Source organism: Paenibacillus sp. FSL W7-1332 (assembly GCF_037969785.1).
Taxonomy (GTDB): Bacteria; Bacillota; Bacilli; order Paenibacillales; family Paenibacillaceae; genus Paenibacillus_AQ.
Map to the genome: position 1 here is coordinate 6,673,358 of NZ_CP150209.1, position 46,643 is coordinate 6,720,000.

The 46,643-nt window shown below is 44.2% G+C and carries 31 protein-coding genes, 11 tRNA genes, 2 rRNA genes and 4 pseudogenes (2 of these 48 running past the window's edge); 9 read left to right on the forward strand and 39 right to left on the reverse strand.

From position 1 onward, the window contains the following. Window positions 1-172, forward strand: a pseudogene (locus MKX98_RS30355) (Tn3 family transposase) (its annotated part extends 521 nt beyond the left edge of the window); the annotation flags it as partial. Between the two features lie 273 nt (window positions 173-445). Here the strand turns inward: MKX98_RS30355 and xerS are convergent. The 10 genes and pseudogenes from xerS to MKX98_RS30405 all read right to left on the reverse strand — a co-directional run. Further along, window positions 446-1,441 (reverse strand): annotated as a pseudogene (gene xerS, locus MKX98_RS30360) (tyrosine recombinase XerS); the annotation flags it as partial. A 387-nt stretch (window positions 1,442-1,828) separates the two neighbouring features. Continuing rightward, window positions 1,829-2,575: an SDR family oxidoreductase gene (locus MKX98_RS30365; RefSeq protein WP_071220724.1), complete on the reverse strand. Its 747-nt coding sequence runs from the start codon at window positions 2,573-2,575 to the stop codon at window positions 1,829-1,831. A 64-nt stretch (window positions 2,576-2,639) separates the two neighbouring features. Then, the gene (locus MKX98_RS30370) at window positions 2,640-2,972 is read right to left on the reverse strand and encodes an antibiotic biosynthesis monooxygenase family protein (protein WP_071220723.1); all 333 of its coding nucleotides are present in this window, start codon (window positions 2,970-2,972) and stop codon (window positions 2,640-2,642) included. 139 nt (window positions 2,973-3,111) lie between these two features. Next, window positions 3,112-3,819: a Crp/Fnr family transcriptional regulator gene (locus MKX98_RS30375; protein ID WP_071220722.1), complete on the reverse strand. Its 708-nt coding sequence runs from the start codon at window positions 3,817-3,819 to the stop codon at window positions 3,112-3,114. 161 nt (window positions 3,820-3,980) lie between these two features. Continuing rightward, a complete protein-coding gene (locus MKX98_RS30380) occupies window positions 3,981-4,250 on the reverse strand; it encodes a hypothetical protein (RefSeq protein ID WP_071220721.1) in 270 nt (89 codons plus the stop codon). Continuing rightward, complete coding sequence (locus MKX98_RS30385; RefSeq protein ID WP_074961847.1) at window positions 4,250-4,471, reverse strand: MerR family DNA-binding protein; 222 nt, start codon at window positions 4,469-4,471, stop codon at window positions 4,250-4,252. Before MKX98_RS30385 ends, MKX98_RS30380 begins: the two co-directional genes overlap by 1 nt. Beyond that, the gene (locus MKX98_RS30390) at window positions 4,404-4,763 is read right to left on the reverse strand and encodes a hypothetical protein (RefSeq protein WP_162487578.1); all 360 of its coding nucleotides are present in this window, start codon (window positions 4,761-4,763) and stop codon (window positions 4,404-4,406) included. The genes MKX98_RS30385 and MKX98_RS30390 overlap by 68 nt, the downstream gene beginning before the upstream one ends. Before the next feature lie 435 nt (window positions 4,764-5,198). Then, window positions 5,199-6,343, reverse strand: a protein-coding gene (locus tag MKX98_RS30395) for an IS3 family transposase (RefSeq protein WP_339220106.1) whose coding sequence is annotated in 2 segments (ribosomal slippage) — window positions 5,199-6,070 and window positions 6,070-6,343 — 1,146 coding nt in all. Because the reading frame shifts where the segments join, the coding sequence is not laid out codon by codon here. Between the two features lie 365 nt (window positions 6,344-6,708). Further along, entirely contained in the window at window positions 6,709-8,466 is a 1,758-nt protein-coding gene (gene sulP, locus MKX98_RS30400) for a sulfate permease (RefSeq protein WP_339224612.1), read from the reverse strand. Between the two features lie 173 nt (window positions 8,467-8,639). Further along, on the reverse strand, window positions 8,640-8,969 hold the full coding sequence (locus tag MKX98_RS30405) for a metalloregulator ArsR/SmtB family transcription factor (protein WP_036684721.1): 330 nt from the start codon (window positions 8,967-8,969) through the stop codon (window positions 8,640-8,642). A gap of 291 nt (window positions 8,970-9,260) precedes the next feature. Here MKX98_RS30405 and MKX98_RS30410 point away from each other — a divergent pair, with 291 nt between their 5' ends. The 3 genes and pseudogenes from MKX98_RS30410 to MKX98_RS30420 all read left to right on the forward strand — a co-directional run bounded on the left by MKX98_RS30410 (window position 9,261) and on the right by MKX98_RS30420 (window position 12,187). Then, window positions 9,261-9,794, forward strand: coding sequence for a hypothetical protein (locus MKX98_RS30410; protein WP_339220108.1), 534 nt, complete (start codon window positions 9,261-9,263; stop codon window positions 9,792-9,794). A gap of 23 nt (window positions 9,795-9,817) precedes the next feature. Beyond that, window positions 9,818-10,828: pseudogene (locus tag MKX98_RS30415) on the forward strand (ketoacyl-ACP synthase III). A gap of 171 nt (window positions 10,829-10,999) precedes the next feature. Continuing rightward, complete coding sequence (locus MKX98_RS30420; protein WP_339224614.1) at window positions 11,000-12,187, forward strand: amidase family protein; 1,188 nt, start codon at window positions 11,000-11,002, stop codon at window positions 12,185-12,187. A 317-nt stretch (window positions 12,188-12,504) separates the two neighbouring features. Here MKX98_RS30420 and MKX98_RS30425 read toward each other — a convergent pair. From MKX98_RS30425 to MKX98_RS30440, 4 genes and pseudogenes are all read right to left on the reverse strand, one after another. Continuing rightward, window positions 12,505-13,859 (reverse strand): IS3 family transposase gene (locus MKX98_RS30425; protein WP_339220110.1). Its coding sequence is split into 2 segments (ribosomal slippage): window positions 12,505-13,409 and window positions 13,409-13,859, totalling 1,356 coding nucleotides; the frame shifts between segments, so codons are not numbered across the junction. A gap of 473 nt (window positions 13,860-14,332) precedes the next feature. Further along, a complete protein-coding gene (locus tag MKX98_RS30430; RefSeq protein WP_339220112.1) occupies window positions 14,333-15,121 on the reverse strand; it encodes a helix-turn-helix domain-containing protein in 789 nt (262 codons plus the stop codon). Window positions 15,122-15,999: 878 nt separating this feature from the next. Next, window positions 16,000-17,712, reverse strand: a pseudogene (locus MKX98_RS30435) (ABC transporter ATP-binding protein). A 653-nt stretch (window positions 17,713-18,365) separates the two neighbouring features. After that, complete coding sequence (locus MKX98_RS30440; RefSeq protein ID WP_339220114.1) at window positions 18,366-18,542, reverse strand: hypothetical protein; 177 nt, start codon at window positions 18,540-18,542, stop codon at window positions 18,366-18,368. Between the two features lie 452 nt (window positions 18,543-18,994). On the opposite strand from MKX98_RS30440, the gene MKX98_RS30445 reads away from it, so the two are divergent. From MKX98_RS30445 to MKX98_RS30460, 4 genes are all read left to right on the forward strand, one after another. Next, window positions 18,995-20,095 carry an endospore germination permease gene (locus MKX98_RS30445; RefSeq protein WP_339220116.1) on the forward strand — a complete coding sequence of 367 codons (1,101 nt, stop codon included), beginning with the start codon at window positions 18,995-18,997 and terminating at the stop codon, window positions 20,093-20,095. Then, complete coding sequence (locus MKX98_RS30450; protein ID WP_339220118.1) at window positions 20,092-21,612, forward strand: spore germination protein; 1,521 nt, start codon at window positions 20,092-20,094, stop codon at window positions 21,610-21,612. Before MKX98_RS30445 ends, MKX98_RS30450 begins: the two co-directional genes overlap by 4 nt. Further along, window positions 21,612-22,754, forward strand: a complete 1,143-nt coding sequence (locus MKX98_RS30455) for a Ger(x)C family spore germination protein (RefSeq protein ID WP_339220120.1) — start codon at window positions 21,612-21,614, stop codon at window positions 22,752-22,754. The genes MKX98_RS30450 and MKX98_RS30455 overlap by 1 nt, the downstream gene beginning before the upstream one ends. 140 nt (window positions 22,755-22,894) lie before the next feature. Then, entirely contained in the window at window positions 22,895-23,191 is a 297-nt protein-coding gene (locus MKX98_RS30460; RefSeq protein WP_339220122.1) for a hypothetical protein, read from the forward strand. A 204-nt stretch (window positions 23,192-23,395) separates the two neighbouring features. Here MKX98_RS30460 and MKX98_RS30465 read toward each other — a convergent pair whose 3' ends face one another. The 5 genes from MKX98_RS30465 to MKX98_RS30485 form a co-directional block, all read right to left on the reverse strand. Then, on the reverse strand, window positions 23,396-23,602 hold the full coding sequence (locus MKX98_RS30465) for a DUF1657 domain-containing protein (RefSeq protein WP_339220124.1): 207 nt from the start codon (window positions 23,600-23,602) through the stop codon (window positions 23,396-23,398). Window positions 23,603-23,821: 219 nt separating this feature from the next. Further along, on the reverse strand, window positions 23,822-25,168 hold the full coding sequence (dnaA, locus tag MKX98_RS30470) for a chromosomal replication initiator protein DnaA (RefSeq protein WP_339220126.1): 1,347 nt from the start codon (window positions 25,166-25,168) through the stop codon (window positions 23,822-23,824). Window positions 25,169-25,230: 62 nt separating this feature from the next. After that, on the reverse strand, window positions 25,231-25,641 hold the full coding sequence (locus tag MKX98_RS30475) for a helix-turn-helix domain-containing protein (protein WP_339220128.1): 411 nt from the start codon (window positions 25,639-25,641) through the stop codon (window positions 25,231-25,233). Window positions 25,642-26,223: 582 nt separating this feature from the next. Further along, on the reverse strand, window positions 26,224-27,201 hold the full coding sequence (locus MKX98_RS30480; protein WP_231887925.1) for a DNA/RNA non-specific endonuclease: 978 nt from the start codon (window positions 27,199-27,201) through the stop codon (window positions 26,224-26,226). Window positions 27,202-27,386: 185 nt separating this feature from the next. Then, window positions 27,387-28,862, reverse strand: a complete 1,476-nt coding sequence (locus MKX98_RS30485) for an amidase family protein (protein WP_339220130.1) — start codon at window positions 28,860-28,862, stop codon at window positions 27,387-27,389. Window positions 28,863-29,151: 289 nt separating this feature from the next. Here MKX98_RS30485 and MKX98_RS30490 point away from each other — a divergent pair, with 289 nt between their 5' ends. After that, complete coding sequence (locus MKX98_RS30490) at window positions 29,152-30,417, forward strand: IS110 family transposase (RefSeq protein WP_063477462.1); 1,266 nt, start codon at window positions 29,152-29,154, stop codon at window positions 30,415-30,417. A 1,124-nt stretch (window positions 30,418-31,541) separates the two neighbouring features. Here the strand turns inward: MKX98_RS30490 and glmS are convergent. From glmS to MKX98_RS30590, 20 genes are all read right to left on the reverse strand, one after another. Next, window positions 31,542-33,374, reverse strand: coding sequence for a glutamine--fructose-6-phosphate transaminase (isomerizing) (gene glmS, locus MKX98_RS30495; RefSeq protein ID WP_220683820.1), 1,833 nt, complete (start codon window positions 33,372-33,374; stop codon window positions 31,542-31,544). A gap of 732 nt (window positions 33,375-34,106) precedes the next feature. Next, window positions 34,107-35,447 (reverse strand): phosphoglucosamine mutase, encoded by a 1,341-nt coding sequence (gene glmM, locus MKX98_RS30500; protein ID WP_194544688.1) that lies wholly within the window; start codon window positions 35,445-35,447, stop codon window positions 34,107-34,109. A gap of 32 nt (window positions 35,448-35,479) precedes the next feature. After that, entirely contained in the window at window positions 35,480-36,958 is a 1,479-nt protein-coding gene (locus tag MKX98_RS30505; protein ID WP_194544689.1) for a CdaR family protein, read from the reverse strand. Continuing rightward, window positions 36,951-37,781 carry a diadenylate cyclase CdaA gene (cdaA, locus tag MKX98_RS30510; RefSeq protein ID WP_071221881.1) on the reverse strand — a complete coding sequence of 277 codons (831 nt, stop codon included), beginning with the start codon at window positions 37,779-37,781 and terminating at the stop codon, window positions 36,951-36,953. The genes MKX98_RS30505 and cdaA overlap by 8 nt, the downstream gene beginning before the upstream one ends. Window positions 37,782-38,100: 319 nt before the next feature. Beyond that, a complete protein-coding gene (locus MKX98_RS30515) occupies window positions 38,101-38,715 on the reverse strand; it encodes a zf-HC2 domain-containing protein (protein WP_194544690.1) in 615 nt (204 codons plus the stop codon). A gap of 220 nt (window positions 38,716-38,935) precedes the next feature. Next, window positions 38,936-39,502: an RNA polymerase sigma factor SigW gene (gene sigW, locus MKX98_RS30520; protein WP_071221879.1), complete on the reverse strand. Its 567-nt coding sequence runs from the start codon at window positions 39,500-39,502 to the stop codon at window positions 38,936-38,938. Between the two features lie 241 nt (window positions 39,503-39,743). Beyond that, window positions 39,744-42,530 carry a phosphoenolpyruvate carboxylase gene (gene ppc / locus MKX98_RS30525; protein ID WP_194544691.1) on the reverse strand — a complete coding sequence of 929 codons (2,787 nt, stop codon included), beginning with the start codon at window positions 42,528-42,530 and terminating at the stop codon, window positions 39,744-39,746. Window positions 42,531-42,803: 273 nt separating this feature from the next. Next, window positions 42,804-42,877, reverse strand: a tRNA-Gly gene (locus MKX98_RS30530). A 76-nt stretch (window positions 42,878-42,953) separates the two neighbouring features. Further along, window positions 42,954-43,027: transfer RNA gene (locus MKX98_RS30535), tRNA-Pro, on the reverse strand. 19 nt (window positions 43,028-43,046) lie between these two features. After that, window positions 43,047-43,123, reverse strand: a tRNA-Arg gene (locus tag MKX98_RS30540). Window positions 43,124-43,126: 3 nt separating this feature from the next. Beyond that, window positions 43,127-43,201: transfer RNA gene (locus MKX98_RS30545), tRNA-Gly, on the reverse strand. 5 nt (window positions 43,202-43,206) lie between these two features. After that, a tRNA-Leu gene (locus tag MKX98_RS30550) sits at window positions 43,207-43,290 on the reverse strand. 14 nt (window positions 43,291-43,304) lie between these two features. Further along, a tRNA-Lys gene (locus MKX98_RS30555) sits at window positions 43,305-43,380 on the reverse strand. 68 nt (window positions 43,381-43,448) lie between these two features. Continuing rightward, window positions 43,449-43,523: transfer RNA gene (locus tag MKX98_RS30560), tRNA-Gln, on the reverse strand. A gap of 53 nt (window positions 43,524-43,576) precedes the next feature. Beyond that, window positions 43,577-43,652: transfer RNA gene (locus MKX98_RS30565), tRNA-Val, on the reverse strand. A 134-nt stretch (window positions 43,653-43,786) separates the two neighbouring features. After that, window positions 43,787-43,861: transfer RNA gene (locus MKX98_RS30570), tRNA-Glu, on the reverse strand. A gap of 37 nt (window positions 43,862-43,898) precedes the next feature. After that, window positions 43,899-43,974: transfer RNA gene (locus MKX98_RS30575), tRNA-Thr, on the reverse strand. Window positions 43,975-43,977: 3 nt separating this feature from the next. Next, window positions 43,978-44,053: transfer RNA gene (locus MKX98_RS30580), tRNA-Asn, on the reverse strand. Window positions 44,054-44,061: 8 nt separating this feature from the next. Then, window positions 44,062-44,178, reverse strand: a 5S ribosomal RNA gene (rrf, locus tag MKX98_RS30585). Between the two features lie 185 nt (window positions 44,179-44,363). Further along, window positions 44,364-46,643 (reverse strand): 23S ribosomal RNA (locus MKX98_RS30590) (it continues 650 nt past the right edge of the window).

A 46,643-nucleotide genomic window follows, 5' to 3' on the forward strand; every position in this document is an offset into this window, starting at 1 on the left:
ACATCTAACAAAGGCAGTTGAATATCAAAAACGGTCAGGTAGTTTTAATGAAGAATTATTGCACCATATGTCACCTCTAGGTTGGGAACATATTAATTTACTTGGAGAATACCATTTTAATTCGGAGAAAATGGTCTCGTTAGATTCTTTAAGACCCTTGAAACTTTCTTAACGTTGTTAAAACTGGGGGAATAGTCGGGGAAATGGGCTTAGCGTTGTAAATCCGCATTTTCCTGACTGTACCCCTATTTGATCCAAATTACATTCACTGGGTTAGGTTTGTATCATTCCGCCGATTATAAGGGGAGTTTTGTGTCACAGTCTCACAGTACCGCCATTTACAGGGGGAGATTTGTGTCACTAACGCTTAATACGAGGGGAAATTTGTGTCAAAAGCTCTTCCATTTCTAGTCTGATAGTACACATTCTCTTTATGCTTTGTGTCTTATTTATCCATATTATTTACTGCAATACGCATTTCTTCATCAGTTAAGTGTGTATAAATCATTGTGGTTTGTATTGATGAATGCCCTAATTGATTCTTTAATCTTGGTACATCATTATTCTCCATGTGATATCTTGTTGCAAACGAATGTCTCAATGAATGAACTGATAAAGACGGTTTCCCAAAGGCTGTGGCGTACTTTTCAATCAACTTCTCTATAGACCTAGCTGTTAATCGTCGGTTTTTTCCTTTACGACCAACTGGTGCTGCCATAAACAAATAATTGTCGTTTTTCTCTGCTTTATATCGTTCTTCCCGGATTTCAAGGAAATTTTCTAAATCCCACAAAGCTTGCTTGCTAAAATATACATACTGTTCTTTGTTACCTTTTCGCAATACTCGAACTTGACCTTTAACGATGTCTAGGTCTTCTATATTTATGCCAGCGACTTCTGACAATCGTAATCCTGATCCCAGTATTAAAGAAACGATGGCTGTGTCACGTTCACGATTAAATTCATGAAAGTGTTTAAGTCGTTTGTTATCTTTGTTAATTACACCATAGTCATGGGCAACAAATTGACGAAAAGTCTCAAAGTCATCTTCTCTGAGTATTTTACCTTCAATCCGATTCGCAATGGTTTCTTGAGTCTCTTTAACAGTGTTGAATTCCATTTTTGCCATAACATTGCGCAATATATATGGCTTCAAGTCAGGAGTTTCTGCTTTGTTTTGTAGATAATCAAACAATGATTTGAGAGCCGATAATTTGCGGTTTATCGTATGACTGGAGTTGTTCAACTGATATTCGAGAAAAGATAGAAAATTCTCAATCTCCCTGACCGTCAATTTCTCCAGAGTTTCTAAACCTATACTTTTACGGCTATCAGCAGCATAATTTTCCGATACTAACCAATCAAAAAAAATGATGTAGTCATGGCAATAATTCAAAAGGGTTGTGTGCGATAACTTCCGTTTACGACTATCTATGTATTCCCCCTCGTATTAAGCGTTAGTGACACAAATCTCCCCCTGTAAATGGCGGTACTGAGAGACTGTGACACAAAACTCCCATTATAATCGGCGGAATGATACAAACTTAACCCAGTGAATGTAAATTGGATCAAATAAATGATATCATATTCTGTAACGCTGTTAATAAGGGGAGGTTTGTGTCAAGTAGTACGGCAATCGGTACAAGTTCTTGTCCTCGACTCGGGACAAGAACTTGTACCGCGATAAAACAAAAAAGCCGCTATTTTAGCGACTTTCATTGGGAATATGTTCTTGTCCCCCGACAACCAGAGATTAATAGCTCTGCCTGAGTTAATACATGGGCTTATCAATTGCTCAGATGACAACTCATCCCCTTCTAATGTACAGTCAGACTTGAGCAATACCGCCATCTACGAACAATTCAATGCCGTTCACATAGCTGCTTTCCTCCGAGGCCAGAAACATCACCGCGTCGGCAATCTCCTCCGTCTTGCCCAAGCGGCTTAGCGGAACGACATTCTTCGCCGATTCAAGGACTTGATTTAGCGACTCGCCAAACAGATCATCATAAGCTGGCGTGTGGACCCCGCCTGGGCTCAGTACATTAAGTCGTATCCCAGTGCCTTTCAAATCCATTATCCAGCTCCTCGCCATCTGACGGAGAGCCGCCTTGCTACCTCCGTAGACACTAAACCCTGGGTCGCCAATCGTACCCGCCGTCGAACCGGTTATGATGATGGTTCCCGTCATATTTGGAAACAGCGGCAAAGCCTTTTGGATGGTGAACAAAGTACCCTTGACGTTCACGTTGAAGGTCTTGTCGTACTGCTCTTCCGTAATTTGACCCAAGGGCAGGATGCTGCCAAGTCCAGCGTTTGCGAATAGAATATCCAGATGTCCTTTCTCCTGTTTTACCGTATCAAACAGTCTGTCCAAGTCCTTCAAATTAGAAATGTCACCTTGAACGCCGGTAACCCGGTCACCGATCAATTTTACTGCCGCGTCCAGCTCGCTTTGTCTGCGGCCGGTAATGAATACGTAGGCCCCTTCCGAAACGAATCGTTGCGCCGTGGTAAGCCCGATCCCGCTTGTTCCTCCAGTGACAAGTGCTACTTTTCCTTCAAATTTCCCCATTTCTATATGCCTCCTATTGAAATTAATGTATCCACCTGGACCTTAAAGCGTTAAAGATTTAACGTCATCGCGCATTCGTTATATGACTTCCCCATTCGCCCTTCGGTTGCAACCAGCTGACGCTTCTATCCACAATTAAATCGCCCAGTGTTCCTTCGTAATTCTTGCGGTATGGTTTAGTAAATTCTTCTGCAAGCCAGCTATCTCTCGTGCCTTGCCATGTTTCATAAATGATCAAGTCATCCGGCTGATCCAGATCGTCCGAAACAATGGCGCTAATGAATGCCTTCTCGGATGACATCTCCTCAATAAGGGAATATAGCTCCTTGCGGAAATCTTCTTTTTTCCCTGGTTTAGCTTTGAATCGTATATTCAGTTGAACTTGTTGATTGGACATGTTGACTCCTCCTGTAAGTTTCATATTTTGCAGCGATTCCGTTACGACATTTATCATAGCGCTAGATGTATAATTAGACAGTAATATAGATTACGCTGAAAAGTATACAGTCGAAGGAAAATTCATACAGGTCATGAAATCAAGCTAGTTCTTTCATCGCTTTTTCGATATGAATCATGACCGTTCTACGGCTGGTCACGAGAATACCTTCATTGGATAGTTCCTGTAAGGTAAGCGATACTGCTTCTCTTGTGGCACCGATCATATTGGCCAATTCTTGATGAGTTAGGGGAATATCGATTTTTTGGTATCCATTTTCTTCTATACCGAACTTTTTAGATAGTCGGTTGAGAAAGTAAAGCACTTTACCACGCAGATCCCTAAAAACCAATTTTTCCACCAATTCATCCGTATCTCGCAGGCGTTTGCTTAGTTCCGATAAAAATCGTAAAGACAATTCAGAATACTTGCTTAAAAGCGGTTCGAATTGTTCGGTCGGGATCGAAAAAACAATCGAGTCTTCCATCGTCTCCACATAAGTCCCTCTTGTGCCCAATGAAAACGTTTCAACTTCCCCAAACATGCCGCCTTCGCTTAGAATGCAGACCGTATGTTGTTTGCCGGCCGAATTGGTTTTGTATACGCGAAGTTTACCGGCGATTACGAAAAACAAGCCATTCCTTTCATTATCGGGCGTCTGAAGAATAGAGTTTTTTGAAAGCTTATACGTATTGGATCTTGTTACCAATTGTTCGATTTCACGGATAATTTCTGCCGGAAGCGATTCAAATATCTTTATTTGTGGCAAAAATGATATTATGTTTTCCATCGCCTCATAATGTAACATTTTGCCCCTCCTTTCAATGTTGCGAACGACAACCGCTCCACTCTCCACGATACTCGTTCCTCGTGTAACATAACCTATAGTGGAGTGTTACATTCATCATAAACCACCACAATTTCCTCTTCTGTAATCCAGATTACAAACCCTATTTTCAGACAATCATTTTAGCGCTGGGGCCAACTATCAACGTCATTTGCGATCGCATTTTCACCAGGCAGTTCCCTTTCCAAATGTTCACCAGAATGCTTGGAGCGTACAAGGAGGATGAGATGGATTCCTTGCTGCAGGGCAAAATAAGTAATCAACTTCGCCACAGAAAATGATGCCCCGGTCTGAATCTTAAAGAAAGAAAAAAGCAGTCGATCATTTGACCCGCTGTTAGTTGAATTATTTAAATAACATTTCCCATTTAGCAAGACATTGCTAATATTCATTAATATTTTCCAAATCCTCTTTCACAAGAAATGCCTGAGTTAAGGATGTCATGCAGGCTCTGCTTGGATTCATTTAATTTTTGCTGAGCCGCTTCAATTTGCGCAATTTTATTTTGTACCAGGCTCACATGCTCCTCCTTCGACATTCCGTTTCTAGAGATCATGGATTTGATATCCTGAATCGAAAAGCCAACTGCCAAAACTACTTGTATTAAAAGCATCCTTTATACGTGAAATAGTAAAATCACTAATCGGCCTAGGCAAATCCTCTAAATTGAAAAAATTACATTCAGTTACTTCTTCCACATCTGGCTGTGGTTGTTGATTGTCGACCACTCGGGACAAGAACTTGTACCGATAAATCAAAAAAGCCGCTAAGTTAGCGACTTTCAATGGGACTAGTTCTTGTCCCCCGACATCAGCTTCTAACTCGGTTACCTGTTCGCTTGAACTTGAAGTATTAATCCAATTAATAAGCCTTCGAATAATCCTATCGTCATATCCATCTGTCATTCTGACAATCCTTGAATTATCTGTGCCCTTTAAACGAATTACTTGTATTGACGAAACTTCACTGTCAGTTAGTTTGTGACTCATCGCTGGGTGCATTAACACCATCCAATATTGAAAAGTTGATTACCCCCTTTGGCCCACATCAAAATAATACATCTCCACCAAATGAGAAATATCCTCTTTTATTTTTGGCTTTTTTGCCCATTTTGCCCATACAGTTATCAAACTATCCTGCCTGTTAGCTTCTTTTATTTGCAGTCATCGATTAGATCATATCGGAATGTAACAATGTTCTTGTCATCTGTCGGGAATGTTATCAAGTTCTTGTCATTGTGTTTTGACAAGATCTTGATAACATAAATATATAAAGCCGCATAATCAGCGGTTTGGGACTGCCCCCTGTTTGTGAGACGGGGATCAAAACACCTTGCAAGTTTAAGCAGCCAGTTGCCGGAAATGAAGCGGCGACTGGTTGTTTAGTTTTGTTTGAATGCGAATTGAGTTATAGTAAGTAATGTAGTCTCGAACGGTCTGCTCGACGATGGCCGTCGTCGTACAGGTTAAACCTTCGAGATAGAACGTTTCAGACTTTAGCGTGGAATGAAACGATTCAATGGGGGCATTATCAGCGGGCGTACCCTTGCGGGACATGCTCATGGTAATGCCTTTTCCCTTTACAGCTTCTTGATAGGCCTGAGATGTGTAGACGCTGCCCTGATCGCTATGGAGCATGGTGCCCGGCAGAGTGGGCAGCTGACCCAGCGTGTCCAGGACAAACCCGGTGTCTTGCTTGTCAGAAATACTGTACGCCACAATCTCTCCGTTAAACAAGTCCAAGATACTCGACAGGTATAACGTTTTTCCACCAAACGGCAAATACGTAATATCTGTAACGAGTTTTTGCATGGGGGCATCGGCTTCAAATTGGCGCTTTAACAAGTGTTCTGCGATATAAGCTGGCTGCCCTGTAGGTTTGCGTTTCTTCACTTTGACACGACATTGGAGCCCCTCGCGCTGCATAATCCGCTGTACGCGTTTATGGTTAATCTTATGCTCCATCCGAAGCAGAGCCGTGATCTTTCGGTATCCATAACGAAATTTATGCTGACTACAGAGTTCACGAATCTTCTCTACCATGCGATCTTTACATGGGTTCTCGTGGGCGTCCTTCCAGCGATAGTAGGTGGAGCGAGAAAGCCCGATCCATGCACACGCTTGAGTTACACTGACTTCTCCTCGAACGGACTCAACCCACTCCACTACAACCTTTGGCGACACCTCCTTTGCATTTCCACGAACTTTTTTAGCAGATCTAATTGTTGCTTCAGAAACCGATTTTCCGCCTGTACCTTCTCGAGTTCTGATGTATATTCTGGGCCTTTACCGTAGCTGTATTGTTTACCGACAGGCTGCTCCAACCGGTTCCATTGGCCACTGCGATACCATCTCATCCAGGTCTCCACTTGTGTCTTATTTCGTATGTTCAGTTGCTCCATGACTTCTTTCACTGGAATGCCGTCCAACCTCATTTCAATAGCTTTCTTTTTCACTTCTACTGGATAGCTGACTCTTGTTGCCAACGCAAAAACACCTCCAAAGTTGTCCCCATATCTTACGACATGGTTGCATTCTCTTGAAGGTGTTTTTAATTTGTCTCACGTTATGGGGTCAGTCCAGAATAAACAACACGAGTTCCAGCTTTCATTCCTATTACGAGATGTTTTAATTTAAAACACCCAAATGTTGGGATACTATTGAACCTTGACTTTGTAAACGCGATTGAAGCTTATTGACACTTTTCGGTCCTTCACAGAGTAACTCCAAAATCTGCAATCGCAGCGGATGAGCCATGATCTAATAAAACATTTATTCTGTATTGCTGAAGTGCGAGTTGCATAGCCACTCACTTCATTTCGTCTTTAGGGCGATTTTGAGTGAGAATAGGCTATGTCCTTGCTGGATCTGGCTTTAAGCTGGTCACTTCTTTTGGAGTCTCCTTATTTGATAACGTCGCACATTCACGGAAAGCGAAATGTTTACAACCTAGACATTTATTCAAATCCAGTTGCAATAGCGCGAAGTTAAGTGCTTCACCGGTATGTCCAAAAAAATGCTCAGCCCCAATCAGCGTATACAACCCTGTTCTTTTCAATACATCCAAAGGCTGAGATTGAATTCCGGATACAAGAATAATCCCGCCAAATTTCCCGAAATGTTTCACCAAACTGGACAGATTAGATTCACCCGTCGTATCCATAAAAGGTACTTTTCCCATGCGCAGCAGTAACACTTTCGGCCTTAGATGAATCGTATCCATAATGGACTTTTCAAACATGTTCGCGGCGCCGAAAAAGAGGGGGCCTTCGATGGTATAGATCCCGATTTGTGGACAATCGTGGCCTTCTGTTACCATATGAGCTTTCACTTTTTCATGTTTTGCTGTTGGGTCAGGCAAGACCTTGGAAACCAGTAACCCGTCACTCATACGTTTCACAAACAGCAGAACAGCCAAAATTAATCCGACTTCAACGGCAGTCGTTAAATTCGTAAAGACCGTTAACAAAAAAGTAAGAAGGAGGACAAGGGAATCGCTCGTTTTGGTTTTCAAGACGTGAGCGAATTCTTTTCGTTCGCTCATGTTCCAAGCAACCAACATCAGAATCGGTGCCATACTAGCAAGTGGGATCTCCGATGTGTAAGGTGCAAATAAAATGAGCACCATCAACACTACAATGCCATGTATAATACCCGACAGAGGTGAGACCGCACCGTTTTTAATATTGGTTGCTGTTCGTGCAATGGCACCTGTCGCTGGTATACCTCCAAAAAGAGGGGTTACCATATTGGCGACGCCTTGCCCAATCAGTTCCCGATTGCTGTTATGACGACTTCCGGTCATACCATCGGCAACAACCGCCGATAATAAAGATTCGATGCCGCCCAACATGGCAATAATAAAGGCGGGGCGAATCAAGCTTTCAATGCGATCCCAGGTTAGATCAGGGAAACGAAAATGGGGTAGGGTGCTTGGAATAGCTCCAAATGACGATCCAATCGTTGCTACTTCCCCTTTAAAGAATACGGTCGCCAATACAGTGGATACGACAAGCCCCACCAAGGAACCAGGGACTTTCGGTAGAAATTTCGGTGTTAGGAGGATGACAGTCAAGCAAACCACTGCTGTGATAACACTGAAGAGGTTTGTAGTTGTGAGATGCATCACAATTTCCTTCATATTAGGCAGAAAATTCTCATGTTTCTCGATACCGCTCAAACCTAAAAAGTTGGCAATCTGTCCGCTGAAGATTATGACGGCAATTCCAGCGGTAAATCCGATGGTTACTGGGCGAGGAATAAACTTTATCAACGCACCGAGTTTAAATAGCCCCATAAGAACAAGAATAATTCCCGCCAAAAATCCCGCAAGCAATAAATTTTCGTATCCGTATTCCATTACAATCGCGAAAAGGATTGGAATAAATGCACCGGTCGGGCCGCCAATTTGAAATTTAGAACCACCGAACAAGGAAATACAGATACCGGCAACGATGGTGGTATAAATGCCATATTCCGGTTTCACACCAGAAGCAATAGCAAACGCCATCCCTAATGGAATGGCGATAATGCCAACAATGAGACCTGAAATGAGATCCTTTCGGAATGCGGCTGCATGGTATCCTTCAAATCTTCCCGTCCATTTCATCTGAACAACCTTCTCTTCTTCATATATTTGATTATTTGAATATATGTGAAATGTTACTCCTGTCATCGAACTATGTCAATCGTGAAAATCCAACATCGTTCAGCATGTTTCCGATTGAAAAACGAAAAAAACAAGATGATCACTGTGGTTACACGGATTCCCTTGTTATACGTTTATGATTCATTTCGAATGACCTCAAGTAATGAAATGGCATCAACGAGATGATTATCGAAAATCTGCTTTGTGACTGCGAGCAGGTCTTTAATCAGCGGGTCACGTAACGAGTAAATGACAGAAGTGCCATCTTTTAAGCCTGTCACCACATTTTTATTTCTCAATACCGCCAACTGCTGAGAAACGGCTGAACCTTCTGAGCCTAAAATACTCTGTATCTCATTTACGTTTTTATCTCCCTCACTTAGAACCTCCAGGATTCGAATCCGCATGGGATGCGCCAGCGCCTTAAAAAAATCGGCTTTAAACTGTTGGATATTTTGATTCATGGCTAACGCCTCCTAATATCGTTATACTTTTGAATGTATGAATATCATAACACAACTTAACCCAAAAACACTGGACAGAAGGTGCTTCGAAGCATGGATTGTGATTTGGTTTCCACTCCTGTATAATACCCATTATATTCAGATATCTGATTATTTGATTTTAAAAAAGAACAAAAGGAGTGGGTGCGAATGCCGGGCTCTACGAGTAAGTACTCATCACGTCAAGATTCGTCATCCTCTCGCGAATCGACTACACCTTTCATGCAGGTAAGCAGACAAACCGTCATAACAATGGGAATTCATGCGTTACATGAGATCGGGTCCAATTCCATTTGTAACGTTTGTATCGTCAACGGAGGTTCCTGTTGTCAAGGGTGTCACCATCTTATCAAAGGTATTGGATGCCAAAAACGAAATACAAGTTGTACGGCATGGTTATGCGGGTTTTTAAAGTTCTTTTTGTATGAAACCAGCCTACTATGCGAATGGAATGCCTTTTGGGAGCAAGTCCCGGGACAAGATTACCGTGAGGACTTTACGCCAGAGGTCTTTTATGTGACAAAGTCGTTAGACCTTCCGGATCTTCAGAATTTGAGTGATGCTCTTGCTGCCGATCTTCATGAGTTGGCTAAATCTCACATTGCGGTCGGGTTTATCCTAACCCTACGGGAAAAAATCGATAAACAGATTGATCAACTCCATGAGTGTCAGCATAATCGGAAAAGGAAAACCAAATTTAAACGGAATATAAAAATGTTATCAAGTCCTTTCTATCGTTTTCATAAAGAACTACATGAATATCGACAAAAATTTCCGATTTCGTAACGATTTCATGAAGGGTGGGATTATTGGTGTTTCATTCACGTATTACAGCCATTGGAACGTATGTACCCCAACGAAAACTGACAAATGATGATTTGGAAAACATGGTGGATACCAGTCATGAATAGATCGTACAGCGGACAGGCATTTTTGAACGACGTATTGCTGAGCGAGACGAATTCACCAGCGATCTCTGTATAAGCGCAGTCAGGAATCTCATCTTTCGGTATAACAAGACGATCGAGGATGTAGATTTTATTATTGTTTGCACTACAACACCAGATTTTCCTTTTCCCACAGTATCCTGCTTAATTCAAGCCCATTTTCTAATTCAAAACGCTGGTGCAATTGATATTAGTGCCGCTTGCGCTGGATTTTCATATGGACTCATCATGGCTCATGGCTTGATTGCTTCTGGACTGCATAGGAAGGTTCTGGTCATTGCCGGTGAAACGTTGTCCAAAATTACAGATTATTCGGATCGTACAACCTGCGTCTTGTTTGGCGATGCCGCCGGTGCCGTTTTGATGGAACGAGATGACCAATTTGAGGGATTCGTCAGTCATCATGTTGGCTCCGATGGCAGAGGGGGAGCCTATATTTATCGGACAGGGCTTGCCAATAGACTCGGCGAGCAGAAGTTGTGCGACAACAATTGCATTGTCCAAAACGGAAGGGAAGTATTACGTTGGGTATTGCGAACCATTCCCGATTCGATTCATCAATTGATTAACAAAAGTAGTCAGACTATAAATGATGTGGACTGGTTTATTCCCCATAGCGCGAATATGCGACTGATTGAGCCGCTTTGTGAGAAACTGGAGTTCCCTTTAGAACGTACGTTACATAGTCTGACCCACTTCGGTAATACATCGTCGTCAACGATCCCCCTTTCACTCGATCTAGGGATTCGGAGTGGGAAAATCCTTGCGGGAAATCAAGCCTTATTGTACGGGTTTGGGGCTGGGCTCGTGCATGCGGGAGTTCTCGTAAGGTTACAGCTTGATCCTGTCGTTAACGAACCTCTCCCATTATAAATAACGATTATATGTAGCCGCGGCACCTTGTGAAGGAGCCTCTCTCTTTTTTAGCGGGTATACATGATGTGAAATGAGGGAACAAATAATTTATAATTATTCAAATATTAATTGGAGGCCGTTGTTGTGTCAGTGAAGAAGTCCCGCAACCTGCTCTGTTTGATTGTATGGATGAGTTTGCTGTCGGGCACTGTCATTAATCGTTTGGAAGATAAAGGCGCTATCATTCTCGCAAAGACGAATCTAGATGATTTCGCCGCGGCTGTCTACGGCATTTCTAGCCTTCAAGGTGCAATGAAAAACCCTTATGACCTTGAACGCACCGTCGGCGGCTCTTCAGGCGGCAGCGCGGTAGCGGTGGCAGCACAGTACGCGCCGCTTTCGATCGGTACGGATACCGGCGGATCGCTACGCATTCCCGCCGCATTGACGGGCGTGGTCACCATTCGTGCAACGATGGGCCTCGTTAGCCAGAATGGCATCTTCCCTCGGTCAGTGACGCAAGATGCTGCCGGTCCAATGGCAGCTAATGTTAAGGATGTTGCCATCGGATTAGACCTTATCGCGGGCTATGACCAGGCCGATCCGCTTACCGCGCGAAGTGTGGGTAAATTGCCGCATGCGGGCTATGCCTATTTCGCCAAAAGCGGCGACTTGAAAGGGGTCAAAATCGGCCTCGTAACGGGCGGCCTCGCCATCTGGGGCGACCAGCCGAATGGACCTGTCGTAGCTTTGCTGCGCAAGGCGGCCCAAGACATTGAGGCGCTTGGCGGAGAAGTTGTCGAAATTAGCGCACCGGACAAAAAACTTCTCGGTTCTTCATCTGTCATTACATTCGAGTCCCAAAGGGACGTGGATGAATTCCTTCAGGAGCAGGGCAGCAACGTTCCAGTCAAATCGTTCAAAGAGCTTTTCTACTCCGGCAAGTACAGCAAATTTACCCTTGAATCCTATGACCGCGAGATCAAGGTAGATCCTGCAGGCCTGGATGCTAATCTCGAGTATCAGCGGGCGCTTGCCACGCGTATCGCGCTGCAGGACTGGACATTAAACGAGATGGCAAAGAATGGACTCACGGCTATTGCCTACCCGTCGTCAGCTCAGCTCGCAGACTTGAGCGGCAACGAGCAGGCGGGACTGTTCAGTCGCTGGAGCGAGAACACAGGCTTCCCGGCGATCGGCGTGCCGATGGGCTATGCCGCATCCAAGACGGGTACATCTCTGCCAGCAAACATCGAATTCCTCGGACGCGCGTTTGACGAATCCGGCCTTATCCGCATCGCCAGCGCATATGAGCAGTCGACTAAAACGCGTGTAGCCCCGCCGCTGCCGAAGATTTCCATATCTGCAGCGAAATAAAAATTGCAAAAAAGGCATTGTTTATGCTATCAACGTTTTAACTTGGCATGTCCGTTTCACTTCTGCGCTTTAAGTTTTCCTTGATCATTAGGATTGTTAGATCGCGAGTGTTCTATGCTTTCGGGTATTGTTATCGGGTTTGGCTTTCATACTCATAGTATGATTCACCTCCTTTGTTTTATCCATAAAGAGTATCCATGATAACCGTTTCCTTATCAGAATTACCCCATTATATCGAACGGAGTTTCCCTATAAATAGAAAAGAGAACCCCACCGTTTTATTTGAACTGACCCCAAAAATTTAGACACAATATGGTTTAGGCAGCTGCAGAGGACTGGAGGCGGTATTCTACCGGCGACAGTCCTCTAAGTTTTTGTTTGGTTCTTCGGTGATTGTAATAGTGAATATACTGGTGTAATTCTTGGATGAATTCTTCAATGGATTCAAATTCCTGAATATACAAAAGCTCGGTCTTTAAGATCCCAAAGAAATTTTCCATTAAGGAGTTATCCAGGCAATTTCCTCTGCGAGACATACTTTGTATGACTCCTCTCTCTGAGAGCATATACTGGTAGCGTTTCTGTTGGTATTGCCATCCTTGATCAGAGTGCAGAACAAGATTATGTTGTTCCGGCAGCTTATTCAAGGCTTCTTCAAGCATCTCTGTGACCATAGAAAAGGTGGGTCTACTGGATATCGTGTAGCTAACAATTTCACGGTTATACAGATCCATAATAGGTGAGAGATATATTTTTTGCCCATACAGGTGGAATTCCGTCACATCGGTAACCCACTTTTCATTGGGTGCCACGGCACTAAAATCTCTTTTCAAGATATGAGGAGCTATCCTTCCCTCGTCACCCTTATAAGACCTGTATTTCTTCCTGCGCACCATACAATGAAGCCCTAACTCCTTCATCAGGCGTTGTACAGTCTTGTGGTTGATTCGTAAAGCTTTACGTAGTTCCCTGGTCATCGTACGATACCCTGCACGGCACTTTAACTCATCGTTAAATAGACGCAGCATTTCAGTCTTTACAGTGGCGTACTTATCAGGCTTACTCCATTTCTTTACATGGTAGTAGTATGTGCTGCGAGGGATACCCGCAATTTTGACAAGCTCTTTCACGTTATACTCATGCCTTAGCTCGTAAATTACTTGAGCTTTGTCGTCGTTCGTAATGCGTCCTTTTCTTGAACTAAGGCTTTCAACTTTTTTAGGTAAGCAAGCTCCGTACGTAGGAGCTGATTCTCCTTAATGAGTTCATCCATACTGCTGGTGTTCGCCTCTAGTTCTTCTGTCCGCGCTTTAACCGACGGACGACGACCTCTGCGCTCAGCATAGAGCGCTTCTGGCCCTTCACTGAGATATCTCCGTTCCCACTTTCGGATCGATCTGTCTGGTACATCATGCTTCTTTGCAGCCGCTTTATAACTCAGCCGATTTTCACGCATATCTTCTACTATGTATTGTTTCTGTTCTCCAGTAAATGTCCTATGTTTTTGTTTTTTCAATAACCCCGTAGCTCCATGCTTGGAGTACGTGGCTACCCACTCATTGACAGTGACGTGGCTCATCCCGTATTTCCGAGCTGCCTCATTCTCAGAAAGCCTGCCCTCAAGCACTTCTTTTGCAACTTGTATTCGTATCTCTTCGCTGTATCTGACCATAATGTAAAAAACCGCACCCCTTCTCCTCAGACGATTATATCATGTGTCCAAGATTTGGGGTGCGGTTCAATTAAAACGGCGGGGTTCTTTAACATCTTATGCTGACGGGTACTGCTCTTTCCGTCTACTTCGGGGTGAACACAATTTGGTTGGTGGCTGTTGCGTGAACCAAGCCGGACAACACAGTGGGAAGTTTTTTCTATATTGAAAGGGTAAGGTTAACAAATGTGTCGACCGAGTCTTTTGATTGTGCTACAATATTTGTTCAAGTCCTAATCATCTGCCCACGAATACCATCTCCTCGATCTACTGACCGCCATTATCCCGTTTCAGATATGGCCAAAAATAAATCATTCTCATTTGCGTCAAAATAAGTTCTCGAAATTTTTGGTTTCAAGTCTCCAACTCTTAGTACCTCAGGTAGTATAAGTTTTTTAATTCTTAATGGTGCGTTATTACCATAACCGACCTCATTATTCTCTATCAGTAATTGATTTTAGATTATTCAAGATCATCTCAAAATCTTTGCCATATTTATTTGTTAACTGATCTCCAAAGTCCTTTTCAATTTGGCTCATGATGACATCATGATAAAAGGCAGACTCCAAGAGTTCGATAATCGCTGGATGCTCTGTTTCCATTGCAGATGCCTTCAAATCACCCTGAATACCTCCAATTAAAGCAGAATTCCCATCAACGATAATTGAAAAATTACGAACGGCTGAATGCGGCCATTTATTGATACGTTTATCTAAAAATACATTTTTTAAACCAGCCTCATCATTATCGAAAGTAACTAAAATGACAGATATACCTTTGGCTTCCGCTTTACTCAATTCATATTTTACTATAGATAAGTCTTCGGGGAAAAAGTCAGCGATAATCGTATCTTTAGCACTCGCAATCATTCGTTGCAGGACCATTTTGATTTGATCTATATCTTGCAGATTATAAAAACCATATGTTGTTCGTTTTGTTTCTTTTAGTTGTTCTTTCAATATTTTTTCACTTTTGTTGAAACTGGATTTTAATTGATTAATAAATTTTTCAATAGGTACGACATCATAACGAACAGGATCCCCATCGATAACACGACATCCACCTTTATCTGAAAGTGATTTTAAAGCTGCATAAACATTCGCTCTCGAAACAGATGCACGCTTGGCAACTTCATAACCCGTTAAATTCGATTCCTTATGGAGAACAATATAACACCTGGCCTCTAAATCAGATAGTCCAATTTTCTTCAATTCGTCTTTCATAATAAATCTCCTCTCAAAGGATATAAAAATCACCAATTAGTTAATATACCTTCAATATTATATATAGAAACCACAAAAATTACCAGTTGGCTTGATTCTAAATTCCTTAATGCTCTGTGTAAAACACTTCATTCAATAAAATTTTCCAATTTTTGTTTGAATCCGGATACCTTTCAATTGATAAATTAGAATAAACAATTATTGCTTTAGTTTTATAATGCAGTCACCATGAACGACTTCAAATAAATAATTTGAAAATTGAATTTCAACGGTTCCTTTTTTAAGAATAAAAATATTGATGAAAATGAAGCAATATCATTTAAGATCAGAAAGAAAAACTGAGTGGAGGATACCCTTTAGGTTATGGGCATTCCTGGTAACTGCTTAGTCAATTTTCACAGTATCTTCAACTCCATATAAAAACGGGCATTTGTTCGTTTAGTCGCATTAAATGAATTAGCAAATGCGAAAAGATAACGAGTTCAGTTTGAATGCCTAGAAAGTTCAGGCACTCGATATAGAAGATATAAATGGTAAGCCAGAACTATAAAAAAGCGTATCATTTAGGAAGACAAGACAAATAGCCGTCTATGGCAACTCTTTCAAATCGAACAGTCGGGCATTTTTATCTGTGCTACACGATGCTTGGATTGTCTTTGAAAAGAATACTGATCCAAAATAGATTGTTACAAACCCATTCTGCTTTTGCCCGAGTGGAAAATATTTAACAATCCATTTCCTTCTTCCTCTTAAATTTTTTAACATCGAAAAAGCATTGCATAATAAAAAAAGAAATTCAGACGAATATTTACGCTCTCCACATCATTCATCGACTGAACCTCTTGAAAAAAATCTATAGTTACAACAGACCAAACAAATTACTGCGAAAATTGTGCTTCATGAAGACGGCTATATATGCCTGCTTGACCCAGTAATTCCTCATGCCTTCCTTGTTCTGCAATTCCCTCCCTTGTCACGACAACAATGCGATCAGCATTTTTTATCGTAGCAAGGCGATGTGCGATAACTAACGTTGTCCGGCCTTTTGACAATGACGCTAATGACGCTTGAATCGCAATCTCTGTTTCTGTATCTAGAGCTGAAGTAGCTTCATCCAATATTAAGATTGGTGGGTTCTTTAGAAACATACGCGCAATCGATAGTCTTTGCTTTTGACCACCCGATAGTTTTACACCACGTTCTCCAATAACCGTATTAAGTCCATCCGGCTGTGAACGAAGAAAATCATCAAGTTGGGCCTTTCTGGCCGCTTCATAGATCTCTTCATCGGTTGCATCCAGCTTTCCGTAAGCTATATTTTCACGGATTGTGCCAGAGAATAAAAAAACATCTTGCTGGACTATCCCAATTTGGCTTCGTAACGATTCAAGTGTAAAATCTTTAATATTGTGTCCATCAATCATAATTTTACCTTCCGTCACCTCGTAGAAACGAGGCAGCAAACTGCACAGTGTCGTTTTTCCAGCTCCTGAAGGACCAACAAATGCAACCGTCTCTCCTGGAAGAATTGATAAACTGATATTATCTAGAATCTTCTCTTGTTCAGTATAACCAAATGATACATTCTCGTATTCAATCACACCGTTCACATCAAGTGCTTTGGCATTCGAACTGTCTTGGATATCAGGATCTGTATCTAAGACTTCCGTATAACGTTTAAATCCAGCAATTCCTTTTGGATAACTCTCAATCACTGCATTAATCTTTTGGATTGGACCTAATAAAATATTCGAAAATAAAATAAATGCCACAAACTCGCCATATGTCAAACTTCCACTAATGACAAACCATGTTCCGAATAGAAGCGTAAATAAGGTCACAACCCTCATAAGCATATAATTCGCCATAATATTCTGAGCCATAATTTTGTAAGATTGTAATTTGGTTTGACGATACTTCTCATTGTTTTTGGCAAACTTTTTGTTCTCGTATTTTTCATTGGCAAAAGCCTGCACAACTCGAATACCACCGAGGCTATCTTCCACACGAGAATTAATTTCTCCTATGTCACCAAACATTGTACGAAATACAACTGTCATCTTTTTATTAAAGTAAATGGCAAAAACCATTAATAAAGGAATGACAATAAATGAAAGAACAGCTAACTTCCATTGAATCCCCAACATAATAGTAAATGTACCTACAAGGGTCATAACAGCGACAAAAATATCTTCCGGACCATGGTGGGCGACTTCACCAATTTCTTCAAGATCTTTTGTTAGCCTTGAGATCGAATGACCTGTTTTATTATTATCGTAGTAACCAAATGAAAGCTTTTGCATATGATTAAAAAGCTTTTCCCGCATTTTTGTCTCAATATTGATCCCCAACTTGTGTCCCCAGTAGGTGACGACATATTGGAGAAATGTGTTAAGCCCGTAGACCAATAACAGACCTAAACAAGCCCAAATAATAATTTACCATTCCCCTTGTGGCAATAAGCGATCGATGACCTGGTTGACCGCAACAGGAAAGGCAAGTTCCAAAACACCCACAAAAACAGCACAGCAAAAGTCAATAATAAAGAGCCATTTAAAAGGCTTGTAATAAGAAAAGAAACGTTTTAACAATTCCATTGTAAACTCCTTATAATAATTATTTTATACACAATCAATATCTTCGGCAGCATAAAGACTTGAAAAAAACGAAGTTTCACTTAAGGACTCTATGAGGTATTAGAATCACCTTCTCACCAAGGATCAAAGATTAAAGCTTGTTCTATCATTTATTCAATATGCCTCTCACCTGAAACTGGTGTTACCAGTATCCCAGTTTTCCCCAATTCATCTTTCACAAGAAATTCCCTTTCAAAAATATATAAATTACTAATTAGCTAATATACCTTCAATAAATTAGTGGTAATTATAAAAACTACTATTTAAACCGATTCTACATTCCTTAATGCTCTGTGTCAAACTAATCCGCATACCCTTCAATATTACTGCTTTAGTTTTTTATAATGCAGTCATATGAACGGATCCAAATATATAATTTAGAAATTGAATGTTAATGGCTTTATTTGTAAAAGACAGAATAATGACGGATGCCCTCAAGTTATAGTCATTCCTGATAGCGATATGATAAGTTTTTCCAGTGGATTCAACTCCATATTAAAACGGGCATTCGTTAGTGAACTAGCAAATGCGAAAAGATAACGAATTCAGTTTAAACGCCTAGAAATGTTCAGACACTACTTTACTATTGCATAAATGTTCGTGGCCCTTTATTCGCTTCCATCAACAGACAGATCTTCATTACTAATAACACCTTCCAAGTCAAACTTCAAACTCTCGGGAATCATCTTGATTTTAGTGTTTTTAGTATCACAACGTATCCTTAATCGATTTGGATTCTGGTGATTAAAGGAAAAACCAGTGACATCTTGTACAGCTTTAGTCATGTAACCTTCGCACTATGCCTTGTATCAATCCAGTACCCGATTTCAACTTTCGAACCTCCAAATCAATGCTGTGTAAGCTTGAGGAGGCTATAAATTGCCCGGTATCCTTCAAAAATATAAGTAGCCTTAGGTTTTCTCTACTTAGGAACTTAATAAATGTTTTCTCTTATCCCAAGTTCTGAATTATACTCGGAATGCTTTTCTTGGGCCCATCTCATCTAAGGTTTCAACTCTTCAATCGAATCATTTACAGCTTCACATTCTATCTTGAAATCACCTGGTCTAGGCATTCTGCAGTTTAAAAATGAAGCTGTCCTGTTTGCAACTTGTTTGATCTCAGAATAATACCAGGATTTGTGGGAATGAATGTATATTAAGTTCATGGATTCCTCCCGTTTTAGATAACAAGCTTAAACAGAAGGAACCATTTGATGTTGAGGGGACTATCCGTTATGGTTAATAAAACAGGTTCCACCATTGGTACAATCCCATTGTTTTCAATTATCGCCCTAGCGGTAGGGTTAATGAACCATGTCATGGTTATTCCCTCCTTGCTGCAAGAGGCGAAAAGAGACGCGTGGTTAAGTATTTTGGCTGTGATTTTGCCATATATAATTTGGACGCTCCTTCTTTACTACATCATAAAAAAAACAAAACAACAACCAATCGCGGTTTGGTTGCGCGAAAATTACGGAACGGTGATAAGCGTATCGTTTCGGACTTTTTTCATTGCTTATCTTTTTTTGCTTATGGTTTTGACGGTGAAAGATACAACCGTTTGGACGCACGCATCCTACTTGCCAAATACGCCACAACTGGTTTTATCCGCTTCATTGGTTCTTTTATGTTGTGTTGCCGCTCAATCCGGAATTCGATCGATCGCAATTTCATCGGGCATTTTGCTGCCATTCGTGGTGGTATTTGGGGACTTCGTCATGAGCGCCAATCTTCCCAAGAAAAATTACTCCTTATTGACACCCGTCATGGAACATGGAGTGGAGCCCGTCCTCAAAGGATGTATGTATGTAGGGGGCGGACTTGTAGAATTAATTATAATTCTGCTCTTTCAACATCGAATGAAATCGAACATTCGTCCATGGTCGTTATGTTTATTGGCCATCTTCTTGGTTATATTGGTATTTGGACCCGTTACGGGTGCAATCGCCGAATTTGGACCTTTTGAAGCAGCCAAACTGCGATACCCGGCTTATGAAGAATGGCGTCTCGTACAGGTTGGAAAATATATTCGTCATGTCGATTTCTTATCTATTTATCAGTGGCTATCAGGAGCTTTTGTCCGAATTTCCATCGCGCTCCTTTTACTTATTGATTTATTGCCAGCAAGTCAGAATAAGAACATGAGGCTTATTTGGCTAACGATACTCGGTATCGTCATGGTCTTCCTTGTTGAACTGCCCATTAGCGACATGCAGTATGCCAGTTTCTTGAAACATGTCTATTTACCTTTGTCATTAGGATTGGTTGTAGGCGTATCACTTTTGTTGTTTATAGCTGTGCTCGTGAAAAACAAAACGGGGGTGAGTCGACAATGAAATTTCGCTGGTTTTGGAACTCCCTATTGAAGAATGGAACAAAGAATACGCCCTCTTTAGAACCATCTGTCGCCATGCCCCAAAAGGACGAATGGTCACCAGAGCGGTTTCGCTCATTATTTCGTCATTGCGCGGATGTGAAGATGGATAAGTATGACTTCGGCGATGCTGAATCTTTGCAAACGGTACACCTTATCTATTGCGAAGGTTTGGCGGATATGCAGCAAATTAACGAATATGTGCTTCCGAGATTGGAAAGTATGCTCAATCATTCGAAACCCGGCATGGAGTTCGATAAAAGGCTGGAATTAACCCCAACCGATCAGACCGGCGATATGATAACACGCGTATTTTCTGGTCAACTCCTTATTTATTTTTCAAAGCTGAATGCTGTCTATGCACTGGATATTGCTTCTCCCCCTCATCGAAGCCCTTCGGAATCAAGTTCAGAAATATCCATAAAAGGGCCGAAAGACGGCTTTGTGGAAGAAGTAACAACCAACGTGGCCTTGATACGAAAACGCCTTCGCACCAATTCTCTTTGCTATGAACAATTTACGATTGGAAAAAGGAGCAATAGCAAAGTCGCTTTGCTCTACATCGAAGATATCATTCAGCCTGACATTGTGAAGGAGGCGAAAAACCGCTTACAACATATTGACATAGACGTCTTAATGGGAAGCAGTCAATTGGAAAAAATCATTTCCGATTATTCGTTTACCTTATTTCCTTTGTTGGATTATTCCGGTCGCCCCGATTATGTGGCAGACTGTCTCCTACACGGACGATTCGCCATTATTGTCGATGGGGCCCCTCATGCTGTTATTGGACCGGCTAATTTAACACTGTTATTAAAGTCACCTGAAGATGCCTATTTCCCGTTTTATTATGCTACGTTGGGAATGTTTTTGCGTCTAGCGGGGCTTGTAGTGTCATTGCTTCTGCCGGGTTTTTGGATTGCTCTTTCATCTTATAATGTAGAACAAATACCGTACCCGCTTGTAGCCACGATCGCGATATCAAGAATAGGGCTACCTATGAATGGGGCCATAGAGGCTTTTTTAATGATCTCGATGTTCGAGCTCTTCCGAGAAGCCGGAGAGAGACTGCCGAAAGCGGTTGGCCAAACGGTAGCCGTTGTTGGAGGAATTGTGGTTGGGGATGCAGCAATTCGTGCCGGTCTTGCCTCAACGACTTTACTTGTCGTAGCGGCCATAACCGTAGTTTCAAGTTTTACATTGGTCAATCAATCGCTTGTGGGTTCGGTTAGCATCATCCGATTTTTTGTATTGATTTGTTCGTCGGTACTGGGCATGTACGGATTTATTTTGTCTACGATTGCGATTGTTTTGTATCTTTCGCGGTTGGAGTCCTTTAGCGTACCCTACCTTGCTCCCTTATCCCCCCTAACCTGGAGGGACTTTATTGCGGCGGTTATCCGAAAACCGTGGAACAAGATAAATCGCCGGCCTGAAATGTTACATACGAAAGATTCCACAAGGAAAGGTGATACCTAATGGCGGGATGGAAGAAACTCACTTCCCTTTTTTTGATATTCCCGCTTCTTCTAACTGGATGTTGGGATATGAAGGATATTCAAGACGTCAATTATTTAACGAGTATCGGGATCGATTATGCCAACGGTCAATACACCGTTTATGGGCAACTGCTGGATTTCTCGAGCGTTGCCAAAATGGAATCCGGGAAGCCACTCCAGCCAATTCCCGTGTGGGTTGGCCAAGGCAAGGGGGAAACGACAATTAGTGCCGTTAATGATTTGTACCGCACATCGCAGATGCGCATTTTTTTCGGTCAAATTTTCGCCGTTGTTGTAAGTGAAAACGCACTGAGAAAGGGATTAAAGGAGATCGATGAACTGCGGCACCGCTATTATGAAATGCGCTACACGCCATGGTTTTTTGGCACAACGGAGCCTCTAGACCAAGTTTTTGAGGTAACTCCTTTTTTTAATCTATCACCGCTTATGTCATTGCTTGCTCAACCGCAGGAGAGTTACAAACAAGAATCGGTCATTTCCCCGTTAACCTCCAGGGAGTTCGTGTCCGATATCCACGAACCTGGGAAAGCGACCCTTTTGCCTTCTTTAGCAATTTCCGAACGGCACTGGAAAAAAGATAGAAGTCGGCATTCGATGCTTGAAATGGATGGCGTTTTCATTTTCCAGGACGGAAAATATCAAGGACGGCTAGGCGTTGAAAGTATTCCTGGACTTCGCTGGGTGAACCCCAACACCCAACGCAGCCCTTTAATTATTCGAAGTAGTGGAAAGCCTCAGGTTGCATTGTCGCTCGAAAACCCAAAGATCAAAATTATTCCGCAAGCCAACGGAAATGGCGTTACGTATACGGTCGATGTAAAACTTTCGGGAAATGTTAGTGAGGTCATCCAACCGATGTCAGAACGGCTTATGGAAGAAAAAGCGGCAGAACAAGTCCAGAAAGAAATCCAAAAAACCTTTGAGAATGGGCTTGAAATCCATTCCGATCTTTTACAACTGGAACATGCGTTGTACCGACAGCAAAATAAAGATTGGAAAAGGATCTATTCCGAAGGTGGTCTCAACTTAACAACGGAATCCCTGCAAGAGATTAAGGTTTCGGTAAAATTGAATAGTGCAGGGAAACTAAAAGCACCCTGAATGGCAGTACGGATCAATACTGAAGACAACTTTGCATTGAGGACACTTTTCTTCAGAAGGTTTAGAAAAACTGCGTAGGAAGTCCCCCCGGTCATATAAATTGTTGAACCAATTGGAAACAACTGGGTTCAGACCTAGCTATGAAGAAAGAATCGGTTGCTCCAAACCACACGGTATCAACGTATAAAAGGAGTCAAAGCAAAATGAGTTGGTGTCAAAAATGGTTAGGTTTATTGATTCGAATTTGTATCGCCTTAAACTGGATTATTGCGATATTCTTCGCGTTCTGTTTTGCTATAACCGGAAGAATGTATATGACAAGCTTTCCGGTTTCCTTTGCCTTTGTTATATTTACCTGTGTGATTGATGCAACCGTAATTTTACCTTATTTTCTCGAATCCATTAAAAATGCAGGAGATAACAAAGAAGGCGGATGAAGTTAACGGTACGGGGTAGTTCGAATCAATAGTGCCTCGATCAGGAGGTCCAGCTCAAGTTAAATAAATGAGTACGTCGGAGTAATTTGACATTAGTAATACCCAATTTCAGCGTATATAGAATGTTGGCGCGAACAACAACCGCGTTCAGCTCAATAATTTAAGGTTAAATCAGCCACGTGGGATTCCACATGGCTGTTTTTCTTAAAATCCTTTATATTGCGGTTCTTCTTGCTCAATTTGGTGTACACGGGGCATAACTTGGTCGATAATACTCTGTGTCTGTTGTGCCGCTTTGGTAAATAACGTCTTTGCTTCTTGATTTTGGGTACCTAATGCAAAAGTTTCAAAACTGGCTTGAGCACTTTTCATTGAAGATACTGCTGTTTTTAATTGAGACGCTACGGTCATTCCATTTCACCCCCTCCGTATATGCTACTTACTTAATATAACGAAATGGAGTAAAATTCATACAACTTTTGCAATTACTTGGGCCTTCCAAAGGTAACGCCCTCAGATCGAGCAACATCAAGACCTTCTGCCTGCCGCTAGCCACATAAGCAAGCAAACTTAAAAGCTGTTCCTCCATCATCTTTCAAAGTCGTCCATTACAACTCTTTTACATTATGGTTAATCTTTAATTTTATCCGTTAAAGCTTTAATTACTGCACAAAGTTCCTGATCTTTTTGAAGCATTTGAACTATTTTTTCGTATGCATGAATAACTGTAGTGTGATCACGGCCTCCGAATTGTTCACCTATTTTTGGTAATGAAATGTCAGTGAGTTCTCTGGATAAGTACATTGCGATCTGACGCGGAAATGCTACTGCTTTTGTTCTTTTTCGTTCTTTAAAATCTTCTATCTTAATTCCGTAAAATTCCCCTACTCGTTGTTGAATCTTTTGTATAGTAATAGTCTTAGGTCCTACAGACGGTAATAAATTTTTAAGAGCTTCTGCGGCCATTGGGACCCCAATATCCTGGTTGGTTAGGGATGAATATGCTACAACGCGAATAAGAGCTCCTTCTAATTCTCGGACATTAGTGAAAAAATGGTTTGCAATATATAGCATGACATCGTTGTGAATATCAAGTTTTTCAGACTTTGCTTTTTTACACAGAATAGCAATCCTTGTTTCAAGATCTGGTGGTTGAATATCTGTAATAAGGCCCCACTCAAAACGGGAGCGCAATCGTTCTTCTAGCGTTGGGATTTCTTTAGGTTGTCTATCACTAGAGATAATGATAGCTTTACCTTCCTCCTGAAGAGCGTTAAATGTATGAAAAAACTCCTCCTGTGTTTGTTCTTTACCTGCTATAAATTGAATGTCATCAATCAATAAAACGTCTATATTTCGATATTTATTTCTAAATAATTCGCCGCGATTATTCATAATTGCATTTATAAATTCATTAGTAAATTTTTCAGAAGATATATATAGTACTTTTGCTTTGGAATTATGATCTAATACATGTTGGGCAATCGCATGCATTAAATGAGTTTTACCGAGTCCAACTCCACCATACAAGAAAAGCGGATTATAAGCTTTGCCCGGTGCTTCAGCTACTGCAAGTGCAGCTGCATGTGCAAAACGGTTCCCTGTGCCTACAACAAAGTTTTCAAAAGTATATTTTCTATTCAATGAAACTTTTGGATCTAGCTTCGTTTCTGTGGATCCAGAGTTCATTTTCAACGATTTACCCTTCTCAGACAAAATCTCTTCATCCTCGATTATTACCTTTACAGTGATATTTCGGTTTAAAGTTTCATTCACCGCCATTCTTATAAGGTTAACGTAACGTGTTTCTAACCAATCTTTCGTAAACTGTGTAGGGGTACTAATAATAAGTTCAGCTTCATTAAAAGTAATAACCTTCGTAGAATTTAGCCAGGTATCAAAACTTGGTTTGCTAATCTTTTTTTCAAGTTCACCCAGTATTCTTTGCCATAGATCTTCTTGGGTATCATTCTGCACTTATTAAGTACACCTCCACATAATCAGTTCCGTTTAGATATGTTTCCAATACTTATCAGGTACTATCGGTGACTTTCTATTTCCGCTTGTTTTTTGATTGAATCAACAGTAAGTGTGAATGCTTCAGCAGCCTTATATGCATCTAATGCATTTTGAAGACGTTTTACTTGTTGATTTAACTCATTCCTATTCTCTTTGACCTTTATTGTTGCACGTGCGACGTCAATAAGCTCTTCTCTTGCTGCTTGTATAGCCCGGTTATGAGCTTTCTCAATTATTTGTACTGCCATATGAGTATAAATCGTTGCAAACTCCTTATCGCCGATCTCTTGCTCGCGAGCAGCCAAGTCACTCTCACTGATTACCCAATCTCCGGAGTCGTTTTTCGAAGCGGCTAAACGCCCGTCATTAATCATGTTAAGAATGGTTTTATAATGAACCCCAAGTAACAACGCTGCTTCTTTAGCATTCACTATTACTCAACCCCTTATCTATAGTTATCCATATATTAAGAGATAATAAGGAGAAAGTAAACGGAAAATAATAAGTTCCTGATTTCTTTTCTCAGACTACCAATAATAAAAAGCCGCTCAAGTGAGCGACTTAACTTCGTTCCATTTAAATTTAGTTCGGATAATAATGTTTACAAAAATCACTATGCAATTCAATAAATGAACCTAAGCATCTTCTTGGATATTTCAAATCAAATTACATTGAACATTACTTAGTATTTTGTACATATGTCTGAAAGCCGGGACAAATGAAAAACGCCTATCAGCCTTATTATTTTTGTTGGATGACAAGAACTTGATAACATTGCCACGATCCCATACTCAGCCGGTTATATTAATAAAAAACAGCAGCTGATCTAAACCGATCGCTGCTGTTTTTATTAAGCTATCGTTTCCCGTTAGTTCAACCACCATGAGTTATCAAGAGTTATTATTCAATACTCTGAAACCATTCAGGATGTTCATCTCTAGTTATAACACCATCCATAGGGAATTGTGGCAAACAGGAGTATGTTCTGTTCTTCCGTTCATTTAATTTTAGTCTTACTCACCTACCATACCGTCACCATCACGATCATCCATGTATTTGTATAACCAATGATCACTCGTTATTGGCATACTATAACCGGCTGCTTTCGCTTCTTTTATCGTTATCTTCCCGTTACCATTGGTATCAACACTAGAAAGATCATCTTTTGTATTTGGATTAGTCGCTTTTGTGTTAGAACTTTTTGAATCAGAAGGCTTACTGTCTGTTAAACCAAGGGTTTTGTTTACTTCGTCAGGATTCACATTATCAAATTTATCGACAATCACGTTACCCTTTAACGTATAGGTGTATTGATAACTGGAGGGAATCTGCGTTTTCGTGTTCGGGTAGGTGATAATTGCTTCAAAATTAGTAGCTCCACCTGCTTTGCGTATAGCGTCTTCCATATATGCTTGATCACCATGTCGGTTGAGCGTACTATCTTGTGGGGTGATATTATAAGCATTGGATACACCGCCAAGAGAATCAGCTATGGCATGTCCTTCGTCTAAAACAGCACTCTCAACCCCAGGGACCTTTGCTTCATCAGCACAATACCTACCAGACGATGACACAGGCTCTTTATTGTCATCTTGTAGAATGATTTTATCAGCAATGACACGCACTAGTTGCCCGTGTTCGTTTGTAAATGCCCAGTATTCACGCTTCCCGTAACCAACATCCACAACGACGTTAGGTTCACGATGGCCAGACAAATCACAAGCATCCACTTCAATACGTTCGTATCCTGAGAATAGATCGTTATTTGGTTGGGTTGGTGTTTCCTCGACTGCCGGTTCATCAACAACCTTTTCTTCTCCTTTTGGTTCCTTAATGGCCTCGGTAATAGTTCCCTCTGCTTCTTTATCAACTTTGGTTACTTCTTGTATGGCGTTTTCTCCATTTGTAATAGGCGGATCTTCTACATTGGTACAACCAACCATAAAGATGATCGTTAAAATTAAGATTAAATAGTTCATTTTCTTTTTCAATTTAGGACTCCCCTATAATTTCATACTGTTCATTCTAAAAACGACGACTATAACTTATCTTGTTCTATAATCTTACCATAAAAGACTAATATCCTATTGAATTATCCTGCCAATTACAATAGAACAGGGAGCAGCGTCGCGGCGTTCTGCTCCCTGTATTGGTTCAACTATCGTTCTCCGTTAGCTTAGCCCATTTCTGGTTGACGACGGATTAGTGTTGCCTGCTCAAAACTATAGGCGATGCTGATTAGCGTGGGCTCACTTAAAGCCCTCCCGGAAAAGACAACACCAAATGGCCCCTGCGTCGAATCGCCATCAGCATCAATTGTTCCTTTTGCTGAATAACCGGCGGGCACCGTAATAAGGGGATACCCTAACCGGGCAGCAATGTACATGCCATCAACGTCACCGGGTAACATTAAAGCATCTAAGCCGTGTTGATCGAGTACATAGTCAATCCCTTGCGTTACAGCCGGATGGTTATATTCTTGTCGTTTAAGTTGATATGTTGTCTCGTTTAGCGCATTTTGTTCCGAACGAATCAGATTATCTTGGCCAAACTTCAATGCGGATGCAGCGTGTTTCTGATTATAAGCTATCAGATCTTGAAGAGAATGTACGGGCAGATCCGAGTTCAACTTTGATAAATAGCGATTCAGGCCTGTTTTGAATTCGTAGCAGATAACATCATTGTTCCATGGATGCTGTTCCAAATGGAGGTCCACAGGATCGATAACTGTAGCACCTTGCTCACGCAGAACATTAATGGCGGATTCCATGATGGAAAGTCTTTCTTCATCCAACGACCGATAGTAATGTCTAGGAATCCCAATTCGAGTTTTACACAGAAAGTCTCTGTCTAGATAAGTTGTGTAGTCATGAAAAGTACGATGTGTGCTAGTCCAAGTTGCCTTATCGTTTTCGTCAATCCCGACGATTGCCCCAAGTAGAATCGCTGCATCAGTGACTGTCTTTGAAATCGGTCCTGGCGTATCCTGACTTATAGAGATTGGGATAATTCCGCTGCGGCTCGCAAGCCCTACAGTAGGTTTTATTCCGACGAGAAAGTGTTGGCTGGCCGGCCCAATAATCGAACCTGCGGTTTCTGTTCCGATCGCTGCTGCTGTCAGGTTCGCCGCTACGGCTGCAGCCGATCCTGAACTTGATCCGCTGACGAAGAGCTTGCCAGGTCCATATGGATTCAACACATATCCTCCTCTGGAACTGTATCCAGCTGGCATACGATTGGACATAAAGTTCGACCACTCGGTCATATTGGCCTTACCTAGAAGAACAGCGCCAGCGGCCCGGAGCTTTGCGGCTACGAACGCATCTTCAGGAGCAAACGACTCAGCCAATGCGATTGAACCAGCGCTCGTATGCATCCGGTCGTACGTATCGATGTTATCCTTTAGCAGGATTGGAATTCCGTGCAGCGGCCCCCTACTACCTGTTGTATTTCGCTCAAGGTCAAGATTCCTTGCTATTTCAAGAGCATCTGGATTGATCTCTAATACGGCATTGATCAGAGGATTATACCTATGAATGCGTTCGATATATGCAAGGACGAGGGCTTCGGATGTACATTCACCCGAAGACATTGCCTTTTGCATGCTCACCAAATCGGCTTCCTGAATCCAAACTTGTAAGTTAATGCTCATATATTAAAATACCCCCGGTACTGGTAAATTCTCGGACAACAGTAATATGGTAACATGCTGCCTTGCCAAGGGTATAGGTAAAGTTTTGATTAGATAAGAATGTATCGGTTGGGCATCGCAATAAAGCTTGTATTTTCCCGAAGGTTAATGTTGTAACTAAAGTAATCTGCCCGTTAGAATTCCTGTAATACGAATATTTTGGAGATTGAACAAAAACGAGCGCCTCGGTACGATGGGGTTACACACGAGGTCATTGCCTCAAAAAGCCCATCCAGGAGGTCGCTCTACTATGAAGTTTAAAGCACAAGATAAGCAAAATCAACTCATTGAAAACATTACCGCTCATCATCTGGTCGTCGGAGTAGACATTGCTCAAGATACTCATGTTGCCCGGGCCGTCAGCTTTCGCGGGATTGCTTTAGGTGCACCGCTGGAATTCGGTAACCATCTTGAGGGTTTCAAGCTATTTGGACGCTGGATCCAGGATCTACTCCAAACCTACAAGCTTAACAAAGTCATTATAGGCATGGAACCTACAGGTCATTACTGGCTGAATCTTGCGCGCTGGCTCTCTTCTCAGCGCATTGAAGCCGTTCTCGTTAATCCCCATCTCGTTAAAAAGAATAAGGAGAACCGTGACAACTCGCCATCTAAAAGTGACCGCAAAGATGCTCTTGTCATTGCAGACATGGTCAAAAACGGGTACTACTCCCCTGTTCGTTTTCATCCAGAAGCCTACGAAGAACTGCGAATTCTCATGGCTAACCGAGACACGGTTACAAAACGGCTCAACAGTGCTGTTAACCAAATTCATCGATGGGTTGATATCGTGTTCCCTGAGCTGCGCCAGGTCTTTAAAACCCTTACCTGTACCAGCTCTATTGCTACGCTCAGACTCTTTCCCTTACCGGAGGAAATTAGTAGATTAACCACAGAAGAGGTTCTTACCGGTTGGAAACAATATGTAAAGCGTCATGCTGGAGTTAAACGAGCGGAACAGCTCATTGAACTAGCAAAATGCAGCATTGGCGCCACGCAGGCACTCCAAGCCTACAAGCTTCATCTGAGTCAACTACTAGAGGAATATGACTTGGCTCAGCGCCAACTTGAACAAATTGAGCATGAACTTCATCTCATCTTGAGGCGTATCCCCTATGCACAGAAACTGCTCGATATTCAGGGTTTGAATGCAACGAGCTTGGCTGGCATTCTAGGAGAAGCTGGAGATCTGAGCGGCTATGTACATGGAAATGCTTTATTACGACATGCCGGCCTCAATTTAACTGAAGCCAGTTCCGGAAAGTGGCGTGGTAAAATGGCGCTTAGCAAACGCGGCCGCCCTCGTCTCCGACGTTTTCTCTATCTCATGACGATGTGCATGGTCATGACCAATCCGGATATTAGAGCCCTGCACCACCATAATGTCGATGTGAAAAAACTCAAGAAAATGAAATCTATAATGAAATTGTGCGGTAAAGTCGCCCGTATGCTTGTTGGTCTGGCCAAAAGCAGTGAAGCTTACGACTCGACTAAAGTGTTTCCGCAAGCAGCTTAAGCAGTTTTTCTCACCAGCTCATGCATTCGCAGGATGACAAGAAGCACGAGGTATCGGGAGATATTAAACAAAAGGGCTCGGACCCGTTCCGTTAGAAAGACCGACCTCCACCCCTTAGTTAGATGTGACGAAGGAATGAAAGGGCTAAGACCCGTTGAGACATGGGAGTGAGAATCACTAGGGCAAAGTGGAGACGTGCATGATATGGAACAAAGTGGGTATTGGACACAACACCCTTGTTCCCGCATGCCCTTTCTACTGTCCCCAGCCACCGACTCCCCTGGATTCTCTTCTTTCATGTTTAGCTCAGGGTGAAATCCTGCGAATTCATGAGTTTGAGTGAGGAAATTGAATCACTTCGAGGGAGTTTAAACACACTAATGCGATTTTGTTTTCACTATTCGTATTACCATCTACATTGCTTTTCTTTCTAAATTTAATGATTTTTATTCCGTTCTCAGGTGTATCGATTAATGTGAAAGTGATTCTTTCATATGAAGGAGCGTGATGTCCTGAATAGTTTAATGCACTTGCAATAACTAAATGTCTTCGTGTATTGCCTTTAATTCGCTCAACGCTATCTATCTTGGACACATTATAAAATCCGGAAAATCCTTCTCGATTACCAGAAAAGTATCTTGTGTACAATGTTTCCTCTAAAAGTTCTTCTTTAGTTGTGGTCCAACAGGTTCATACTTCCAGCCAACAATGATCCAATCATAAAGCTCTTGTGAAGTTACTCGGAGCTGGTAAGGGGCTGCAGGATAATGATCGGAGAGAAAAGAAAAAGCCGAGTGAAATCAGGAGTAAATGCCTGAAATCAGCTCCGGCTTACAGTTAAACTTTATAAGCTTAGTGCAGAGTTTGTATGGGCTTTAAGGTTTATTGGATGTTAACACTAGTTACTAGTCTTTAATGTCTGTCTCCAAACAAAATGTTGTAATCCAACCACAGTGCAAAAAGTGAGCAAGAACACGACTTTAATACAAAATTCAATCAAAGAACACAACTTTAATACAAAATTCAATCAAAGAACACAACTTTTTCACTAGAACACAACTTTATTGCAAATTAGAACATAACTTTAATACAAAATATCACGTCGTGTGTCGTCCGCTCATACCTTACTCCACCGTCACGCTCTTCGCCAGGTTACGCGGCTTATCCACGTCGTTGCCACGGGCAAGCGATGCGTAGTAGGCAAGCAGCTGCAACGGTACGACAGACAAGGCAGCCGTCAAGATCGGCAAGGTCTTCGGAATGGCGAAGGCTTGATCCACGGATTTCAGCAGGCCGGCCACATGCTCTTCATGCGTAATCGCCATCACTTCTGCACCGCGGGCCTTCACTTCCTTGATGTTGCTCACCGTTTTCTCCATAACCGCTTCCTGGGTTGCCAAGGCAATAACCGGAATACCCTCTTCAATAAGGGCAAGCGTACCATGCTTGAGTTCGCCGGCAGCATAAGCCTCGGAATGAATGTAAGAGATCTCCTTCAGCTTCAGAGACCCTTCTTGTGCTACGGCGTAGTCTTGACCACGACCGATGAAGAACAGGTTCTCATGCTCCGCAATTTGCTCGGCATATCCCTTGATTGATTCTGCGTTGGTCAGCATGGACTCTACCTGTTCAGGCAGTGCTTCCATCGCTGCAATCACTTCAGCCACAGCGTCTTCGGTCATCGTACCGCGTACTTGAGCCAGGTACAGACCCAACAGATAGAACGCAATTAACTGAGAAGTATAGGCTTTCGTGGAAGCTACCGCGATCTCCGGTCCAGCCAGGGTGCCGAGCACATCGTTGGCTTCACGGGCAATCGAACTGCCTACTACGTTCGTGATGGCCAGGACATGAGCGCCATGGCTCTGCGCTTCACGAAGCGCAGCCAAGGTATCTGCCGTTTCACCGGATTGGCTTACAACGATAACCAAGGTCTCTGGCGTAACGATTGGCGAACGGTAACGATACTCGGACGCCACGTCATTCTCAACCGGAATGCGTACCATCTCTTCAATCACGCTGCGTCCCACAAGTCCTGCATGGTAAGCCGTACCACAGGCAACGATCTGAACATTGCGAATGTTCTTAATCTGTTCCTGTGTCAGCTTCAGCTCAGGCAGAACGACTTTACGTCCGCTCTCATCTACACGGCCCAGCATGGTATCCCGGTATGCTTTTGGCTGCTCGTGGATCTCCTTCAGCATGAAGTGATCGAATCCGCCTTTTTCCGCTGTAACGGCATCCCAATCGACACGAATCATTTCCCGAGAAATAAAGTTCCCCTCAATGGTCATTAATTCGACAGCATCTGCGGTCAGCAGAGCCATCTCTCCATCGTTGAGAATATATACGTTCCGCGTATATTTCAAAATAGCCGGAATATCAGAACCGATGAAGTTCTCCCCTTCTCCAAGACCAATAATAAGCGGGCTTGCTTGACGCACAGCCACTAATCGATCCGGCTCATACTCGGTCAAAACGCCAAGGGCAAATGCGCCTCTCATGTAAGAGATCGCCTTCTGCACGGCCTTTACGATATCCCCGTCATATTCACGGGCAATGAGATGGGAGATAACTTCGGTATCGGTCTCCGAAACAAAGTGGTGTCCTTGGCTGATCAGCTCTTCCTTCAGCTCCAGATAGTTCTCAACGATCCCGTTATGAACCACAGAGAACTTCTGGCTTTCGTCTGTATGCGGATGCGAATTCACGTCCGATGGCCGGCCATGTGTTGCCCAACGAGTGTGACCGATACCAGCGGTTCCCACGAGTGGAGCAGATTCGAGTCTCTCCTCCAAATTGGCAAGACGCCCTTGTGCCTTGGCCACACGCAGACCTTCATTCGTAAACACGGCAATCCCTGCTGAATCGTATCCGCGATACTCCAGCTTTCTCAATCCCTCGATCAACACCGCTTGCGTTTTCTGATTTCCAATATATCCGACAATACCACACATAGTATGATTCCTCCGTTCGATTTCCCTATAATAGTAGGCGGAAATAGAACACGGCAGCATCTGTGCGGTATCAGGAAAGAAGAATGATTTATTCAATTATCAACGTTCAAAAATCCAGCATGATTTAGGCTGCTAAGTTGAACAGACATGAATGCACTCTTCTTCCACCGCGCTGCCTTGTTCTAAATCGCACATTCATGTTTTGTATTATTTGTAATAAGAAGCACCTGCGGATACGTTGTAAGAACGGTCGCCCATTCCTTTTCCGTGATTCGCTTACGGTTGGTGCATAACCGAGAGGTCCCCGCCGAATAATCCGAACACCTCTACCTCGTCAACTTGCGTTCTGCCGTTTGGTTATCCCTATCGTAGCAATAACCAATCCCCGCGCAGGTACAAGCTCTGGCGCTTATGAAGCTTGAAGTAACCTCACAATCCTCGCTTTCTATTCTTGAATGACATCCTTTATTATATTCATGCTATATCACTTTGGCAACTCGGCTGTTTCCTAGGTGTTCCAAGCCCTGCGTATAATTAACCCCATGAATGACATCGAATGGCCTACCCTCTCAAGCGATGCCGTAATTCACACTCTTTGCTGACAGGACAGGAGGTGTTGCGCTTTCATTGACTGGCTTCATTGAAAAGCAGCAGGCCAGTGAACCGGATCCGCATAGTTCACTGGCCCTGACAAAAATTAGTCTGCTTTCCTTGAAAAATACACCCTTAGTCTTACGCCAATTCCCGCTTCACCACGTCTGCAATCTGCGTTACATAACGGTCGAGCTCTTCTTTGTCCGGGCCTTCGGCCATGACGCGAATGAGGGATTCCGTTCCCGATGGGCGAACCAGGACACGTCCATTATCCCCCAGAATGCCTTCGACTTCAGCAATTGCAGACTCAATAACGGTATTGCCTTGGTACTTGCTCTTATCGCCAACACGAACATTAACCAGCACTTGCGGGTACTTGCGCATGCTGCTCTTCAGCTCATGCAGAGGCTTGCCGGAGGCTACCAACGTATCCACCAATTGAATTCCCGTCAGAATGCCATCCCCTGTAGTATTGTGATCCAGGAAAATCACGTGTCCTGACTGCTCTCCACCCAGGTTATATCCGCCACGGCGCATTTCTTCCATCACGTAGCGGTCACCGACTGCCGTTTTAGCAGTTTTCAGCTTCAAGCTGTCACATGCCTTATAGAAACCGATGTTACTCATAACGGTCGAAACGATGGTGCCTGCCTTCAGCTTGCCGGCACGGTTCATGGCATCACCGCAAATGCACAGAATGAAATCGCCGTCTACTTCCTCGCCTTTTGCGTCAATGGCAATCAAGCGATCCGCATCTCCGTCAAAAGCCAGACCGAGGTCAGCGCCATGCTGGAGCACAGCCTCGACGAGTTTCTCCGGGTGAGTCGATCCGCAGTGATCGTTGATATTCAAGCCATTCGGCTCAGCACCGATGGTGATCACATCCGCGCCCAATTCACGGAAAAGCTTTGGAGCCAGCTCATAAGCTGCGCCATTAGCACAGTCCAGTACGATTTTCAGACCGTCAAACCGGTTATTGACCGTCGTTTTCAAATATTCCAGGTATTTATATTTCGATTCGTTATCAACCAGCAATTCACCTAAATCAGCCCCGATTGGCCGCGGCAGATTATCCGTTTCCGCATCCATCAGCTCTTCAATCTTAAGCTCTGTCTCATCCGACAGCTTGAAGCCGTCTCCACCGAAGAACTTGATGCCGTTATCTTGTACCGGGTTATGTGAAGCCGAGATCATAACACCCGCATCAGCCTTCAAAAGTCTTGTGATATACGCCACCGCTGGTGTACTTACGACACCCAGACGAATGACATGTGCACCGATTGACAGCAGGCCTGCAACCAAAGCCGACTCCAGCATAGCCCCCGATACGCGAGTATCCATGCCGATGATGACGGTTGGCTTCTCTTTATCGCCAGTGAGCACATAGCCGCCGCAGCGACCGATGCTGTAAGCCATTTCCGCTGTCAGCTCTTGATTGGCAACACCTCTTACTCCATCTGTACCAAAATATTTCCCCATGTTTTATATACTCCTTTATCTACTCTTCGTTATTATCCATCATTGGACGTTTCTGATCCCGTTGTCCCATCATTCGATCCGTCTCCCGGCGGATGTGATGGGGTTTCTCCTGATCCGGAGTTATCCGTGTCTTCATGAGTAGGAGGCGTCTCCGGATCCTCCTCCTGATCATTGCCTGTTCCTGTTCCCGCTCCTGATCCCGTTCCTGGTGGAACAGGCGGCTTGTCTTCCGTTCCCTCATTCTTCGAGGTGTCCGGCTCCGTTGTCACGGGCTTGGAGTTATCCTTGAGTTCTACCTTAACAACAGGACGTTCCGAATCCGTACGGTTAATAAAGTTAGGAAGCGTGATCTGCAGCGGAATTTCGTGAACGCCGGCTTTCAAACCGGTTGCATTCGCTTCAGCCCCGATATCCGTCGGCTCCAGGCTATTGAGCAAGTCCGGCGCTCCGGTGAGCGTTAAAGATATGGTCTTCGTCTTTGGATCCGTAATGACAGCATCCAAGCCGGAGGCAACCCCTTTTAACGTTATCGGAATCCCCGTAATCACCCGTTCACCATGCGATACCGCCGTAACATCCACCGTTACAGAGCTCGGCTCGATTTTCTCAAAACCTTCAGGCGGCGTCAAGTCGGCCGTAAGCACTGTTGTTCCCGAATTTCTAACTTCTCCCAGATTGATCGTAGCTTCGATATAGGTCTCAGCTCCTGCCAGCGCCTCTTTACTGCCAAACAGCTTCACTTCTTTTACCTTCTGTTCCACCTTGGATAGGACAAACCCTTCCGGCAGCCGTCCGGTATATTGAAGCTCCAGCGGCAGGGTGACAAAAGCAGGCTCAATCGGCACTTCAGCTGCTACTGTAGCAGGCTCAATGACCGCATCTTCCATTGCGTTGCCTTCTTTATCATATGCTGTAAGCTTGACTCGTTTCTCCGTAATCTTCTCTTTGGCACCATCAAGCTCCACATTACCTTTGACCTGCCCCAGATTCGCCATTGACGATTCAGGCAGGGTAACCGTAACTTGCCTTGGGTCAATCAGCACGGGTGTTCCGGCCCGGTAATCTTTAGCAGGCTCGCCTTTGGTTCCAATACTTACCGTCACGGATTTCGACACTCTCGCCTCTACCGTCACCGTAACAACCGAAGGCTCCATCGATACCATCTCCACGCCACTCGGGATGGAGGGCGTTAGCGGAAGTGTGTGCGTACCCGGTTCTTTGACGTTGCTCAAATCAAGCTTCACCTTATAATCGTCGGTCAAAAGCGAAATATTGGATTTCTTTCCCCGAACTTCGAGATTTACACGGTCTTTATCAATCCCTGTTAACGCATATTCGCTGTCATCAAATCCATAAGTCTGTATCTCAACGCCTTCAATGACTTTGGTATCATAAAAAGTCGTTGGCGGTGCAGGCGTTCCGCTGTCCATATGAACCATCGCCCACAATAAAATACTGACAGCGAGTGCAATGAGCTTGCTTGCCGTGTTGTTCTTGATCCATTTATCCATTGCTGCCGTCCCCCTTCCGTTTCCAGAAGAACGTGCGTTTCTCCTTAATGGACGCGGCAGGCCTGAGCTCCTCATACAATTTGGAGATGAGGGACTCTTCCTTAATATCTCGAACCACCTGTCCATTCAAGGCCAGCGACACTTGCCCAGTCTCCTCGGATACGACAACCGAAATCGCATCCCCCACCTCGCTGATTCCGATAGCGGCACGGTGTCTTGTTCCCAGTTCCTTACTGATAAAAGGATTCTCTGATAGCGGTAAATAGCAGCCAGCCGCCGCAATTTGACCGTTCTGAATAATGACAGCTCCGTCATGGAGCGGCGTGTTCGGTATAAAAATGTTAATAAACAATTCCGAGCTGATCACCGATCTCATCGGAATTCCTGATTCTACATATTCATTCAGGCCCGTCGTCCGCTCAAAGACGATCAAAGCCCCTATTTTGCGCCGAGACAAATAATTAACCGCCTTAATGGTTTCGCTGATTAACTTATTGGTTTCCTCGTCAATATCCGCCGTCCGCCCAAACAGCTTGCCTCGTCCGAGCTGCTCCAGACCACGTCTGAGCTCCGGCTGGAAGATAATAAAGATCGCCAACACCCCAAATGTAAAGATCTGATTCATCAGCCACTTCAGCGTATACAGATCAAACCAGGTGCTGAGAGCCCAGATGACCACCAGCACCAAAATCCCTTTGAGCAGCTGGACCGCCCGCGTGCCGCGGACGAGCAGTATCATCTGGTATATTATATAAGTAACGATAAGGATATCGATGATATCTTTAATGGTTTCACCCCAGGTCATATCTGTGAAATACTCCATACAGCAACCCCCGTCATTTCCTTTAAGTGCGGGCCCAAAAAATCCGGTTCCTCGAAAATGAACGCGAAAGATTCGATTTCACCGAACCAGCTCTCCATTTTCCTTCGGATCACACGGGGACTTTTTGAACTTCCTTTTTAATAACGCATGAGACTTATATATGTAGTATGTACTCTACACTCTCTAGGTTATAACGTTAATCTTTCCGATGCAAGCGGACGCCCACTGCTTTCCATGAAAAAGATCATAAAGTCAACAAAAGAAGCGCCGTCTTTTCACAGAAAAGAGGCGCTTTTATTCAGTAGGCATCAGGTTTCACCTAGCGGTAAGCGGCATCTGTAAACAGAGTGGAGATCTTGTACCAGATCCAGTCCATCGCCCGATCTATGTCCTTCACTTGACCTGCTATATGTGAGGTGGAAGCCTGAAATAATTCTCCGTCAATGACGGTCACGTTGCCATTCACTTGACCGTAGACCTTCGTCTTTCCATTCTCGACTGTAATATCTCCCGTGATGATTTGATCCGGAGGAATAATGACGGTATCTCCTTCAATCACCAGCTTTTCGAATTCGTCACTCTTTACAACCAGCTGGGTATCCTGACTCCAAAAACTGATTGTGCTAAAGAGCATGACAACCAAAAACAAAGCTGCAGCCGTGAGCGCAGGATGATTCCTAACCCATTTGACCCAAGCTTTTTGTCTCTTGGGCTGCGGCAGCATGCCCATTATACGTTCCGTTAAATCATCGGATGGCTTGGTCGCATGATGAGTTAAGGAATAAAGAAGCATATCGGTATGCTCCAGCTTCTCGAAGTAATTCCGACAGTCAGCACAATCCCGCAAATGCTTCTGCAATTCCAGCTGCTGTGGGTCGGACAAGTCATTATCCAGATAATCATGCATCAAAGAGACGGCTAATTTGCAATCCATTTGTGAGCCAATCCTTTCATTCAATCTCTTTGCTGGGTCCCTTCCCCATAGGGGCATAAGACTTGCTTATTGTTCATACGTGCCGGAATCAGGGATGTTTCAATTTTTTAAAAGAAAGTCAGAAAAAAATTTGCAGGGACTAACTTTCTGGCTCCGCAAGAAAAAAGCGCCCTTAAACGCGATCTCTCTTCCACAAAGAACGGCGATAGGCGTTTTCCCCTCACAATTTGTACTCTAATTTTTTGCGTAAAAATTCGCGTCCACGATGTACACGCGTTTTGATCGTTGTTACAGGCAAGTCCAAAATCTCGCTGATCTCCTGCAGAGATAAATCCTGAATGTACCTTAGAATCATGATTGTCTTATACTTGGCAGGAAGTCCGTCAATCGCCGTATGAATAATACGCTGTGTCTCGGATAGCAGCATTTCACTCTCCGGTGTACGATTATCGCTCGGGATCAAGGAGTAGCCGTCCATACCTTCGCTTTCATTCAGTTCGGCGTCCAGCGAGAAAGACGGCTTGCGCTTGCGCAGCCGATCAATGCTAAGATTTGTACCAATTCGGTATATCCAAGTTGAGAACTTCTGATTCTCGTCGTATCGATCAAGGTTTTTATATACACGCAAAAAAGTCTCTTGTACGACATCCTCAGCCTCATGGCGGTTACTCAGCATCCGGTAAGCCAAATGAAAAATCTTGTCTTTATAAAGCTCTACGATTTCGGCAAAAGCTCTCTGGTCCCCTTTTCGGGCCAGCTTCGCCAGTCTTACATCCAAATTGTCCACCACAATTCCCCCAGAATGGTCTGATGGGTAACGTCTAAAAAGCATCATTCAAATCGTAATTCAACTGTTTCTAAAAATCAACAATAATTCAAAAAGAATCCCTATTCTCTATCAATGACAGCCATGCTGCAGCCGATACTTTATTCATCAGAGTAGACTGCTATAGATGAAAAAACGAGGTTCCTTTAGGGAACCTCGCCTTAAACTATCCCTTTCAAACAGCGTTGGCATCCTGTACGGATCAACCTGTATTACGAAGCCCCGCCGCAATGCCGTTGATGGTCAGCAGTACTTCCCGAAGCAGATCCGGATCATCCTGCTCCTGCTCTCTCAGCTCGCGCAGCTCGTTAAGCAATTGAACCTGCAAATAGCTAAGCGGATCCACGTAAGGGTTACGGAGTCGAATCGATTCCTGCAAGACCGGCTGGTTATCCAGAATATCCTGTTGTCCCGTAATCTTAAGAACAAGCTCTTTCGTCAAGTTGAACTCATCCTGAATCAGACCGAAGATACGCTCGCGGACTTGATCATCTTTCGTCATCAAAGAATACTCCTTGGCGATGATCAGATCAGCCTTGGCAAGAGCCATCTGAAGGGTATCGATCAGTGACGTAAAGAACGGATAGCTTTTGTACATCTTCTGAAGCACCTTCATATTCTCTTCCTTGCCCTGGTAGAAGCTCTGTAAGCCCGTACCAGCCGCGTACCATGCAGGAAGCAGGTAACGACTCTGGGTCCACGCAAACACCCAAGGGATGGCTCTGAGGTCCTCAAAACGGTCACTGTTCTTACGCTTGGATGGTCGGGAACCGATATTCAGCTCTCCCACTTCAGGAAGCGGCGTGGATTCCTTGAAGAAGCTCAGGAAATCCGGATCACGGAAGATCAGATCCTGATATTTCTTCTGTGAAGCGGCCGATATGCTAGAGGAAATCTCTTCCCACTCTTTTTCGGTCGATTCTTTTTCAGGGTAACGGGCATTAAGAGAAGCCGTAATAAGTGCTGAAGTCGCCTGGTCCAAACTGCGGTAGGCAATTCCCTTCAAGGAATAACGTGAAGAAATAACCTCGCCTTGCTCCGTGATTTTGATGCCACCCGCAATCGTTGATGCCGGTTGAGCCAAAATGCTGCGATTCAGAGGCATACCACCGCGCCCAAGCGATCCGCCGCGTCCATGGAAGTATTTCACCTTGATGCCATACTCATTGGCTGCAGCCGTAATTTCTTTGAGTGCTACCTGGAGCTCCCAGTTCGCGGTAATGGCTCCGCCGTCCTTGTTGCTGTCGGAATAACCCAGCATGATTTCCTGAAGCTCATTCATCGCGCTAACCGCTTCCCGATAGATCGGCAGGTTGAAGAGCTTACGCATAATATCAGGTGCGGCATGAAGGTCTTCAATCGTCTCAAACAATGGTGCAGCCTGCAAAGTAGCTATTACAGAACCGTCATTGTCCTTACGGAAAAGTCCGACTTCTTTGGCAAATACCATCACTTCCAGAATGTCGCTTGCACCCTCGGACATACTGATCAAATAACTTGAAATACATTTGACGCCGAACTCCTGCTGCGCACGGAATACGGTACGGTATACTTCAAGGCATTCTTCGGTACTGTCGCTGTACTCTTGATAAGGCGTCGTCAATGGACGAGGATCATTAAGCAGGTTATTAAGCAGCTCGATCTTCTCATCTTCACTTAACTGGGCATAATCCTGAGTCACATTCATTTTACGAAGAATCTCGGCCATGGCATTTTCATGCTCTTGGCTATGCTGTCTGATGTCCAACGTTGCTGTATGGAAACCAAACAACTCCGCCTGACGAATCAGTTTTTGAATATACGTGTCTGCAACATAGTCAGCAAAATGGAAACGCAAGCTTCGATCAATGATATTCAAGTCCTCGATAAATTCCTCAGGGGACTGATAGCGCTCGCTGCCCGTCATGTTCTCATCAAGAATATGACTCATTTTAGCCAGCATATATACCAGTTTTACACGATAAGGCTCTTTCTCATTGTGCCAAATTTCCATCTTCTTCAGTGTTACATGCTCGCGGTCTTTTTCAATGGATTGAAGCAATTCATCCGAAACGCTCACGATGGATGAGCTGAAGCTGAGGTATTTCATGAATTCACGCAAAATCCGTTGGTATTCACGAATTGCTAGCTTCCGCTGCATTTCAAGCGTTTTCCATGTTACGTCCGCCGTCACTGAAGGATTTCCGTCCCGATCGCCACCGATCCACGAGCCGAAACGCAAATAGGTTGGAACGTGCCAATGGTGACCCGGATAATATTTACTTAGGCAGCGCTCCAGTTCTTGATAAACCTCTGGCAGAATGTGAAACAGAGTCTCGTGAAAATAATACATACCGTTTCTGACCTCATCAAGAACCGTCGGCTTACGGTCACGAAGCTCGTCGGTTTGCCATAGCGTAATCACTTCATTCAGTAGTTTCTCCCGAAGCTGCTCTCGTTCGCGGAATGTCAGTGTCGGGTTGTCGAGTTGCATAACATCGTCCGCTATCCGTTTATGAATATCCAGAATAGCCCGACGCATCGCTTCTGTTGGATGAGCTGTCATTACCAGCTCAAGGGATAGACTTTCGAGAATTTCTTGAACTTCTTCAAACGTAATATTGCGCTCTTTCAAATCCTGGACCGCACTTTCAATGGAACCTGGTTGAACACTCTCCCCGGCGGAACGCTCGTAATCGCGTTTGCGGCGAATGCGATGATTCTGCTCTGCGATATTAACCAATTGAAAATAAATGGCAAACGCGCGAATCACCTGATGGCGAATGTCGGGCTCCAAGGTGCTGATGATCCTTTTGAAATCTGCAAACAATTCTGGCAGGAATACGGATCGCAACGATTTACTCGTTTCACGAATTTTCTCAACTATATCTAAAAGCTCATTGCCACCTTGGTGGACAAGAACTTCTCCAAGAATATTGCCAAGGAACCGTACATCTCGCCGCAGCAGATTGTTGGAATTGCTCTTTGCGGTTACTGTAAGTTCAGTCATGCTACTCCTCCCATCTCAACCCGTTTCAGCAGTTTGTCTATAGGACGTAACGCCTTCCTAACATCATACAATAAAAGCGCATGAAAATCTGCATTTTCCAGGCGAAAAAATTAGCCAAATCGACAAAACTCATGATATTGATATACCCATATACCATGGACATTAGTCCTATAAACCTTGACCTGCCTATATTCTTTAGCACATTAACACTTCGCAGGATAGTCGTGTGAATATGTAAAAAAACATCACACACGGTGATGTCCTGCTTATGTATGGAGCGGGTGATGGGAATCGAACCCACGCTACCAGCTTGGAAGGCTGGAGTTCTACCATTGAACTACACCCGCATATCAACCCACAAAAGAGATGCTACACATCGGAGTATAATCCGATTACTTTTGCGGGGCATAAATCTTAAACAAATCGGGATGACACGATTTGAACATGCGACCCCCTGGTCCCAAACCAGGTGCTCTACCAAGCTGAGCTACATCCCGATATTAATTTTTTAAAAAATGGCACGCCCTGAGAGATTCGAACTCCCGACCTTTTGATTCGTAGTCAAACGCTCTATCCAGCTGAGCTAAGGGCGCAAATGGAGCGGACGACGGGAATCGAACCCGCGACCCTCGCCTTGGCAAGGCGATGCTCTACCGCTGAGCCACGTCCGCATAAATGGTGCGCGTGGAGGGACTTGAACCCCCACGTCAAAGACGCTAGATCCTAAGTCTAGTGCGTCTGCCAATTCCGCCACACGCGCACAAGATGAAACAATGGTGAGCCATGAAGGACTCGAACCTTCGACACCCTGATTAAAAGTCAGGTGCTCTACCAACTGAGCTAATGGCTCGCAATTCAGGGCCCCCGAAAAGTATTCGGAATCACCTTCAAAGCGTAACTTCACTTTTAGGGGTAAAGTGGCTGGGGATATAGGATTCGAACCTATGCATGACGGAGTCAAAGTCCGTTGCCTTACCGCTTGGCTAATCCCCAAAATCGATGAGATACTTCTATTGTGCTGATTCTCGTTAGAATCATGCATGAAATGGTGGAGGCTGAGGGGATCGAACCCCCGACCCTCTGCTTGTAAGGCAGATGCTCTCCCAGCTGAGCTAAGCCTCCATACAATATGGATTAAATATAGTGGTGACCCGTAGGGGATACTCTCACTTCGTTCGAGACTGCGAAGCCTCTGCTTACGAAGTTATCCTCCGACGAACCAACGGGATTCTCATCCCCTGTTGCATTAAGAATAATGGTGACCCGTAGGGGATTCGAACCCCTGTTACCTCCGTGAAAGGGAGGTGTCTTAACCCCTTGACCAACGGGCCGCAATTTCACAATGCATGTCCAATTCAAAAGCGAATCTGGAGCTTCCAACCGGGATCGAACCGGTGACCTCATCCTTACCATGGATGCACTCTACCTACTGAGCTATGGAAGCAAGTGGCTCCCCGAACAGGACTCGAACCTGTGACAACTCGATTAACAGTCGAGTGCTCTACCAACTGAGCTATCAGGGAATATATCCGCTTGGCGACGTCCTACTCTCCCGGGACCCTTCGGTCCAAGTACCATCGGCGCTGGAAGGCTTAACGGTCGTGTTCGGTATGGGAACGCGTGGAACCCTTCCGCCATCGCCACCAAACGGTTCAGATGCTTGATCACCTGAAAACTAGATACGAAACGAAATTTGCGTTGATTAGAATCCGTAGCATTACCCGATGTGGTATCGGGGTCCCCGAAAAGTATTCGGTGTCAGCTTCAAAGCTTCACTTCACTTTTTGGGGTGTTGTATATGCTTACGTAGCGAGCTTTCTTTCAGAAAGCTTTTAGGATAAGCCCTCGACCGATTAGTATTGGTCAGCTCCATGCATTGCTGCACTTCCACCTCCAACCTATCTACCTCGTCGTCTTCAAGGGGTCTTACTAGTTGGGAAATCTCATCTTGAGGGGGGCTTCACGCTTAGATGCTTTCAGCGCTTATCCCGTCCGTACGTAGCTACCCAGCCATGCTCCTGGCGGAACAACTGGTGCACCAGCGGTACGTCCATCCCGGTCCTCTCGTACTAAGGACAGCTCCTCTCAAATTTCCTACGCCCACGACAGATAGGGACCGAACTGTCTCACGACGTTCTGAACCCAGCTCGCGTACCGCTTTAATGGGCGAACAGCCCAACCCTTGGGACCTACTTCAGCCCCAGGATGCGATGAGCCGACATCGAGGTGCCAAACCTCCCCGTCGATGTGGACTCTTGGGGGAGATAAGCCTGTTATCCCCAGGGTAGCTTTTATCCGTTGAGCGATGGCCCTTCCATGCGGTACCACCGGATCACTAAGCCCGACTTTCGTCCCTGCTCGACTTGTAGGTCTCGCAGTCAAGCTCCCTTATGCCTTTGCACTCTTCGAATGATTTCCAACCATTCTGAGGGAACCTTGGGGCGCCTCCGTTACTCTTTAGGAGGCGACCGCCCCAGTCAAACTGCCCGCCTGACACTGTCCCCGTACCGGATCACGGTACCAGGTTAGAACCTAGATACGATCAGGGTGGTATCCCAACGTCGCCTCCACACAAGCTGGCGCTCATGCTTCAAAGGCTCCCACCTATCCTGTACAGATCGTACCCAAATCCAATATCAAGCTGCAGTAAAGCTCCATGGGGTCTTTCCGTCTTGTCGCGGGTAACCTGCATCTTCACAGGTATTAAAATTTCACCGGATCTCTCGTTGAGACAGCGCCCAAGTCGTTACGCCATTCGTGCGGGTCAGAATTTACCTGACAAGGAATTTCGCTACCTTAGGACCGTTATAGTTACGGCCGCCGTTTACTGGGGCTTCGGTTCACAGCTTCGGGATTACTCCCTAACCGCTCCCCTTAACCTTCCAGCACCGGGCAGGCGTCAGCCCGTATACTTCGCCTTACGGCTTCGCACAGACCTGTGTTTTTGCTAAACAGTCGCTTGGGCCTTTTCACTGCGGCCCCCTCGGGCTATTCACCCTACCGAGGCACCCCTTCTCCCGAAGTTACGGGGTCATTTTGCCGAGTTCCTTAACGAGAGTTCTTCCGCGCGCCTTAGAATTCTCTTCTCGCCTACCTGTGTCGGTTTGCGGTACGGGCACCTTCACCTGACTAGAGGCTTTTCTTGGCAGTGTGAGATCATGACCTTCGCTACTATAATTTTCACTCCCCATCACAGCCCAGCCTTATCGATGTGCGGATTTGCCTACACATCAGCCTCACTGCTTGGACGGACATCCATCAGTCCGCGTCACTACCCTCCTGCGTCACCCCATCGTTCATAACGGTTTACGGTGGTACAGGAATTTCAACCTGTTGTCCTTCGATTACGCCTTTCGGCCTCACCTTAGGTCCCGACTTACCCTGAGCGGACGAGCCTTCCTCAGGAAACCTTGGGCTTTCGGCGGATCAGATTCTCACTGATCTTTTCGTTACTCATACCGGCATTCTCACTTGTGTACTCTCCAGCGCTCCTTACGGTACACCTTCAACGCATACACAACGCTCCCCTACCCCTGATGCATACGCATCAAGCCATAGCTTCGGTGGTGTGTTTAGCCCCGTTACATTTTCGGCGCAGAGTCACTCGACCAGTGAGCTATTACGCACTCTTTAAATGGTGGCTGCTTCTAAGCCAACATCCTGGTTGTCTGTGCAACTCCACATCCTTTCCCACTTAACACACACTTGGGGACCTTAGCTGATGGTCTGGGCTGTTTCCCTTTTGACAATGGATCTTAGCACTCACTGTCTGACTCCCGGATATAAGTCTATGGCATTCGGAGTTTGACTGAGCTTGGTAACCCTTGCGGGCCCCGCACCCAATCAGTGCTCTACCTCCACGACTCTTCATTCCGAGGCTAGCCCTAAAGCTATTTCGGGGAGAACCAGCTATCTCCGAGTTCGATTGGAATTTCTCCGCTACCCCCACCTCATCCCCGCATTTTTCAACATACGTGGGTTCGGGCCTCCAGTGCGTGTTACCGCACCTTCACCCTGGACAGGGGTAGATCACACGGTTTCGGGTCTACGCCCACATACTACATCGCCCTATTCAGACTCGCTTTCGCTGCGGCTACGGCTTCTCGCCTTAAC

Excerpts from the sequence above, each read along its gene's own strand:
- glmM (WP_194544688.1), bottom strand. The coding sequence starts at position 35,447 with ATGGGGAAATATTTTGGTACAGATGGAGTAAGAGGTGTTGCCAATCAA.
- MKX98_RS30505 (WP_194544689.1), bottom strand. The coding sequence starts at position 36,958 with ATGGATAAATGGATCAAGAACAACACGGCAAGCAAGCTCATTGCACTC.
- MKX98_RS30490 (WP_063477462.1), top strand. The coding sequence starts at position 29,152 with ATGAAGTTTAAAGCACAAGATAAGCAAAATCAACTCATTGAAAACATT.
- cdaA (WP_071221881.1), bottom strand. The coding sequence starts at position 37,781 with ATGGAGTATTTCACAGATATGACCTGGGGTGAAACCATTAAAGATATC.
- MKX98_RS30365 (WP_071220724.1), bottom strand. The coding sequence starts at position 2,575 with ATGGGGAAATTTGAAGGAAAAGTAGCACTTGTCACTGGAGGAACAAGC.
- MKX98_RS30420 (WP_339224614.1), top strand. The coding sequence starts at position 11,000 with ATGAGTTTGCTGTCGGGCACTGTCATTAATCGTTTGGAAGATAAAGGC.
- MKX98_RS30450 (WP_339220118.1), top strand. The coding sequence starts at position 20,092 with ATGAAATTTCGCTGGTTTTGGAACTCCCTATTGAAGAATGGAACAAAG.
- ppc (WP_194544691.1), bottom strand. The coding sequence starts at position 42,530 with ATGACTGAACTTACAGTAACCGCAAAGAGCAATTCCAACAATCTGCTG.
- MKX98_RS30410 (WP_339220108.1), top strand. The coding sequence starts at position 9,261 with ATGGGAATTCATGCGTTACATGAGATCGGGTCCAATTCCATTTGTAAC.
- sulP (WP_339224612.1), bottom strand. The coding sequence starts at position 8,466 with ATGAAATGGACGGGAAGATTTGAAGGATACCATGCAGCCGCATTCCGA.
- MKX98_RS30370 (WP_071220723.1), bottom strand. The coding sequence starts at position 2,972 with ATGTCCAATCAACAAGTTCAACTGAATATACGATTCAAAGCTAAACCA.
- MKX98_RS30380 (WP_071220721.1), bottom strand. The coding sequence starts at position 4,250 with ATGAATATTAGCAATGTCTTGCTAAATGGGAAATGTTATTTAAATAAT.
- MKX98_RS30515 (WP_194544690.1), bottom strand. The coding sequence starts at position 38,715 with ATGGATTGCAAATTAGCCGTCTCTTTGATGCATGATTATCTGGATAAT.
- MKX98_RS30375 (WP_071220722.1), bottom strand. The coding sequence starts at position 3,819 with ATGTTACATTATGAGGCGATGGAAAACATAATATCATTTTTGCCACAA.
- MKX98_RS30440 (WP_339220114.1), bottom strand. The coding sequence starts at position 18,542 with ATGACTAAAGCTGTACAAGATGTCACTGGTTTTTCCTTTAATCACCAG.
- MKX98_RS30390 (WP_162487578.1), bottom strand. The coding sequence starts at position 4,763 with ATGACAGATGGATATGACGATAGGATTATTCGAAGGCTTATTAATTGG.
- MKX98_RS30445 (WP_339220116.1), top strand. The coding sequence starts at position 18,995 with ATGGTTAATAAAACAGGTTCCACCATTGGTACAATCCCATTGTTTTCA.
- MKX98_RS30465 (WP_339220124.1), bottom strand. The coding sequence starts at position 23,602 with ATGACCGTAGCGTCTCAATTAAAAACAGCAGTATCTTCAATGAAAAGT.
- MKX98_RS30455 (WP_339220120.1), top strand. The coding sequence starts at position 21,612 with ATGGCGGGATGGAAGAAACTCACTTCCCTTTTTTTGATATTCCCGCTT.
- MKX98_RS30460 (WP_339220122.1), top strand. The coding sequence starts at position 22,895 with ATGAAGAAAGAATCGGTTGCTCCAAACCACACGGTATCAACGTATAAA.
- MKX98_RS30385 (WP_074961847.1), bottom strand. The coding sequence starts at position 4,471 with ATGCTTTTAATACAAGTAGTTTTGGCAGTTGGCTTTTCGATTCAGGAT.
- MKX98_RS30430 (WP_339220112.1), bottom strand. The coding sequence starts at position 15,121 with ATGAAAGACGAATTGAAGAAAATTGGACTATCTGATTTAGAGGCCAGG.
- MKX98_RS30485 (WP_339220130.1), bottom strand. The coding sequence starts at position 28,862 with ATGAGCATTAACTTACAAGTTTGGATTCAGGAAGCCGATTTGGTGAGC.
- glmS (WP_220683820.1), bottom strand. The coding sequence starts at position 33,374 with ATGTGTGGTATTGTCGGATATATTGGAAATCAGAAAACGCAAGCGGTG.
- MKX98_RS30405 (WP_036684721.1), bottom strand. The coding sequence starts at position 8,969 with ATGAATCAAAATATCCAACAGTTTAAAGCCGATTTTTTTAAGGCGCTG.